Source organism: Clostridium sp. DJ247, from assembly GCF_014231265.1.
Genome location: NZ_JABAIW010000044.1, coordinates 1 through 43,499, shown reverse-complemented (window position 1 = coordinate 43,499; position 43,499 = coordinate 1). Strand labels below are relative to the sequence as shown.

Genomic DNA, 43,499 nt, shown 5'->3' with positions numbered 1-43,499 from the left:
TTAAAAGTTTTTAACGTGCTGAAGTTTGGCAACATATTCCGGAGTATAAGTTAAGTTTCCACCTTGGAACCCTATATATAATTTCAGACTACAAACTTGCATTCAATAATAAAATTAGTTTCTCCATAATTTCCAAATGTATGATATAATAAAAGTTGACATTATACATTTTATTTAATTTACAGGAGGTTTTAATTTTGGATACACGTGATAAAATACGTAATATTTTTTTGTACTTACTTAGTATAAAAAATATGGATAAAAAGATTATAAGAGATGTTTCTAAATATATTAAAGTTATTTCAGAAGCAGATTTATATAATAAAAAAGGTTGCATTTTAAATAAAAAAAATGATGAAAATTGGTTACAAGTTGGAAAAGAATGCAATGATCTGTATAATACACTATTTAATATATATTCTAATTTAGAAAAAAATAGTGAAGATTTAGAAATAGTTTGGGGACATGGTATACTCAGTTGGCATACAAAAGAAGAAAAAATAATTCATCCTATGTTTACAACTAAAATGTCTTTAAATTTTGATGCAAAGAATGCTTTATTTACTCTTACTCCTTATAATAATGTCACTAATTTTGAATCAGGTATATTAGATGGCCTAGATCTTCCAAATCTCCACAAAATCCTAGATTTAAGTTTAGAAGTAAAGGATTCCGGTATAGACCCTCGCGATATAGAAGATATTAATGAGACATTGAAACGACTTCTAAACTATTTAGATTCTGAGGATATTATAAAGACTATAAACGCACAACTTATTCCTTTGCCTTCTATAGAGGTTCAGGAAAACCCTATTTTCTATAACGCTCCATGTATAATTTTAAGAAATATAGATACAAGACTTTGGGATACGGAACTTAACAGTATTCTAAGCTACATAGATGGAGGAAACCCTATTCCCCAAACCGTAGAAGCTCTAGTGAAGGAATCAAACCTTGTACATAATAATCATATAAATAGCGAATGGAAATCCCTTGGTAAAGATGTACTTTTTCCTCTACCAGCTAATGAGGAACAGGAAGACATAACTAAAAGACTAGCTGAAAACTTTGGAGTAGTAGTTCAGGGTCCTCCAGGAACGGGCAAAAGTCATACTATAGCAAATTTAATTTGCCATTTAATGGCTCATGGAAAAAGAGTGTTAGTTACAAGTCAAACTGATAAAGCTTTAAAAGTTTTATCAGACAAAATTCCTTATGAAATCAAATCTCTTTGCATAAGTTTATTAGGGAATGATGCTAAAGCATTAAAGGATTTAGATGAATCCGTAAGAAAAATTACGGAAAACCTTTCTATAGACCCTAAGTCTATTCTAAGCGAAGTAACTCCTCTTGAGGAAGAATTGAAAAAATGTAGAACAAACATACAAAATCTTATGAATGACTTAAAGGAAGCTGAATCTTTCGAGAATAAGATTGTAAATTACAAAAATGAAACTTTAACCTTAACAACATTATCAAAATGGATAAGAAAAAATGAATCTACATTTTCATGGATTGAAGATGATATTCAAATTAAGACAAGATGCCCCTTAACATCAGTTGAGTTTGATAACTTAATAACACTACTAAAATCAACTAAAAAAAATGATATTGATAAGTTAAATATGGTTAATGATATATTACATAAACTGCCATCCTATGATGAGTTGGCCCTTAATCTTCATAGACTAAGTGAATTAGAGAGTAAATTACCAGAGTATAAGCGTAACATTGAATTGTGGAATATAAACATAGATAAAAGTAAGCTTTATGAACTATTAAAACTATCAGATAATCTAAAAAGAAGACTAGCTGAAATAGAGAATTCCTGGTTAAAATCTATAATGAAATCATATCATAATACAGATACTTCAAAAAGCTTTTGGAAGGATGTTGTATTAAATATAAATAACCATATTGCTCAGATAAGTGTCATAAAGCAGATTGTTAACTCACATAACGTTAAGCTTCCTACTAATGTAGATTTTAATAAACTCAAAACAGATTTTGATGTAATTTACAACCAAATTGAAACAAAAGGTAAGCTTGGATCTATGTTTAAATTATTTCATAGTGAAGTTAGCTATATTCTTGAATCCTGTGAAGTTGATTATAGACCAATAAGTACTAAGGATCAATGCTATATCTTCAATAAAGCTATAGAAAAAGAGCTTTTGGAGCGGACTCTTCGTAATCTTTGGAATAACACAGTTAAAGAATATGGTGGAAAATTAGTTACAAACTCTGAAAACAATTTCTTAAATACTATTGCTGAAAACATTATAGAGATAGATTCTATAATTAATTGGGAAGAAAATTATATTAATCCAATTATGAATCTATTACAAGATTCAAAGATACCTGAACAATTAAATTTATGGAAAAAAGAATCTATAATATATCTATTGAATGGACTTTTATCTATAAAATATATTAATGAATATGATGAATTAAGTAAATACGTGTCTAATGTACGAAATTTATTTATAATGAATTGTTACCTAAGTAAATCAGCTGAGTATATTAATAATCAGCATAAAACTAATATACGTAAACTTTATGATGAACTTTTAAAGCTTAAAGAATTAAAGAGTACAGGAGATGAGATTAACAAATACTTTGATAAACTTAGTGAAACATGTCCTATATTCACGAAAAAATTACTGAATCAGTGGGAAAATAATAACTTAAAGGATATTTATCACAATTGGGAAGAAGCCTGGAAGTGGAAAGCCGGAAGTTCCCTTTTGAAGGAAGTAGGCAAGCTTAGACCTGATATTATTGAACAAGATATTGAAGCTGAAAAATTAAGAGAAAAATCCTTAATTAAAGAAATCGTATGTAAGAAGACTTGGTATAACCAAATAATACGTACTACAGAAACTCAGAAAAGAAGCCTTTTTACTTGGCTTGAATCTATTAAAAGAATAGGAAAAGGTACTGGAAAGTTAGCTGCTAAGTATAGAAAAATAGCCCAAAAAGAAATGGAAAATTGTAAAGGGGTTATACCAGTTTGGATTATGCCTCTAAATAAAATGATTGAAAATATAAAATTAGAAAAAGACCTATTTGATGTTATAATAGTAGATGAAAGCAGTCAAAGTGATATTTCAGCAATAACAGCATTACTTAGAGCTAAGAGAGCTGTCATTGTTGGTGATGAATGCCAAATAAGCCCTGAAGCCATAGGTAAAGATAATGAAATGGTAGAAAACTTGATTCATAGATATTTACGCCATATTCCTCATAGTGAGTGGTTTGATTTAAAAACTAGCTTATATCATACAGCTTTAAGAGTTTTCCCTAGCAGACTAGTACTTAAAGAACATTTTAGATGTGCTCCAGACATAATAGAATTTAGTAATAATTTATGTTATTCTAAGGAAATTATACCTTTAAGGTGCCCTGAGAGCAAAGAAATATTTGCCCCTCCAGTATTAGCTATAAAAGTAGATGGAATTAAAGATAACTCTAAAAATGTTAATGAGCAAGAAGCGCAAGCTATAGTGAATAAAATAACTGAGTGTTGTAAGGATGAAAAATATATTGGAATGACTATGGGAGTTATTTCTCTTTTAGGAGATGCCCAAAGTGAACTTATAGAAACTATGCTAAAAGAATCAATTGGAATAGAAGAAATGATTAATAGAAAAATAATCTGCGGAGATGCTTATTCTTTTCAGGGAGATGAAAGAGATGTTATGTTTCTTTCTCTAGTTATAGCGAAAAATGCAAAATTTGCTGCTTTAACTAAGGAATCAGATATAAGAAGATTTAATGTTGCCGCTAGCCGAGCAAGAAACCAAATGTTTTTATTCCACTCTGTAGACTTAGAAGATCTAAATACAAAATGTGTAAGATCTCACCTGTTAACCTACTGTTTAGATTCTAATAGAAAAAATATATTAATAAGCAAAAATGAGGACAACTTAGTTTCTGGATTTAAAAAAGACATTTTTACACTACTAAAGAATAAAGGTTATAATATAAAATTTGATGTAAAGATTGGAAAATATAAGATAGATTTTGTTATCGAAGATCTGCATAACAGGCTAGCTGTGGATTGCTGCAGCGAAGATACTGCATACTCTCTGAACTGGGAAGAAAATCATTATAGGAGAATGACTCTTCAAAGGTCAGGATGGAAATTTTTCATTATAAGAGAAAGTCAGTTTTACTATAAACCAGAGGAAACTATGAATAATCTTTATGAGAAGCTAAAAAGAATAGGAATTAACCCTATAGCAAATAGTTAAGCTTTGTGTATACAACTTATAAATAACCATGCCCGAAAATTTAACTTATACTCCGGAATATGCTGCCAAACTTCGGCACGTTAAAAACTTTTAATTAGTCTAAAGTTCGTGTTTATCTATATAGAGTTGCAATCCCATAACTGGTAACATATCCCTATGTTTAAACAAAGTTAAGAGATCGAAACTCTATATATACCCATGCTCCAAATTTAAGTTGTGGACATATATCCTAGAAACATAAGCTTCCTTTTAGGTTTTAGGAGCTTATGCTTTTCTATAATTTATTTTTCATCAATAAAATTTAAGCTTTTATTATATCTATCCTGTCCTAAAATTGTATTATAAAATATTTCTCTAGTGCGCTCTAAATAAGCTTCTGGATTTGATAAGGATGGACTAAAGTGTGTTAACCATAATTCTTTTACATGGGCTTCTTTAGCTAGTAATGCAGCTTCACAAAAGAGCATATGCTTGTTTTCTAGGGCTTTAGGAAGATTTTCATCATCTCCATACATTCCTTCACATATGAAAAGGTCGGAATTACTTGCAAATTCCTTTATATCTTCAATAGGTCTTGTATCAGTACAATATGAAACCTTTAATCCTGGTCTTTCATCTCCAAGAACCATATCAGCATTGAACCATTTTCCATCATATTCTATTTCCTCCCCCTTTTGAAGCCTATTCCATAAGCACATTGGAACATTATTTTTTAAAGCTTTTTCCTTATGAAACTTTCTGTTTCTTGGTACATGTATAGAATATGTAAAACAAGGTACTGTATGATCTACAGACATTATATTAATAAAAAAATCTCCTATATTCTTAGATGCCCTCCCCCTTCCATCAAACTCAATTAAATCTATTTTATAAGGTAACACAGGTGCTATAACTCTTAACCCATTTACTACATCCCACAATCCTTTTGGACCAATTATAGTAAGAGGCTCTACTCTTCCTGAATTGGCTATTGTTAAAAGTAAACCTGGTAGTCCAGCTATATGATCTGCATGAAAATGTGTAAATAAAATCACATCAATAGTTTTCATTCCCCACCCTAACATCTTTAAGCTAACCTGTGTTCCTTCACCACAATCTATAAGCAATTTTCTTCCTTTATATGAAGCTAGCATAGATGTAAGATTCCTATTAGGCACTGGCATACTACCTCCACAACCAAGTAAACAAATATCTAACATATTGTCATCCCATCCTTAAATATTCTATAACAAAAGAGCCTTACGGCTCATCTTATATTTTATAATCCTCTTTTAGCATGCTACAAGCATTAGCTTCTATTTTTTGGCCGTTTATAGTACAATTGCCGCCTTCTCCTTCAATTATATCCGATGGTTTAATTTTGTTATTAAAAGATTTTTTATTTTTATTGTTTATATCATTGCTGGTTATATTTTCGTAAGAATCATTGTTATGACTCATAAAATCACCTTCCTTTAATTATTAGATTTTCCAAGGTAAAAGGTTTTATACTTAATATAATAAATTAAAACTACAGCAGAGTTTGCTGTAGTTTATTATATATGTTAAATTCATTTAGTTTCCATTAAGCCGTTAGTATTAAATCATCAACTTTACACCCTAATATCTTAGCAAGAACAACAACTTTATCGAAGCTTGGATTTCTCTTATCTCCCCTCTCTAACTCCTCTAAATAAGATTTAGAAATTGCAGTTTCGTATTTTGTATTTTTCGTAAGGTTTTGTATATCTAGTGTGGTATATCCTAAGCTAAGTCTTATCTCACGAATTTTTTTTCCGTTTAACATAAGAAAACCCCCAATCAGATATTAAGTTCTTAATATAATTATAATAGTTTTTCACTAAAAATTATAGTCACTTTTCAATATTTTAGAATCTTTTAATAATTTGTTAAAGTTTATTTAACAATAAAAACTTTATAAATTTATGTAATTTTTCAAACATTATACATATGCAATACATAAATATTAATTTTACATATTATTTTGAGAATATCTTTTTATGTACGAGGAAAAATAATTACTGTGTACCCTAACTATTTTTTGGGAGGTAGATCGATGGATAACAATAAAAATTTATTAAAAACTCGTCATAAATCAAATGCAGAACTCAGAAAAATGTTTCCTAAAGGTGGAGAAGAAATAGGTATAATAAATGGTGAAAAAATAGGTTCTCATGCAAATGGAAAAAAATTCACTAAACGTTCTAAGCTTTCACATAATAAATAGATTTATAAAGCTTGATTTTTTACAGATAAATACGCCCGAAATTTAACTTATACTCCGGAATATGCTGCCAAACTTCGGCACGTTGAAAACTTTTAATCAGTCTAAAGTTCGTGTTTTTGAAAATCTAAGAAACTTTGATAAACTCGTACCTCAAACATATCAAAGCCTCTAAGATTTTCTAAAAACACTTCACTAAGACTGACAAAAAAGTTTTCAAATGTGCCTTCAGTTTTGGCAGCATATTCCTACGTATAAGTTAAATTTACATTGTAGTTATCAATATAGATCTGGAACCTTTAAAATTAATTTATGTAGCATGGCACATTACTAGATTGTGCCACCTTTAAATAGTTTATTAGAAAGTCTTAGTCTGAAATTAGTAGAAAAACTTAGTGCTTTGATACTGTTTGAGCCTAAGCGAGTTTATCAAAGTACTTAGTTTTCTTCTAATTTCAGGCTTAGACTTTCTTAAACTTTTTATTAGTGGCACAATCTAGTAATGTGCTAGGCGGAATAAATTAATTTTAAAAGTTCCGTACCTATAAATCAACTTAACATCTTCCCCAAACTACTTGAAACATATTTTTATACAAACTATCTTTATTTGTAGTATAATGAAGTAGATATCATAAAGGAGTGAACTACTATGAAAGATAAAATTCTTCAATTATTAAGAGAGAATACTGATAGTTTTGTATCTGGTCAAAGTTTAAGTGATAAGCTAGGTGTTAGTCGTACTGCAATTTGGAAATACATAAATTCTCTTAAAGAAGATGGTTATGAAATAGAATCCATATCCAAAAAAGGACATAAACTAATCTCCACACCTGATATACTTAATTATGAAGAAATAAAAGAACATTTACATACAAAGATTATTGGTAGAAACGTTTTATATTATCAATCTTTAGATTCCACTAATAGTAAGGCAAAAGAAATTGCAAAGGACTCCATTCATGGAACTGTAATTATAAGTGAAGAACAAACCTCAGGTCGTGGAAGACTTGGTCGCAATTGGATTTCACCTAAATTCAAGGGGGTATGGATGTCTATCATATTAAAACCTGATACTGATCCACTTAATGTACCTAAAGTAACTCAAGTAGGTGCTGCTGCAGTAGTTAAAGCATTACAACAGTTTAATATTGAAGCTAAGGTAAAGTGGCCTAACGATATTATAATAAATGGAAAAAAGGTTTGTGGTATTTTAACCGAAATGAGTGGAGAACTTAATGTAGTTAACCATGTGATCATGGGAATTGGTATAAATGTAAACATGGATGAAAATGAAATTTCAAAAGATATTCTTCCTACAGCTACTTCAATAAAAATTGAAACAGGAATAAAATTAAAGCGGAAAGAATTGGTTTCAAGTTTGTTAAATAATTTTGAACTTCTATACAAAGAGTTTGAGACTAAAGGAACTATAAATGAAACAGTTAGCATATGCAAAGAGAATTCTGCTTTAATAGGAAAAGATGTACGGATAATTTCTAGAAGCAAAGAAACACTAGGAAAAGCTATTGATTTAAGTGATGATGGAGAATTAGTTGTTCAATATAATGATGGTGGTATAGAAAAAATAATATCTGGAGAAATTTCTATTAGAGGACTAAATAGCTATGTGTAAATAGTAACACTTATATCCTTATTTCAGTATAATATATTGAAAACAAAAGATGTAATATGTTTATCAACATCTAAATAATATGCCTTCTTTAATTAATAGTATCAAACAAGCTAGTGGAACTGTAGAAATTGTTAACAACGCATAAAATTAATATAATTTTTTAATAAAACGCCCCATAAGGAAATCCTTATGGGGTTTAGTATTTGGGAAAAAATTAAATATATAAAAACATATTGTTGGGATATATATAAATATACTATAATATATTAAATTTGGTTTTTACATTTTATTTATGCAATAGACACAATCTTATTAAACTGGAGGTAGTCTAATGAATTTAATAGATTTTCACTGTGACACTATTTACGAGCTTCTAAAGGATAAAAACAATTCTAATTTGTATAATAACAACCTTAGTGTGGATATAGAGAAAATGAAATCCGCTAATTCTTTAGCTCAATTCTTCGCCTTGTATATAAATAAAGGTTTAACAGAAAATCCTCTAGATTCATGCCTGAGAATGGTTGATAAGTTTCATAATGAAATTGCTAAAAATAGAAACACTATAGCTTTAGCCACTAGCTATGCAGAATTAACTGTCAACAAAGATGCTGAAAAAATTTCTGCCTTTCTTACTATTGAAGGTGGAGAAGCATTAATAGGTAATATTTATAATCTAAGAAATTTTTATAGGCTTGGTGTAAGATTAATCACTCTAACTTGGAATTATCCAAATGAAATTGGATATCCTAACTGCCGAAAAGAATATATGGACAAAGGCTTAACAGAATTTGGTTTTGAAACTATAGCTGAAATGAATAATTTATCTATGATAATAGACGTTTCTCACTTATCAGATAAGGGTTTTTATGATGTTTCTAACCATTCAAAAAAACCTTTTGTAGCATCACATTCCAATTCCAGAAGCATTACTAACCATCCTAGAAACCTTACTGACCATATGATAAAAACCTTATCAGAAAAAGGCGGAATAACAGGTATTAATTTTGAAAAAAATTTTTTAGGAGAGCATAACCCTGCAAGAATAGATGATATGGTAAAACACATAGAGTATATTAGATCTGTTGGCGGAATTGACGTAATATCAATAGGTTCAGATTTTGATGGCACCAGCTCACCTAGCGAGATTTCAAATATAAGTGAAATGTGCAAACTTATAGATGCATTGAAAAAAAATAACTTTCCCTATGACGACATAGAAAAAATATTTTACAAAAATGCATTAAGAGTAATTAAAGATACACTTTAAATTTAATAATGCATCTAAAGGATTAATAAATACTTAACTTTAAAAAGACATGTGCGATTTTACCCCTATACTTTTTTTAATTCCTGTATAGATAACCTTAACTTAAATTTAACTTATACGTAGGGGTATATTACCAATGTTGAAGTCACATTTAAATATTTTTTTATTAGTCTTAGCTTAAATTTGAGAAAAAATCTTAGAACTTTAGATATTTTTGAGCATAGCGAGTTTATCAAAGTTCTTAGATTTTTCTCAAATTTAAGCTTTAGACTAATTAAAAATATTTGACGTGACAAAACATGGTAATATATCTCGGAGTATAAGTTAAATTTCGGGCGTGATTATCCATAGGCGTAAAGCTAAACCAGTTATAGACAAATTGCAGGGGGGAAGAGAGTAATCCATTAGTATTCCCTCTGTAGTTTTACGCTTTCTTTTTTCACGCTTGCAATTTTCACCTAAGTTCAATAATATATTGTATATTATTGCTAAGTTTAGCTTTTTTGGAATAAAATTAATGCATATTTCTTTTAACTTAGTTCCTATGGTCGAGTAGACCATAAACATGCTTATTTCTATATTTTCTTTAATTTTACGCGTACGTCTTTCCAGTAATCTTCGTATAGTTTTCTCTACATAATCTCTTACATTTGAAAATGCTTTACTTTAATGTCCAACTCTATAATAATTTACCCATCCTGCAAGTATTGGATTTACTTTGTTTATTATTTCTTTCATAAATTAGCGTAGAGATTCTTAAGATTCAATAACTTACCGTTATAATTGTAGTAAACCTTTGGCATTGCTTTGACGATGGCAATAGTATTAAGTTTGAGTTCTAAAATTTATATAAGAGTTTTTGGGTATGTAACCCAACTGTCAAAAAGAACATAGTATGCAGGGATGGCATATTTTGAAACCTGTTTAAGTATATATCCAATTTTGTTGTCTTTAAAAAATCTATTTATAGTAAAATTAAATTGTTTATCAGCAGTATTATTTGATATAATAGTATTCATAAGAAGCATTCCTTTCTTTGGTATGGTGTTTTTTGCAATTCTATTATACCGAAAGGAATGTTTCTTTGCTTTAAGTATTTATTTTGAAGGCTTTCGCCTTAGATTCTATGCGCGAAAGTTGAGATTATTATTCACTCTATACTATATTTAGAGTATTTATTTATTAAGCTATTTTGATCTATTATTATTATGCTATTTGAAATCTCTTTGTTTAATGAACATACAGCAATTTTATAACCTGACTCCATATCAAATTTCTTAAATATATAGTCATTGTGCTCATTATCAATAATAACTTTAATATTTTCAAATTTATCTATATCAATGGAAAATGATTTTAAAGGTATTGTCAGACCTTGTCCACAACATTTAATATAGCTTTCTTTTAAGGTCCATATTTCATAAAACTTACTTAATCGAATATCCAAATCATTTTTAACAATATAATCAAGTTCACTTATCGTAAAAAAACTTTTAGCTATATCTTCATATTCAATACATTTTACTTCTTCAATATCAATTCCTATAGGTTTTTCATCAATTGCACCTACTACAAAATCTCCAGAATGAGATATGTTAAAATTAAATTTTTGAAGCCCTTTCAGATATGGTTTCCCATATTTATTTTTCTTAAATGTTATATGTTTATTTCTTATACCTAATTCTTCAGCAATTATCGTTCTTATCAATATTTCACCAATTAATGTTCTAACCTTATCTTTTTTATTCTTAAATTTTTCAATTTTACACTTTTTCTCTGAATCAATCAGTAAACATAGCTTATCTAAATTTTTTTCGCTAATATCTAAAATTCTCACAACATAAATTTTCATGAAATTCCTCATTCTATATTATTACTCGTAATAAATTCCATAATAATATATATTCTTTTGCATAACTGCTTAAACTTTATTTAAATCCTCTTTAAGGAATTATTTTATCTTTTTCTGTATGGTAATCATTTTTTTTACATTTAGCATATAATATTACTCCACATAATATTTTTTATATATTATTACAAATATATACTACTGGAAGTTCTGATCATAATGAGAAATATTGGGATGGTGAAATAACTTATATATAGTTATGGTAGTCACTATGAACTTCTTATTGTCAGCCATTCCAGTATTCTTGTGCTTTTAGGAATAACATCCATTGGAAACTTTGCTTGTATACCTGATTTTAGCGTTGGCTGTCATTTATCTCATATAATTTATAATATAAATTGATGCTTATTTATATTAAGCCCATTTTGCATCTCACAATCGTAGGAAACTACAGACTCTACTATTTCACTCAGTCAATAAATTTCCATTGCTTTAATGTTTTAATTTTTTTCAATCTCTTTTTTCATATTGAATGTCACTCGGTTCTAACTCAAACTCATGCATCTTCTTTCTGTATAAGGGAACAGTATGTCTATGGTTTTTATCTTAGGTTTCCATCATTTCTTCACGGTTCATACATTCATTTTTTCGCTCCATATCATTATAATTCCCACAATTTATTGTAGTTCATATCCCAATTCAAAGGCCCTTAAGTTGATTTCCAATAGCTTTGAAATCTCTGAAATTAAATTATCAGGGTATTGAACTGCACCAGTTATTACTGGCATTGGGTAGATTCTTTGAGTACTCATGATTAAAATTCCATTTTCCTTTAACCAATCTACATATCTAACACCTTCAAGCATTTCAAATGCAAGGATAACATCCGCAGTTCCTTTTTCTACAATGGGAGAATATACTTTTTCATCAAACTTAACATAAGTTACAACACTTCAACCTCTTTGAGACATACCATGCACTTCAGAAACCTTAACCACCAAGCCAATATTCTGAGCTAGCTTTCCAAGTATTCTACTGGCAAGTAAAACACCTTGTCCTCCTACCGCTGATATTAAAATATTCACAGCACCTCACCTCCATTATTTTGTATAGCACCAAATTTGCATATCTTTGCACAAAGTCCACAACCCACACAAAGCATATTATTTATCTCTACTTTATTATATTTAAGGTTATGGCAGGACACCCAATGTTCATGCAGGCTTTGCAGCCTTTACAAAAGCTTGGCTCTATCTCTAGTGGCCTTTTTACTACATCGACTCTTTTATTTAAAACACAAGGTCTCTTTATTATTATTATTAGAGATGGCTCCTCATCCTGAGTTTCTTCATTTTACCCCCTTTTATACCATGATTCCTCAATATTATAGCATTTTACATACTTGTAAAAATTTCCCATATTCATACTGATTTTTCCCTATATATACGCTAAATGAAACAAATAACAATACTATTACAATTAAGAATATTAAGTCTTCATTATTATAGTTGTTGGCTAAATCAATCAATCTTTTTTGTGGTAAACAGTTCCTTATAAAACCAATTATTTTATTATTATCTACTATATTTATAAGGCATCCCGCTAAAAGGCATGTAATCGTAGTTATTGCAGACCCTCCCATTGATGCTGATGCTTTATTTCTGCAAAGAGTACATATTAGAATTGAAAAGCTGCTGCTTAATAGTCCTAATAAAAATATTAACAAAGAAAATAACCCAATACTTATGCTTAATTTTACAGATAAAATTTTTAAAACCATTAACGACATTATTATGCTAGGTATTGTAAAAATACATATAGCATATAATAGTTGTCCTGCAATATATTCATAATAAGATACATTTCCTGATAACACTTTTGCATATACACCATTTTCTCTATCCGTTAGGAAAAAATCCATAATCATTACAGATCCTGAAAATAAAAACATTACTAAAAAACCTATTATTTTTCCTTGCACAGTTGTATCATCTTTGTTTCCCTCATAAATCTCACCCTTTATATTAACCTCTAGTTCCCTTTTAATATCTTCCTTTCCATAACTAATTACCTCTGGATTATCTTTTGTAAAATTTATTTCAGCTAAATAAATTCCTTTTATAAGCTCTGTCTTAGTTGGTTCCTGCTCTAAAAATTCTAAAGTTACTTTTTTCTTACCTTCTATAGACTTTCTAATATTTTCTTTCTGCTGACTATCAGATCCTACTATGGCTATTTTACCTTTCATGCTATCCGACTGGCTAAAATATACACCTAGGTAAACAACAACAGGTAATACTATGATTAGCATAACTAGTATAACCCTTTCCCTGCAAATCCTGTATAAATTGTTTTTTATTATCAATAAGATGTTTCTCGTAACTATTCAGCTACTCTAAAAAATATATAAAAAAGCACCTTACTTTCACAGCTTTATGCATCTGACAGTAAGGTGCTAGCATTAAATTTGGGTATACTAAAAAGAGGGATTATACCTCTTTAAGCGGAGCTTTTATGTTAGAGTTGGATCAAATGGATTTACTGTAAATGTTGACTTAATACACTCTAAGGCATTTTTACCTTGTTTTCTCACAGTAGATACATATCCACGAATTCTAGTAAAAGCGTTAGCTCCTGTAGAACTTCTAAAGGTGCCTGAAATCTTTTGTTTAACTTTAGCCATACGTAAATCTCGTTCTGCTAAGTTATTATCAAAAGGTATATCAAAGTCATACATGAAAGCAAGTATTTGTTCCTTATAGCCACTTAATCTATTAAGTAAATTAAGACTTACACTTTTCTTTACCTTCTTATTAGAGTATAATTCAGTGTTTTTAGCATAGTCTTCATCAAAACCAGCTTTAAGTATTTCATTATACTTTAATTCGAACTCTTTAATTTTATCTAAAGGTAAAGCATTATGTTTGTCACTAGTTAAATCTACTTCTTTTTTTATATCTAATAATAGATTTTTCATTGGCTTTGCCCAATTTTGATCTTGTAATTCAGTTATACCATTAAGTTCTCTTAATATATGAGCATTACATAGAGCATGATTACATTTAGTATATTTATAGTAAGTCTTAAAACCATCGTGTACTGCTGTTCCATTGAAGTTTGGAAGTATTGTAATGTCATCAATAGCTTTTTTACCACGTTTTTCATGACATTCATAGTATGTAAGATTTTCATTAGATGCAACATGAAGCCATTGACGCTTCTTATTTATATACATACCTGTTTCATCAAAATGAACAGCTCCTGTAGATGATGTAAGGCTATTTCTAATTTTATTTGTTATAGTTTCTAAGTTATCATGACAGCTTTGATTAAAAGTTACCATACTACCTTCACTTAAATGATGATTAAATAAATCCTCAATAAGTTCCGCACCACGCTTATATGGAATCAACTGATACTGAGTTAAGTAAACAGCTACCGCTTTTAGGCGTTCTCCATATTGAATTGTATTCTTTATTTCTTCTGGAAAAATAGCTGTATTTTTGCTTTTACAATGAGGACATATTTTAACTTCTGCTCTATGCTCTACAATTTTAACTTTTATATCTGGTATATCTATAATTTGACGGACAATATATCTTTCAGTAGATACATCCTTTAGAGATGCTCCGCATTCAATACATTGTTCAACACTATGAATTTCTATTTCATCAGGAGTATCATTTAAGCACAATGTTGTTCCTTCATGACCCTCTTGACCGCCAGGTTTTTTACCTGATTTTGTTCTTAAACTTTTAGTTTTTTTAAAACCATCTGACGATGGCGGTTTGCTTCTATTATTACTATTTTTGTTGACTTGGCTTTCTAGTGATTTTACACGCTCGTTTAGAGCTTTATTATCCTTAGAAAGTGTTTCTACTTGAGAATTTAGTGTTTTAATTTCATTTGATAGTTCCTTAATAACACTTATAACTTGAGATATACCTTGGTTGTAAATCTCAATAATTTTACCTTCGCTCACAACGTGTCACCACCTTTATCATTAGTTTTTGCAAGACAGGCTTATAATACCAAAAAATAATGATAAATGGAAGATATGTTTTCAATAAATTAATAATAGCAGTAATTTTAAGTTATTTTAATAGCTGAATAGTTACTATTGAGCTTAGGTGAAAATTGCAAGCGTGAAAAAAGAAAGCGTAAAACCTCAGAGGGAATACTAATGGATTACTCTCTTCCCCCTGCAATTTGTCTATAACTGGTTTAGCTTTACGCCTATGGATAACCTCAGCTTAAATTTAACTTATACGTAGGAATATGTTGACAAAACTGAAAGCACATTTAAAAATTTTTTTATCAGTCTTAGTGAAGTGTTTTAGAAAACCTTAGAACCTTAGATTGCTTGAGCGAAGCGAGTTTATCGAAGGTTCTTATTTTATTATGAAACTCATCTTCCTAACGTCAGATGAGTAAGCGATTCACACAAAATCACAGATTTTGGCTCTCTGCTTAAAACACGAACTTTAGACTGATTAAAAGTTTTTAACGTGCTGAAGTTTGTCAACATATTCCGGAGTATAAGTTAAGTTTCTACCGCTGATACCTATATATACAACTTTCCATCTATCCTCCTATCATAATCAGTCCAGTTATTAGGTTCTACACCTTCTCTAATTTGAGTAATTTTATTCAAAAAAGCATCTACCTGATCAGCAAAGTGTACAATATGTGCCTCTTCTGTATTTGGTTTTTTAGGTGAACCATATTCCAGCTTTCCGTGATGTTGTACTATACATCCTTTTACTCTTTGTTTAAAATCATCACTATAAAGCTCTGGATTATTTTTAAATGCTTCTTCTACCATTTCCACACCTATAACAATATGACCTTCCATATCTCCTCTTAAAGTAAAAGAAAATGGTCCATCCACAAAGTATTCCTCTATTTTTCCTATGTCATGAAGTTTTGCAGCTAATATAGCTATCTCTTTATTTCTACTATCATACCTATATGCTAACATTCTTGTAATATACATGACATTTAATGTATGTTCTGCTAACCCTCCTATATAATTGTGATGTTGGCTTACTCCACCAATACCCTTTTTAAACTTTTCAACAAACTCTTTATTCTTAAAAAAATAATTATTTAAAGCAACACACTCTCTGCTCTTAAATTCTTCATCAGACATTCTGTCTATTTCATTAATTATATCCTCTATAGGTCTTTCAACAGTTGGCAGATAATCTTCCATTGAAAAATCTACAACTTTCTTATATTCTTTTATATCTGATATATTTTCTTGTGAAGTCTTAATATTTATAACATCTCCTACTTTTAATTCATCTGTAGTGTTCATTATAGAAACCTTTAAGCTGCCAGTTCTATCACCTATGATAACCACAGATTTTGTACCATCTCGGTAGATTTTTTTCATTATCATAAACTCTGAATCTATCTTATCCCCAGATTGTATTTCCTTTATAAATATATTTTTCATGAATATTTCTCCTCCTCTTTAACATACATGTTTAGCTATACTATTCTTTATTATTATATATTTTTTTCATAGTTGTTATTAGTAATAAATAAAACTTAATTCAATGCATAAATTTTTATTTATATTTAAAAAATAAGTATATACTAATGTTACATTCTTAACTTTTTCAAATTGAATATAAAACCTAAGTCATTGAATCTATATGCATAAAATTAAGGAGGGCTCACTGTGAATTTAATTTTTGATGAAGATACAAAATCTGCTCTTGAAAAAGAGTTAAAAGACAGTAATAAATCTGCTGTAAGGTTGCTAATAAAGGGATTAGGCTGAGGAGGTCCTGTTTTAGGTTTAGCTCTGGATGAGCCAAAATATGAAGATGAAACCTATGAAATCAATGATATTAAATTCATTGTAGAACCTGATACAAGTTCCTTATTTAATAATTCTAAGATAGTTGAAACAAAGAGTATATTCGGTAAAGGATTTAATATTATACCTCCAGTAGAAAACAGAGGGTGCTAGTTAAGATATGAATTAGCTTTTATAAATATTCTTATCTGACGTAATATAATATTTAATTTTTACAAATATAAAAATCTGCAAATATATAATTTGCAGATTTTTTTGGTGACCCATAGGGGACTCGAACCCCTGTTACCACCGTGAAAGGGTGGTGTCTTAACCGCTTGACCAATGGGCCATATTAAGTTTAAATGGCGACCCAGAAGGGACTCGAACCCTCGACCTCCGGCGTGACAGGCCGGCACTCTAACCAACTGAGCCACTGGGCCATATATAGCTTGTACAGAAGCTGTACTTGACCTGTGTCAACATTTCACAACTTAACTAACTAGGTTAGTAAGTTTTATTGGTGACCCATAGGGGACTCGAACCCCTGTTACCACCGTGAAAGGGTGGTGTCTTAACCACTTGACCAATGGGCCTCATATTATTCTGCTACTTTGTTCTTTCGCTGAGCACAATTAGTATAATACCTTATTTTATTTAATATGTCAACATATTTTTTAATATAGTATTTTTATTTAGTCTAAATTTTTATATATTACTTAAATTATATTTGTTTTTTCCCACAATAAGGACAATATTCAAAATTGGACTCTATAGCTCTGCCACAGCTATTACATCTATGTTGAGCACATGAATCATAATATGTATTTTCTAAAGGCTTAAGATCCCAGTAAGTAATAGCATTTTCTTCACCAGCTTCTGCTCTACTTCCTTTTTCTTTGGATACCTCATACAAGGTTCTACAGTTATTGCAATATAGATAATATCTTTCATTCCACTTAAATATTGGTATAAAAAACACGTGGAAAACTGTATACTGTTTAACTAATTTTAGTCCTCTTTCCATACTGCAATTCTTACAAGATAAATCACTTATAGTTTTAATTTCTTTTTGTTTATCATTTATACCAAATACGCCTAATAAAAACATTTTATCCTCCCAGTATATAAATTAATCTTGTTATAATTTTATTAATATAATATAAACCGTGTTAATTATTATTCAAATAAAACTCAGTTTATCTGATAGTTACTATCCGTAACACTCTCATCACCCTAAAGTGAAAGCGACCAAATACAAAATAAATTTTGTTTTGTCTGCTTTTCTTCAGGTGGGAGATATTAGGAACTCTTCGGCTTTAGCCGTTTTAGAGTTCTTATGCTGTGCATAACGGCTGCTACGCCTCTAGATAGGTTCTTCTAAGCTTCATCTGGAGAAAGTATTCCTAATAAGCAAACTCTATCTGAAGCTAAGAATCACTTGATATTTTGTATAAAAACCAAGCTGTTATTCTTATAATATAAAGTAAACACTACAAAAAAATATCAACAAAATTTTTGACTATAACTTTTATGCAAATACTATAATATCATTTAAAATATTAATTGTAAATTTTCAAGTGATATGTTAACTGATACTATATAATTATTATAATATAATAAAAGAAGGTGAATACATGCTACTAATTAAGAATGTTAATATATTTAATCCTAAATCTATTGGTATAAAAAATATACTGATATGCTCTGGTAAAATTATCTACATATCTTCAACTATAAGCTTACCTGATACCAATTTCCCTAATGTTAATATAATAGATGGCAGTGGTTTAATTGCTGCACCTGGATTAATTGACTTGCATGTTCATATTACTGGTGGTGGTGGTGAAGGTGGCTTTACTACCAGAGCTCCAGAATTAAATTTGACAGAATTAACGTTAAACGGAATTACTACCTGTGTTGGACTTTTGGGTACAGATGGCACTACTAGAAGTATGGGAAATTTAATAGCCAAGGCTAGAAGTCTTGAAGAGGAAGGTCTAAGTACGTATTGTTGGACTGGGTGTTACCAAATGCCAACTAGAACAATTACAGATAGTGCACGAACAGATATAATACTCGTAGATAAGATATTAGGAGTAGGCGAAATCGCTATATCAGATCATAGAGGTAGCCATCCATCTGAAAGTGATTTAATACACTTAGTAAGTGAAGCTAGAGTTGGTGGAATGATTTCTGGAAAGTGCGGTATATTACACATGCATGTAGGGGATGGAAAAAAAGGACTTGATCCATTATTTAATATTATAAATAATTCCGAGATTCCAGTTGATAACTTACTTCCTACCCATATAAACAGAAATGCTCTTGTATATAAACAATCTATTGAATATGCTAAAATAGGTGGATTTGTTGATATAACTACAGGTATAAAACCAGAAGGTGATGAAGCTCTATATGCTGCTGATGTTTATAAAACTTTACTTCATGAGGGAGTATCCCCATATAATATTACCATGAGTTCCGATGCAGGTGGAAGTATGCCTATCTTTGATAAAACTGGAAAGCTTCTAAAAATATCTGTTGGCCTTCCTGACACCAATATAGAGACTATAAGAATGTGTATTGATAAAGGGCTTTCAATAGAAGAGGCCTTAATTCCCTTAACCTCTTCTCCTGCTAAACTCCTTAAGCTTAAAAATAAGGGTACAATTGCGGAGAACTTCGATGCTGATATATTGCTATTGGATCAAGACTTAAAAATTCACACAGTAATATGCAAAGGTAAGATTATGGTTAATAACTATAAGCCTATAATTTACGGAACCTTCGAATCTAGAACAACATAAATTAAAAAGAGATAGTGCCTTATGCAATTCACTACATAAGGCACTATTCTTTTTAGAAGTTGTATGAGTAATCTTTATACTATACATTATACCCCATATTCCTGTTAAAATTCACCAAAACATTATTTTTTATATAAACTTTAATTTTATTTTTAGATAATGACATTATAAGTTCAATTTCGGGCACGATTATCTATAATATATTTCCGTCAGTGGATATGGTTACTTCTTTATAAGGTACTATTATCTCAGACTTAAGCATAGCTTTCTTTACTGCATTAACTATTCCAGCACAGCAAGGTACTTCCATTCTTACAACTGTAATACTGTTTATATTATTGACTTTTAGAATCTCAGCTAATTTTTCTTCATAGTATTGCACATCATCTAATTTAGGACAACCTATAACAGCTATACGATCCTTTATAAATTCTGCATGAAAGTTAGCATAGGCATAAGCAGTACAATCGGCTGCTACAAGCAAATCTGCTTCTTTTAGATATGGAGCTTGTGTATTTATAAGCCTCAATTGTACTGGCCATTGTCTTAACTCCGATGTTGTCTGTATATCATAGGTATCTCTACTTTTAACAGCGGATATAGCTTTAAGCGGTTTTCTCTCTATGATTTTAGCTGCAGTTCCTGGACATCCACATGGCATAGCTTGATTTTCAATTATTTTCTTCTTTTCTCCCATCTTTTTTATAACTAGTTCCTCATTATAAGCTTGACTTTCTCTCTCTATTATAGTTATTGCTCCTGTAGGACACTCCGGTAAACAGTCTCCAAGTCCATCACAATATTCATCACTTATAAGTACAGCTTTACCATCTACTAATTCTATAGCCCCTTCATGACAAGCATCAATACATAACCCACATCCGTTACAGCTTGACTTATCTATGTTTACAATTTTTCTTATCATTTTTTACTCCCCCTCTTGTTCTTATGTATTTATTATAATACAATACTATTATATAATCTGTAACATATGTTACGCTATAAAAATTTTGGGAGATATTTTATGAAAGACATTATACTTACACTAAAACAATGCATTCTAATGAAAGAATTTAACGAATTGGAAATAGAAGAACTGCTAAACAATATACACTACTCTGTTGCTTCTTTTTCTAAAGGAGAAATAATAGCTTTAGAAGGTTCCAGATGTTCTAGTATTGGAATTATGCTTAATGGAAGTGTTGAGGTACAAAAAATATTTGCCTCTGGTAAAGTCGTTACTATTAGTAAGCTAACTAAGGGAAACATATTTGGGGAAGTAATAATATTTTCTAATAAAAGTACTTATCCAGCTACCATTACTTCTGCAGAAAATTCTCAAGTGATGTTCATATCTAAAGAAAACATATTAAAGCTATCAACTGTTAACCCCAAATTTTTAGGTAACTTTATGACTCTATTATCTAACAAAATACTTATGCTTAATAATAAGCTTAAAAATATATCCTATCAAACTATAAAGCAAAAGGTTGTATCTTATATTTTAGATGAATATAAAACCCAAAAAAAGTTAACTATAATATTAAATTGCACAAAAAAAGAAATGTCAGATCAATTAGGTATTCCTAGACCCTCTCTATCTAGAGAACTGATCAATATGAAAGACGAGTGTCTCATTGATTTTAATAAAAATACTATAACTATACTAAATGTAGAAGCTTTAGAGGATATTCTTTCTAATTAAGAATAGTTTTATTTACTTTTTATGTATATCCATATATGAGTTTATTATACAATAAATAAGGGAAACGTTGTTCGTTTCCCTAATAATATCTGTTATTAGAATTAGTAGTATTCTCCTGCAGGTGGTGCTCCTGCTCCTGGAGCTGCTCCGTATCCTCCAAAACCATGGAAGCCACCAAAGCCACATCCACAGAAGAAGAATAGAAGGATTATTATCCAAATCCACCAAACATTAAATCCGCAAAATCCGAATCCACCGTAGCCACCGCCATATGGAGCGTAACCACCGTATCCGTATCCATCAGCCATACATATTCCTCCTTGTTATCTTTGTAGTATCTTAATTTTAATCCTAACGTTACTCATTATTTCTTCTTAAGTATCATAATATCATTATATTTCCTACCTACATAAATGTGACTATAATACTGAAAATTTAATATCAATTAAGAAACTACAGCTTATAAACCGAAGGAATGACTGAATAATTATAGGGTTCTAAGATGGAACCCTACAATTTTATGCTTCTTTTAGCTTTGCTTCAATTAATTCCTTAGCTATTTTAGGATTTGCCTGACCTTTTGATTGTTTCATTACCTGTCCCATCAGGTATCCTGCAGCCTGAGGTTTACCACTTTTATAGTCCTCTATGGATTTAGGATTTGCTGCTAATACTTCATCTACAATTTTTTCTAATACATCTGATGAACTTATCTGAGATAATCCTTTTTCTTTAATTATATCTTCTGCATTTTTTCCAGTTGCAAACATCTCATCAAAGACTTCTTTAGCTGCAGTACCACTTATTTTTCCATCTTCAATAAGTTTTATAAGATCATAAAGAGCTTCAGGCTTTAGTGATATGTCTTCACTTTCTATTTCTTTTTCTTTTAGAATTCTAAGTAGGTCTCCTAAAACCCAGTTTGCAGCTATCTTAGGAGTTGCCCCTGCTTTTACTACTTCTTCATAGAACTCTCCTAAAGCTTTATCTCCAACTAAGAATTCAACTTCTTTCTCACCAAGACTATATTGCTCTCTAAATCTATGCTTTTTTGCTTCTGGAAGCTCAGGAATTGTACTTCTAATTGCTTCAATCTGCTCATCCTTTATTATTATTGGAACTAAATCCGGCTCTGGGAAATATCTATAATCATGAGCATCTTCTTTTGATCTCATTGGAACAGTTCTTCCTTTTCCGCTATCCCATCGTCTTGTTTCTTGCTTTATTTTAAACTCTTCTCCATAGGTATATAACTCTCTTTGTCTTTTTTCTTCTTTCTCAATAGCTTTTTGTATTTCTCTAAAGGAGTTCAAATTTTTAAGCTCAACCTTGGCATTTAATTTTTCTTGACCTATAGGTCTTATAGATATGTTAACGTCACATCTTAAAGAACCTCGTTCCATTCTACAATCTGATACACCTGAATATTCTAAAATAGATTTTAAAGTTTTTAGGAATGCTACTGCCTCTTGTGCAGAACGTATATCTGGTTCTGTAACTATTTCTGCAAGCGGTACTCCAACACGGTTATAATCTATCAAAGAAAAAGGTTCATCTTCTAAGTGAACAAGCTTTCCAGCATCTTCTTCTATATGAATTCTATTTAAACGAACTTTCTTTTTAACTCCATCTACGTCAAATTCTACAAAACCTTCACCACATATTGGTAAATCAAACTGTGATGTTTGAAATGCTTTAGGTAGGTCTGGATAAAAATAATTTTTTCTATCCATTTTATTAAGTTTATTTATTTTACAATTAAGTACAGTTCCCGCCCTAACAGCTAAGCTAACTACCTCTTTATTTAATACAGGAAGAGTACCTGGTAATCCCTTACATACTGGACAAGTATGACTATTAGGTTCTGCTCCAAATTCCCTAGAGCAGTTACAAAATATTTTCGTTTTTGTGCTTAATTCAGCATGTATTTCAAGACCAATTATAGTTTCAAACATAATTAAGCTCCTTTCTTTTCAACAAAGTTACGTCTCTTAACTAGTGACTTAGTGCTTTTTAAATCTTATTTCATTAAAGTTTCACTTTATAGATTCTCAGCTAATGTTTTTACATTAAGTTCCTGTTCTAGTGCATAAGCAGCTTTAAGAATTTTCTTTTCTCCAAAATGAGGTCCAATAAATTGAATTCCTATTGGTAATCCATCTTTGCTAAAACCACATGGAAGTGATATAGCTGGAACTCCTGCTAAATTAATATTGACAGTATATATATCAGCTAAATACATTTCCAAAGGATTTTCACTCTTCTCACCGCTCAAGAAAGGAAGCACTGGAGATGTAGGACTTAATATTAAATCATATTTTTGGAAAATGTCTTTAAATTGCTGTTGTATTTTTTTTCTAAGCTTTTGAGCTCTATTGTAATATGCATCGTAATAACCAGAAGAAAGAACATAAGTTCCAAGCATAATTCTTCTCTTTACTTCTTTTCCAAAAGCTTCTGTTCTCGATAACTCCATAAGTTCATCAACATCCGCATAATTTTCAGCTCTATATCCATATCTAATACCATCATATCTAGCAAGGTTTGAACTAGCCTCTGCTGAAGAGATTATATAATATGAAGATAATCCTTCTTCTGTTATAGGTAAGGATATTTCCTCAACCTCAGCTCCCATTTCTTTTAACTTTTCTATAGTTGCTCTGGTTGCCTTCTCTATTTCTTCATTTAATCCCTTACCAAAAAATTCTTTTGGTACTCCTATTTTTAAGCCTTCAACACTTCCATCTAAAGCGCTTAAATAGTCTGTATCTATATGACCTTTGTAACTAGTACTATCCATAGAATCAGTACCAGCAATAACTTCTAAAGTAAGAGCGCAATCTTTTACAGTTTTTCCTAAAGGTCCTATTTGATCTAAGGAAGATGCAAATGCAATCAATCCAAATCTTGATACTGCTCCATAAGTAGGTTTAAATCCAACTACTCCACAGAAGGCTGCTGGCTGTCTTATTGATCCACCAGTATCTGATCCTAAAGCTATTGGTGCTATTCCTGCAGCAACTACAGCAGCAGATCCACCAGATGACCCACCAGGAACTCTTTTTAAATCCCATGGATTTTTAGTCTTTGCAAAGGCTGAATTTTCTGTAGAAGATCCCATAGCAAATTCATCCATGCTAACTTTACCAACAATAACTGCATCCTCTTCTTTCAGCTTTTTAATTACTGTTGCATCATAAGGTGGTATAAAATCTTCAAGCATTTTAGATGCACAGGTAGTTCTGATACTATCAGTACAAATATTATCCTTTATGGCAATAGGAACTCCTGCTAGTTTTCCTACTTTTTCACCTTTTGCAATTTTTTCATCAACAGCCTTTGCTGATTTTAAAGCTTCTTCTTCACATAAAGTTATATATGCCTCTATTTTAGGATCTACCTCTTTTATTCTCTTAAAAAGTTCCGTTACTATTTCCTCAGAGGTAAACTTTTTTTCTTCTATTCCTTTTTTTATTTCATAAGCTGTCATAGCTTCAACTTTCATGCAATTCCCTCCTGAACTAATGTTTTAATTCCATGTAATTTATAACTTAACTTTATATATAACCATGCCCAAAATTTAACTTATACTCCAGGATACATTACTATGCTTCGTCACGTTAAATATTTTTAATTAGTCTAAAGCTCAAGTTTGATAAAAATCTAAGAACTTTGATAAACTCGCTATGCTCAAACATATCTAAAGTTCTAAGATTTTTTATCAAATTTTCGCTAAGACTAATAAAAAATATTTAAATGTGACTTCAGCATTGGTAATGTATCTCTACGTATAAGTTAAATTTAAGTTGTGGTTACATAGGGTTTCTAAGTTACTCTATAATCTTAGGCACTTCTATATAAGTTTCTCTCATACTCTTAACATTTTGGAACAGTTTTTCCTTATCCTCAAATACTACTTCCACATCTTCTCTGACTACAGATTCTAAATCCTTACTATAAGCATTTAAATCTATATCACTTAAATCAAATTTATCTATAGACTCAAAATGTCCTAATATTGCTCCAAACTCCTTAGCCATTTTTTCAGCTTCTTCTTCTGTAAATTTAAGCTTAGCAAGCTTAGCAATGTATTTAACTTCATCTATATTAATCATACAAATATCCTCCTCTTAAAAATCCTATGGTTCTATTCTCTTCATATCTCTAGGAAGTAATGTTGCTTCTCTTATATTGTCAAGTCCAAGAATTTTCATTGTTATTCTTTCTAAACCTATTGCTAATCCTCCATGTGGCGGCATTCCATATCTAAAGCTTTCAATATAGAATCCAAAATCTTCAGGATTTAAACCAAATTTTCTTATATTTTCCTTTAGCATTTCATAATCGTGAATTCTCTGACCACCTGTTGTTATTTCTAAGCCCTTGTATATTAAGTCAAAGCTTTTTGTCATTCCTTCATCATCAGGCATAGCATACATAGGTCTTTTTGCTACTGGATATTTTGTTAAGAATACAAAATCACTATCATATTTTTCTTTTATATATTTTGAAAAAATTGCTTCTCCCTCAGCATCAATGTTTCCTACTGGTGATTTCTTTCCAAACTCTTCTAAAAGTATTCTTTGAGCTTCTGCTAGTGCGATTCTTGGTATTTCTACTTTTTCAGGTAAATTTATATTATATATTTGAAGTTCTTTTTCACAAGTCTTCTTAAGATGTTCAAACATATATCTTATAAAGCCTTCTTCTACGTCCATAATATCATTTTCATCTTCTATGAATCCCATCTCTAGGTCAAGACTTATATATTCATTTAGATGTCTATAAGTATTATGAAGCTCTGCTCTATAGGCTGGAGCTATTTCAAATACTCTTTCAAAACCTGCACCTACCATCATCTGTTTATAAAACTGAGGACTTTGAGCTAGAAATGCTCTACGTTCAAAGTAGTTTACAGTAAACATTTCAGAACCACCTTCAGTACCAGATGCTATAATTTTTGGTGTATGAATTTCTGAAAACTTATTAGCTCTTAAATAATCTCTAAAAGCTGTAACTATTTCTTCTTGAACCTTAAAAACAGCTCTAGCTTTTGGTGCTCTAAGACTTATAGCTCTATGATCTAATTGAGTTTCTAAATGTACTTTCTTCTTAAAATCATTAACTGGTATTGGAAGCATATCATAATAAGTGTTTCCTAAAACTTTTAATTCTTTAACTTGTATTTCTACTCCACCTGGAGCCTTAGCATTTTCAACCTTACTTCCTATTACTTCAATACTCATCTCTAATCTTAAATTTTTAAGTTGTTCCTTATCAACCACAAGTTGAATTATTCCTGTTTTATCTCTAAGATGAACAAATCCAAACTTACCCATGTCATGGATTTTATGTATCCAACCTCTTACTAAAATCTCATCAAATTCAACTTTGTTAACATCCTCCACATAAACTCTTTCTTCAACTCTCTCTACTATATTTTCCATATTTTTACCTCCTAATTATTATAATTATTTATGTAACCGCTGCTCCAACAAAAATATTATAAGAAACTCTACGGATAATGTGTTCTCTGAAACTACATTTTGAGCATATAAAAATCCGCCCTAGTATCTTTGACGATACTGGGACGGATAATATTTCCGCGGTGCCACCCATTTTAGCTAATAGCTCACTCTTTGAGTTCTAAAAACATAAATAATATCAACATATTCCGTATAAGATAGCTTTTTAGAGTTACCACCACTAAAAACATTAGACAAATAAAAAAAACCCTCCTTATACCCTTCGGTATAGGGACGGTTACATTCCGCGGTGCCACCCTAAATTAGCTTTAAGCTCATCTCATCAGTACAGATAACATAATAAAATAATTTATGTTTATACATACCCAGTCCATGTAACGCTGGACATAACGTTTAAGCCTACTCTTTTAAAAATTTCGGTTAAATACTCGAGGGTGTTCTTCCATATAACCTCAATACCTGGCTTTCACCTTTCCAGACTCGCTTTTAATCTTGATTATATTTACTCTCCCTGTCATTGCTTTTAAACAGTTTAAATTTATGCTCTTATTATAATATTGGTATATATATAAGTCAACATGTTTTTGATGATTCTCCAAAACTTTTTTCTATTTTATTTTAGTAACTTAATTTTATTTTCAGTTTTATAATATTATATCAATTTATAGGATATTTATTATAAATTTAATTTTTTTATTACATTTGTGTTTTTCATATATTATTATTTACTTACAAGCTTTTAAAAAATACCTTTTACTGGCTTTTATATATATAATTAAAGTATTCCTACTAATCTGTAACAACAGCTGTTCCTGATGCTGTAACCATAAGCATACTTCCTGCCTGACCTAAAACTTCATAATCTATATCTACACCTACTACTGCATTTGCACCTAAATCTCTAGCTCTTTGCTCCAGCTCCTGAAGTGCTTGGGTTCTCGCCTCAACAAGTTCATCTTCATAGGTTCGTGATCTTCCACCTACTAAATCTCTGATGCCTGCCATAAAGTCTTTTACAAAATTTACTCCAGTAATAACTTCTCCAAAGACTATTCCTCTGTATTCAGTAATTTTTTTACCTTCTATTTGTGTTGTTGTTGTAATAATCATAATAATCCTCCCTTTTATCTCTTAGTATTAATCTATTAAGAAGATATAAAAGTATTGTTTTGTGTGAATTATATTGTTAACTTTATCTTTTCTATGTTATTTTATAAAAATGTTCAGAAGCCTTTAGTCTTCATCAACTAGCTTTCCAAAAAATATAAATGCATATACATTATAAAATAAATATACTAGGTAATTATCCTATTAAGAATTATAAATATATGTACATTTATAAACTTACTAAAGGTTTATGTGTCATATTTTAGCACATATTACCATAGTTGTACATTATTTTGTATATTATATATATTGTTTTCGAGATTTAACAAATGAAGAATATAAGCTTATATTCTTCATTTATCATTATTATGTTTATTTTCTAGTTTTACACTATAAGTAACTGTCTAATAGCTATGTTTCATACTATTGACATAGCTAATGACATAATGGCCACACCATGAGCACCAGATAGCAAAATTTCTTTGTAATTATGATGATTTATTCCACCTATAGCTATAACCGGTATAGAAACATTCTGACAAATTTCTTTAATAAAGCCAATTCCTCTTCCTTCTAGTCCGGGCTTACAATTAGTTTCAAATACATGACCTGCTATTAAATAATCTGCACCTAATTTTTCCGCTTCTACAGCTTCCTCCAACTTATGAACTGAAACTCCTACTATATTATTGTTTATGCTATTAGAATCTATTTTACTCATGTACTTCTCTTTGTTATTAAAAGAGTCTTTCTTCTTAATTTCCATTTGTAGCTCACCTTTAGATATCATACTCCTAAAACCGTTGAAACCTATATGAAACCCATAGGCCCCTATTTCTTTAGCTACTTGAAAATTTCCATTTACAATCAATGGTATACCATAGTTATCCGTTATCTTTTTTATTCCTTCAGCCATTTCCTTCAATTCGTCATAAGATAAATCCTTTTCCCTTAAAAATAAACCATGGGCTCCTTTTGATGCACACTTCTCCACTACATCATAAATATTTCCTTGCTTTATCAAATGCCTATTTGTAACCACATAAATTCTACCATTACCTTTTAACTCAAACATGTTTGTATAACTTACTCCTTTAATGTTTATATAGGATTTCTCTGTGTAAACTTATAGGGTTCCAGACTTGAAACTTAACTTATACGTAGGAATATGTTGCCAAAACTGAAAGCACATTTAAAAACTTTTTATCAGTCTTAGTGAAGTGTTTTAGAAAATCTTAGAACCTTATATATGTTTGAGTGCAACAAGTTTATATAAGGTTCTTTTAAATCTATTATGAAACTACTCTTCCTTTCGTCAGAGTAGTAAGCGATTCGCACAAAATCACAGATTTTGGCTCTCTGCTTAAACACAAACTTTAGACTGATTAAAAGTTTTTAACGTGCTGAAGTTTGGCAACATATTCGGTCGTATAAGTTAAGTTGACCTGCATGAACCCTACATTCCAGTGTTTAGTGCTCCCCAATCTTTGAACACTGGATTATACCCCTTTTTAGTTATTGCTTGCTTAATTTCTTCAACACTTCTACCATCTGCAATATTAAATTGTCCTTCTCCTTTATCTTCAGCAGAATGTCCACCAACCTCTGTAGAAACTCCTGCAGACATTTTTGTCACTCCAAGAGGTATGAAGTTATCTCTAAAATCTGCTCTTTCTCTAGTAGTAATATTTATACCTGCTCTTGGAAGAAATATTTTATAAGCCAAAGCAACTTGTACTATATTTTTATCTGATACTTCATAAATATCAATAGCACTTCCTGCATGTGGTCTTATCCTTGGAACAGACATACTAATTTCTACAGCTGGGTATTTATCCTGTATGTAAGCAGTATGCAGCCCTGAAAAAAACGCTTCACTTCTCCATTCATAAAGTCCTAAAAGTGCACCTACTCCTACGGAATGTATTTTTGCTTTACAAACTCTCTCTGGAGTATCTAATCTATATTTATAATTCTTTTTTGGTCCAGCTAAATGTACTTTATCATAAACTTCTTCATTGTATGTTTCTTGATAAATTGTAAGACTATCTACTCCTGCTTCTATAAGTTCTTCATATTCTTTTTGTTCTAATGGGTATATTTCAATACATATAGAGCTAAAATATTTTTTTAATATTTTTACACAATCTTTTATATAAGATACCGGTGTATGATAAGATGATTCTCCTGTAAGAATTATAATATGCTTAATACCAGTAGCTGCTATTGATTTTGCTTCCTTCTCTACTTCCTCAAAAGTAAGTTTCTTTCTTGCAATTTTATTTTCTACATTATAACCGCAGTAAGCGCATTTATTTTCGCAGTAATTGGCAAGATACATAGGTGTATATAGGACTATGCTTTTCCCAAAATTTCTTAATGTAATATCATGTGCTTTCTGAGCCATAGCCTCTAAATGGTTTTCAGCTTTTGGTGATAACAGTGCTAAGAAGTCCTCTTCATTAATTCTATCTTTTGCAATAGCTCTTTCAATTTGGCTGTCCGTAACTCTTTCAAAATAGTCATGGAAAGCAAAACCCTTATATTCTTTTATTTTTTCATAAAAACTCATTCTTTCACTTCCTATCTTAAGAACCCAGTAAGAGGAGATGATGCTTCTGCATATTCTCTTTGAGCTCCCAGCTTAGATACATAAGCTTTTCTACCAGCCTGTACAGCTAATGAAAAAGCTTCAGCCATAAGTACAGGATCACCTGCAGTTGCTATAGCTGTGTTAACAAGTACAGCATCTGCACCCATCTCCATAGCCTCAGTAGCTTCAGATGGTCTACCTATACCCGCATCTACAACTATTGGCAAGCTTATCTCATCAATTAAAATTCTTATCATTTCCTTGGTTCTTATCCCTCTATTAGTTCCAATAGGTGCTCCTAAAGGCATGACCGCAGCTGCCCCAGCATCCACTAATCTCTTTGCATCCATTAAATCTGGATTCATATATGGAAGAACTACAAAGCCTTCCTTTGCTAAAATTTCTGTAGCTTTTATGGTTTCTAGGTTATCTGGAAGAAGATATTTATTGTCAGAAATAACTTCTATTTTAACCCAATTACCACATCCTGCAGCTCTTCCTAATCTTGCAAGTCTCACAGCCTCTTCAGCATTTCTAGCTCCAGAGGTATTTGGAAGCAAGATAATATCTTTACTAATATAATTCAATATATTTTCATCCTTAGAGTTTAAATCTACCCTTCTTAAAGCCACAGTAATAACCTGAGCACCAGAACTCTTTAAAACCTCTGGTATTACATTATTTGATGAATACTTTCCTGTTCCCACAAATAGTCTACTATTAAGTTCGGTTTCTCCTATTTTTAATTTTTCCATATTATTAGACCTCCAAAACATATTTTTATTATTTTCAAAATAATATATTGTAGGGATTCTCGGTGAAAATTTAACTTATACATAGGGATATATTACCAATGTTGAAGTCACATTTAAATGTTTTTTATTAGTCTTAGCTCGAATTTGAGAAAAATCTTAGAACTTTAGATATGTTTGAGGTACGAGTTTATCAAAGTTCTTTTGCATTGTTATAAAACTCCTCTTCCTTTGGTCAGAGGAGTAAGCGATTCGCACAAAATCACAGATTTTGGCTCTCTGCTTAAATTCGAGCTTTAGACTAATTAAAAATATTTAACGTGACGAAACATGGTAATATATCCGGTCGTATAAGTTAAATTTTCGCTCTATCCCCCTATAATATTTTATTACGTTATTCTTCACCAAGTATAACTCTCAAAACCGCATTTGCTTGATGATTTGCAGCAATAGCAACCCTAGGTGCCATAAGACCACACCCCGGCTTGGCCTCATTTTCTCCATCTCCTATTAAGTAAAAGTTATCTTTTATCTTTTTCGTGGCAATAGTATTACTTGAAAAATATCCAGCCATACCTGAAGCTGCTATGATTTTTTTGTCTTTCATTTTACTTAAAACCGTATTTACTAATACAGCTTTAGAAACAGGGTTGTCAAAAGCTTCTACTATTATATCCACATCTTTGAAAATATCTATAATATTATTTTCATCTAAAAATGCATCTTTCTTTTCAACTCTAACAAATGGATTACAATCACTTATTATTTGTTCTAAAGCATGAGTTTTTTTCATTCCTAAATGCTTAATAAAGTATTGTTGTCTATTTAAATTACTAGGTTCCACAACATCAAAATCTACTAATACAAGCCTTCCAATTCCTACTCTAGCAAGAGATACAGCCACATTTGACCCAAGTCCTCCAAGTCCTGCAATACCTACACTACATTCTTTTATTTTGTTATGAACAAAAGGTGTATGTCTTGCTAAAAGCATGGCTTCCATGTCTTCTAGCTTAGGTATTTCTCCTTTTTTTATAAATACTACCTTATCATTTTCATTTAATACATAATCTTCTTTTATGATAAAGCCATTATACACAACTATATCAGCATCTTCTTTAACCATACTTCTTAATTGAAAAACTGTAGTATTCTGCTCTACTTCTGTTTTTCTCTCATTTAAGAAAATATTCATGTTAACCGCCTCCAACAAATCTAATTATTTCAACCTTAGAGTCAGTGCTTAATATTTTTACTGAAAATTCATCTTTATTTATTATTTCTAAATCTACTTCTACTACCACCTTATTTGAATCTAATTTCAATTCTTCCAGCATTTCAGTTATAGTGATTCCACCCTTAAAATTTATAGCTTCTCCATTTATAATCATTTTCTCACCTTCTTTCCTATGAAGTAAAACTTATGCAAAATTTCTTAAAGCTAACTTCTTAAGTTAGTTTATACCATAGCAAACTGGCACTAATACCTTCGCTAATTAAAGAGAACCTCTTGTTCTAGGTATAAAATGGATAAAAAACAAAAAGGAAGCAAAAAAGTGCTTCCCTCATAATTCTAAATAAGACCAAATTTTGTGTTACTAAAAATAAGCATAACACAAAAACATCCATTCTCTCCCTACGTTGGCATTACCCAAATCAGGTTATGAGGGTAAGGAATAACATTCCACTCTCAGCCTATTAGTATAGACTCCCCTTAGCTATTAAATTTTTACAGGTTTATAAATTCAATTTATCATAATTCAAAAATAAAATCAATAACCATGTCAGGCTTCATTTGGTTAAAATTCATCTATATGGATTTGTTACATAAAAATATCCCTCTTAACTATACTCTTTAAGTTGACCTGCAGGAACCATAAATGCGTGTTAGAATAGTTATTTCTCTTCTACGAAATATTTCATACTACTTTTTTTTAATTCTCTTGTACTATATAAAATTTTATAATCTGTTATCTTAATAACATCAGCTATTTTTTTAATAACATTTTCACATATTTCTCTACTCTCGCTATGTATCATAGTAAATAAATTATATGGCCAATCTTCATAAGTTTGCCTTTCATAGCAATGTGTTACTTCACTAAAAGAACATATTAAATTTCCAATGTGCTCTATCCTTTCTCCTGGAACTTTCCATACAACCATAGCATTGGCTTTAAATCCGGCTTCCCTATGAAATAACACCCCACCTATCCTCTTTATAATACCCCTATGATGTAAGGTATTTATGTTAGCTAACAACTCTTCTTCAGTAATTCCAAGCTCTTCAGCTAATTTCTTATAAGGTTCATTACATAAAGGAATATCTCCAGATAATCTTTTAACTATATTTTTTTCTAATAAGCTTAGCATCATCTATCTCCCTTAACATATTAAAAGTAGCGTTAATTTTAAATAATCTAACTGCCGGTAAAGTAAGTACTTTTTCTAACTCACTTTCAACCTTTATACTGTTAACAATTTCATCTACTCTATCTTTAGATGGTGCAATTATAGTAAACCAAATGTTATAATAATAATTTCTAACATAATTATGTGTTATCTCGTTAAACTTGTTTATAATCCTAGCTACTTTATCAATTTTTTCATCAGGTACACTTATGGCACACAATGTACTGTAATAACCTAATTTCTTAGAATCAACAATTCCGCCTAATCTTCTAATATACCCTTGTGATTTTAATTTATCTGTTCTAGCTATAACCTCTTCTTCAGTAATATTAAGTTCATTAGCTAACTTTAAAAATGGACTTGACTCCATAGGTAATCCTTTCTGCAATAAGTTTAACAGCAGTCTGTCTAGTTCATCCATAAATTCACCTCTATAAATTTATATTGCCTATTTAATTGTGTTAATACATATAGTATCTTCTGCCATATAGTTTCCACTATTATAGTATGATGCTCTTGCCCTACATCCACCGCAATTTTTTTTACTTTTACAAATACCACAGTTGCCTTCATACTGTAAAGTCCTTAATTTATTAAATATACTACTCTCTGACCAGATTTTGCTAAAGGGGCTTTCTTTAACATTGCCGGCTAATTCCTTCAAATATGCACAAGGTTGAACATTTCCTTTTGGATCTATAATACAATAACTGGTTCCCGCTAAGCAACCTTTAGTAAATCTAGTTTCCATGCCTATATCTTTTGCAACTCTTATAAATTGAGGTGCACAAGTGGGCTTTATCTCCATGCTAGTTTCTTGTTGTTTCTTCATTAACAAGTATAATAAATGTTCATATTCTTCAGTATCCAAAATTTCATTTTCAATATTTTCTCCTCTGCCTGTAGGAACTAAGAAGAATGGGTGATATGCACGGGCTCCCATAGCCTCAGCAAAATTAGCCATATTAATAATTTCATCCTTATTCCACTTCATAACTGTTGTATGAATCTGAAACGGCAGTCCAATATTTCTACAATTTTTCATTCCAAACAAAGTATCTCTCCATGCGTTATCACATTTTCTAAATTTATTGTGTCTATTTCCATCAACACTGTCTAAACTAATTCCTGCAGCTTTTAATCCACACTGTTTTAGTTTTTTTACATTCTCTTCAGTTAGAAGCGTCCCATTACTTCCTAAAACAGGGCGTAAACCTAGTTCATCAGCATAGCTTATAAGTTCAAATATATCTTTTCTCATAAGTGGTTCTCCACCTGAAAAGATCATTATTTTAAAACCAGCCTTTGCAATTTCTTCTAATAAAGATTTTCCTTGTTCTGTTGTAAGTTCTCCTTCATTTTCTAAACCAGAATTTCTATAGCAGTGATCACAATACATGTTACACTTATTAGTGGTGTTCCAAGATACTATCATTGTTTCCCTCCTAAATCAATCCAATTTCGTCGCTTATACCAATTTCCTCATTAGTTAAATAACAGGCTGGATCTGATGCCCAAAAATCTCTGGTTATAGCTTCCGCTCGAGCTCTAAAGTTTCCATTACATAGGGATATCCATTTACACTTACTGCAGCGTCCCTTAAGTAAAGGCTTTCTATCTCTTAAACCTCTTAAAATATCGTGTTGGCTGTTCATCCAAATATGGCTAAACTTATTTTCTCTTAGGTTTCCAAAGGTATGATTCCAGGTAAATTGATCTGGATGAACATTGCCGTTATAATCTACATTGGCAAAGGCCATACCAGACCTATTACCACCGTTAAGCTTTATTAACTGCAAAATTTTTTCAGCTAAGTTTGGGTGTTTCTTCAAAGCTTGCAGGTATACATATACAGCATCTGCATGATTATCTACTGTTAAAATTTCTACATTTTCTCCAAGTTCTAAAGTTTTTTCAATAATAAAATCCATAGCGTTTCTTGTTTCTTCTTTTGTTATATCTTCCTTTATCATTTCGTTTCCTCTTCCTGAATAAACTAAATGATAAAAGCATACTCTTGGTATTTTTTCTTCTTTAATAAGCTTAAAAATATCCCCTAGCTGATCGTAATTATAACGGTTAATTGTAAATCTTAGACCTACTTTTTGTCTAACCTCTAAGCAATTCCTTATTCCTTTTATTGCTTTTTCAAAAGCACCTTTAGTTTTTCTGAATTCATCGTGCCTTGAACCTATTCCATCTAAACTTACCCCAACATATCCTACATTTAACTTATTTAATGTTTCACATACTTCTTTATCTAAAAGAGTGCCATTAGTAGAAATAGTACTTCTAATATTATATGTATTAGAATGCTCAATTAGGCTGAATATATCTTTTCTCATCAAAGGTTCACCACCTGAAAAAAGTATAACAGGTATCCTAAACTCCCCTAAGTCTTTAATGAAATCCTTTGCTTCCTCAGTGCTGAGTTCTTCTTGGTATGTTTTGCTATCAGAATCAGCATAACAGTGCATACATTTAAGATTACATGTTCTAGTACAGTTCCAAACCACTACTGGACCTTTTCCAGAACTAACTCCATACTTTTCCTGAGCAGCACCCGAGATATAGCGCAATTTATCCCCAAAATTTTCAGATCCACATAATAGCTTTGTTATTCCTATCATACATATAGCTCCTTGATTATATTCTTCAAGAGTTAGGATAAGCGGCACTAAGCTCCTGAAGTCGTAAAACAAATTCCATCTAATTCAAGTTTCAATTTATAATTTTCACAGTATATATGTAAATTATACCAACAAGTTATTATAAATACCAGCAACCACAATAATTTATGTTGCTTTGCCACTTATTCTTTGACTGGCGTAGTTTCATTTATACCTCTTAATATTTTTTCTATATTTAATGAATACCCTTTAATTATGGTACGCACTGTATATATATTTGCTATACTTTTCGCAATTTTATAATTTAAATCATATACTATATAAGTAGGCTTTACTGCATATTAGGCATAATAAAAGAATATATACAAATAAAATGATTTTTATGTATATTTTGTCAGTTTTATTACCATGGATTCAAGTATACTTCCTCTTTACTATTTGCTAAAAACATTTATTATACGATATAATAGTTTATGTAATTTTTAATTTCTATATATACAAAAATATTACAGCAAGGAGGTATTTTTCAGTGTTAATAAACAGGTTACTTACAGGAACCCATATAAGACTATGCTCTTTTAAAGATGATGATCTATATATATTTGAATCTTGGTACAATAATACAGAGTTTCTTAGACTTTATGACGTTGTTCCTGCGTTTCCTAAGTCTCAAGATCAACTTAAAGAAATGTTACATAACATTAAAAAATCCAATGACAAGTATATTTTTGCTGTAAGATCCATTAAAGATAATACCTTAGTAGGGGTAACGGGTTTTGAAAATATACTTTGGAATAATGGTACAGCAATTGTATATATAGGAATTGGAGATATTGACTCTAGGGGAAAAGGCATTGGTAATGAAGCCTTATATCTTACTATGGAATTTGGATTTCAAGAACTAAATCTTCATAGAATTCAACTGACAGTGTTATCCTATAATAAACCAGCTATAAGCTTATATGAAAAATTAGGATTTAAAAGAGAAGGAACATATAGAGAGTACATTCATAGAGATGGTAAGCGCTATGATATGTATCTTTATGGAATTCTTCGTCAAGAGTGGGAAGATATGCATAAAAATAACCTCTAAATCTCTACAAGCTTTTATAGTATACTTTTGGTTACTATAAAACTAAAAAGTGCATACTTCTCTGATTTATACATAAAGTTATATAATTAAATTGACATATTTATTAAATTTTATAGGGTTTCATCTGAATTGTTATAGAATTATTTTATAAATAAATTTATAGGACAAGGAGAGTATTTATGCTGAATTTTAATCCTATAACTATTGATGATAAACAAATTCTAGATAAGTATTTAAGAGATTATCCGTTTACTACTAGTGAATATTCTTTTACTAATCTACTTATTTGGAGAAAGGGTTGTGATATTCAATATACTATATATAATGATGTACTTATAATAAAAAAGAGAGATTTCAAAGAAAAATATCATTTTATGCAGCCTATTGGATATAAAAAAGAAAACCTTAAAGATATAATTGAAGAATTAAAAATATACAAAAAAGAGAACAGGATGAATTATCTTTTCAAGGATGTAGAAAATTCATTTCTAAATGATCTTAGAGATATCTATGGAGATGAAGCTCATGTGGAAGAAGATGTTGATAACTTTGATTATATATATTGCAGCCATAAACTTATGACTTTATCAGGTAAAAAGCTTCATAGCAAAAAAAATCATTACAACCATTTCATTAAAAACTACAATTATTTAGTGAAAGATTTTTCAGAGTCTGGTGTTATAGAAGATTGTATTCTTGCGGCGGAAAGATGGTATGATGAAAATTATGATGGCAGCACCTATATAACCTATGAGTTAGAAGGAATAAAAGAAATATTAAATTATACTGATGAATTAAATCTTAAAGGTATGGCAGTTTATGTAGATAATGAAATAGCTGCTTTTACTATTGCTGAGCGTGTAAATGATAATATGGCAATAGTTCATATTGAAAAAGGTAAAACAAATATTAATGGAATATATGCCTTTACCAATAAGACTTTTGTTGAAAGATATTTAAGTGAAGTAAAATATGTTAACAGAGAGCAGGATTTAGGAATTGAGGGCTTAAGAAAAGCAAAAAAATCTTATTATCCCATAAAACTTGAGGAAAAATATTGTGTAAATCTATAAATCTAAAGACATGATTATAGAATGTTTTTATTAGTCTTTATATAGGTTAAAGTACAGGAACACTGAGAAAATTTAAGCCTTAGTGTTCCTGTGCTTTTATATAAAGTAAAACTTAGTTCTCACATTTAGTTTATCCCATGACTACCCGATCTAATACTCCCATCTGCTTCAAGTTTCACTTTATCTTATCATCTCCTAGCAGTTAGCTACATTATAAGTAAAATTTATTTTAGGATTTTATAAGTAATATAGTTTTCTTATCCCATGTATTCCTGTACTTACTCTATGAAACTTTATAGTTTGTATGATATAATTCCATTATAACAGTTAAAGAAGGAGTGATATATTTGAAAAAAGTATTTAGTTTAGTTGCAGCAGCAGCTATTACAGTAAACTTTACTAGCTTAGCTCTCGCAAAAGGTGGCTATAATGTTGAAAGATTATATGGTGCAGACAGGTATAAAACATCTGTTAGTATTTCAAACAGTTATAACAAGGGTGAAAAATTACAAAATGTAATAATTGCTAGCGGAAAAGATTTTCCAGATGCCTTAGCAGGAAGTGTCCTTTCTAAAAAATTAAATGCGCCTATAGTATTATCAAATAACAACTTAAGTGAAAATACAGATACTATTCAATACATAGAGAATAACTTGGATAAAAGCGGTACCATATATTTATTAGGGGGAACAGCCTCTGTAAGCGAAGAGTTTATAGAACATATGAAAACACTTGGGTATACTAACCTTGTAAGACTTGGTGGAAAAGATAGATTTGATACTAATAAATCCATCGTGAACTTTATGAAGGTAGAAAAAGGTACTCCAATTGTTATTGCAAATGCATATGGATTTGCTGATGCCCTTAGCGTTTCTAGCATTGCAGCTTCAAAGGGCTATCCAATAATAATGACATCAAATTCAAGTTTATCAACAGAAGCTAAAGATATGATTAAAAATATAAATCCTAGCAAAGTTTACATAGTTGGAGGATATGCTTCTGTGGGGGATGGTGTTACTGCTGAACTTAGTAAACTGCTTCCTTCATTAGGTAGCAGTAACATCATAAAATTAGCTGGCAGCACTAGATATGAAACCTCATTAGCTATATCTGAGTATTTTAGTACAGATACTGATACTGCAGTGCTTGCTAATGGCACAAACTTTCCTGATGCTTTGTCTGGTAGTGCACTAGCATCTAAACTTAATGCACCGATACTTCTTACTAATGGACAAGATATAAGTAATCAAAAGGACTTTATAGATAATAAGAGCTTTAAGAATATAATTTTACTAGGGGGCTTTGCTTCCATAGATATTCCTGTAGAATATTCTTTAAAAGGTTCCGACAATATAACACCAGAGGAAAAGAATTATATAGATAACTTGCTGTCCTATTCTGAAAGCTATATCAGTAAAACTAAAGGTATTACAAAGTATATGGAGGACATCTCAAATGAGGTTATGTCTGAGAGCAGCCTTGAAAATACAGATGATCCTAGCCAGCTATTCAGTGAGCTAGATAACTTTATTAATATCTACAATGATTGTAAGGCTACTGTGGAAACTTATAAGCAAGATTTGATTACCCTAAGAGATTCAGCATCAAATTTACAAGCTCAAAATGGTTTAGAATTTTTAAAAGAAGATTATATAAAAAGTATAAATTTGGATATAGAATCTTCAGATCAGGCTATTAATTTAATAAGCTCATACATTGATATTTTTAATTCCCTAAAAGACGCTGCTAGTACTGGAGACGTAAACAAGCTTCAGTTGACTATTCAAAAACTTGAGGAAACTAATTCAAGTAATGTTGACCAAGCTAATAATTTAAGCAGTGGTGAGACAGATATAAAGAAACTTAAAGAAAGATTAGATGTTATAAAAGCAAGTATGAACTAGCAAAAAACCGCTCGGTGTATCCGAGTGGTTTTTTTAAAACAATATTTGTTGCCCTCTTTTATTAATTTCTACAATTTCTGTACGTTGCCATTTAAATTTATTTTTAAAATCCTCTGTAACTGTAGGATCATTTGCAAAATGCATAGGTATAAACAACATAGGTTCCAAGTTTTCTATAAAGTATTTTCCACCTAAATAATAATATTCTTCAAGTCTATGGTCTACGGGAAAGAAAGCTATATCAATCTTTTCATGCTTAAGATTGCTGATTTGCTGTTTAAAGGCTTTAGCCATTTCTTCATTGTAGTCATCACTTTCATCCTTCCAATGCCACCAGTTTAAATCACCAGCATGAAATATATTCAATTTATCAACTTTTACGAGAAATGAAACCCCTAGATCTGTTGACCCATAAGCCTTAATAAAAGCAGCTCCTAAATTTAAACTACTTCCTTCTGCAATAATATAGCTCTCTGGATAAGTATCTTTTAGCTGTATATCACTACTTAACACATACTTAATATTAGAGTTTATATTTTTCCATTCAAAAATTATGGGATTAAAGTGATCTCCATGGCTATGCGAAGCAAAAACTATTATGTTTTTTTCAGTTTTGAAAACTTCATCTGGAATTACTCCGCTGCTTAAACTGATTTCTTCACTAACGCCTTTATGGTTAAAGTAATCAAAAATCAATATATGAGTTTTTGTTTCAACTATAAATCCACTATGATATAAATAGTTAATTTTAGCTTTAACATTATCCATAATTTTTCCTTCCTTCTTATAATCTAATATTATCTTTTATTTGGAAGAATTTCTGTCCAATATCCATCTGGATCTGCAATAAAGTAAAGACCCATTTCATTATTTTCATAGCATATACAGCCCATATTTTTATGAAGCTCATGTGCTGCATCATAATCGTCTACTCTTACAGCCATATGAATTTCGTTATCGCCTAAATTATATGGTTCTTTTCTATCTCTTAACCAAGTAAGTTCTAGTGAATAATTAGTAACACCATCTTCTAAATAAACTAAGATAAAATCTCCGTTTGGATGATTATGTCTTCTAACTTCACTAAAGCCCAAGGCTTCCTTATAGAATTTAAGACTTTTTTCAAGATCTAATACATTAATATTGTTATGATCAAAAGTAAATTTCATTAAAAACACTCCTTTGAATATAAAAATAACTACATAGTTTGATTATTGCAATAATAATCATTAAAACTATTATATAACTTTAATTTTTAAAATAGTAGTAGTAACTTTTTTGTTTTATAGTATGTAAAAGCATACTATTGTTTAATGTTCAGCTTATTAAATTTCAAATACCTTTTTTCTGTAAGCACGTAAGCCTTGTGTTACTCCAATTTAACTTTTTGTAGAATACTAGTGCCGAAGAATTGTTAATATCCGCCAGCAATTGTAATCTTTTAGCACCTTTCTCAACTGCCCAGCTTTCCATTGCACTAAGCAGTTCTCTTCCAATACCTTGTTTTCTATAATTTTCATCAATAACTACGTCTTCTACTAAAACAGATATGCCACCTTCAGCAGTTGAAACCAATATTTGACCAGAAGTCATTCCTACAATATGCTGTTCGAATTCCGCTACGAATATACAACGGTTATCCTGATCCTGAAGCATCATACGAAGCCCTCGTCTCTGCTTCTCTTCATCAAAAACAAAGTCTTCCTCAATAGAAAAAAGAACCTTTAATAGTTCAACCAGCATTTCAATATCGTTATGTTGTGCCTTTCTTATAGTAAAAGATGCTTTCATCGTCAAAACTCCTTTCTATTCCTTAAGGCATCTTCAAAAAAATAACTAGCCAATTTAACGGGTAATTTTTTTCAGATACCTAAAACAAAAGCCTGAATCCATTTTATGAAACAGGCTTTTTGTATAATACACTAAATTTCTTTATTTTAAATTACTTCTCACTATTAGGTTTTACTTTTCCATACTTAGGTGAGAGTTTCTACTTCAATACTGCTCCTGTGTTAGCTGAAGTAACTAATTTTGCATATCTACCTAAATAACCTTTAGTGATTTTAGGTTCTGGTTTAACGTATTTTTCTCTACGTTTTGCAAGCTCTTCTTCACTAACTAATACTTCTAGTTTCTTATTTGGTATATCTATAGAAATTGTATCCCCTTCTTCTACAAGTCCTATGATTCCGCCTTCCATAGCTTCTGGAGATACGTGGCCTATAGCTGCTCCTCTTGTTGCTCCGGAGAATCTTCCATCAGTTAAAAGTGCTACGTCTTTATCCAATCCCATACCTGCTATAGCAGAAGTTGGAGATAGCATTTCTCTCATACCTGGACCTCCCTTTGGTCCTTCGTATCTTATAATGATCACATCACCTTTGTTTATCTTTCCTCCAAATATTGATTGAACAGCTTCTTCTTCTGAATTGAATACTCTTGCTGGACCCTGATGCTTAAGCATTTCTTTTGCTACAGCTGACTCTTTTACTACTGCACCATCTAAAGCTAAGTTTCCTCTTAATATAGCAAGTCCACCTTTGTTGCTGTAAGGTGCCTCTATAGAATGAATTACATTGTTATCACGTACAACCTTATCTTTTATATTCTCTCCTACTGTTTTTCCTGTTACAGTTAAGGCATTTTCACATATAAGTCCATTTTTTGATAACTCATTCATTATTGCTGGAATTCCACCTGCAAGAGCTAAATCTTCTATATGATGTTTTCCACTAGGACTTAATTTAGTTAAACAAGGAGTTTTAGCACTTATTTCATCAAATAGACTTAGATCAAATTCAATACCTGCTTCATGAGCTATAGCAGGTAAATGCAATACTGTATTTGTTGATCCTGCCATGGCCATATCCACTGCTATTGCATTTTTAAAGGC

General features: G+C 30.6%; 40 protein-coding genes, 3 tRNA genes, 2 pseudogenes, 1 riboswitch and 1 other annotated feature. Of the genes and pseudogenes, 9 read left to right on the top strand and 36 right to left on the bottom strand.

The window, feature by feature from the left end; translation table 11 throughout:
• The first annotated feature begins 197 nt into the window (after positions 1–197).
• Positions 198–4,256: an AAA domain-containing protein gene (locus tag HGI79_RS16490; protein WP_185651779.1), complete on the top strand. Its 4,059-nt coding sequence runs from the start codon at positions 198–200 to the stop codon at positions 4,254–4,256.
• Between the two features lie 281 nt (positions 4,257–4,537).
• Here HGI79_RS16490 and HGI79_RS16485 read toward each other — a convergent pair whose 3' ends face one another.
• The 3 genes from HGI79_RS16485 to HGI79_RS16475 all read right to left on the bottom strand — a co-directional run bounded on the left by HGI79_RS16485 (position 4,538) and on the right by HGI79_RS16475 (position 6,042).
• Positions 4,538–5,455: a ribonuclease Z gene (locus HGI79_RS16485; protein ID WP_185651778.1), complete on the bottom strand. Its 918-nt coding sequence runs from the start codon at positions 5,453–5,455 to the stop codon at positions 4,538–4,540.
• A gap of 52 nt (positions 5,456–5,507) precedes the next feature.
• Positions 5,508–5,696 carry a hypothetical protein gene (locus HGI79_RS16480; RefSeq protein WP_185651777.1) on the bottom strand — a complete coding sequence of 63 codons (189 nt, stop codon included), beginning with the start codon at positions 5,694–5,696 and terminating at the stop codon, positions 5,508–5,510.
• Between the two features lie 124 nt (positions 5,697–5,820).
• Positions 5,821–6,042: a helix-turn-helix domain-containing protein gene (locus HGI79_RS16475; protein ID WP_185651776.1), complete on the bottom strand. Its 222-nt coding sequence runs from the start codon at positions 6,040–6,042 to the stop codon at positions 5,821–5,823.
• 270 nt (positions 6,043–6,312) lie between these two features.
• Between HGI79_RS16475 and HGI79_RS16470 the strand changes: the two genes are divergently transcribed.
• The 3 genes from HGI79_RS16470 (at position 6,313) to HGI79_RS16460 (ending at position 9,383) form a co-directional block, all read left to right on the top strand.
• Positions 6,313–6,483, top strand: a complete 171-nt coding sequence (locus HGI79_RS16470) for a hypothetical protein (RefSeq protein WP_185651775.1) — start codon at positions 6,313–6,315, stop codon at positions 6,481–6,483.
• Between the two features lie 646 nt (positions 6,484–7,129).
• Positions 7,130–8,113: a biotin--[acetyl-CoA-carboxylase] ligase gene (locus HGI79_RS16465; RefSeq protein ID WP_185651774.1), complete on the top strand. Its 984-nt coding sequence runs from the start codon at positions 7,130–7,132 to the stop codon at positions 8,111–8,113.
• 331 nt (positions 8,114–8,444) lie between these two features.
• Positions 8,445–9,383, top strand: coding sequence for a dipeptidase (locus HGI79_RS16460; RefSeq protein WP_185651773.1), 939 nt, complete (start codon positions 8,445–8,447; stop codon positions 9,381–9,383).
• A 324-nt stretch (positions 9,384–9,707) separates the two neighbouring features.
• Here HGI79_RS16460 and HGI79_RS16455 read toward each other — a convergent pair.
• From HGI79_RS16455 to HGI79_RS16395, 13 genes and pseudogenes are all read right to left on the bottom strand, one after another.
• Positions 9,708–9,977 (bottom strand): annotated as a pseudogene (locus HGI79_RS16455) (hypothetical protein); the annotation flags it as partial.
• A gap of 72 nt (positions 9,978–10,049) precedes the next feature.
• On the bottom strand, positions 10,050–10,121 hold the full coding sequence (locus HGI79_RS23720; RefSeq protein WP_185651781.1) for a group II intron maturase-specific domain-containing protein: 72 nt from the start codon (positions 10,119–10,121) through the stop codon (positions 10,050–10,052).
• A 107-nt stretch (positions 10,122–10,228) separates the two neighbouring features.
• On the bottom strand, positions 10,229–10,402 hold the full coding sequence (locus HGI79_RS16445; protein WP_185651772.1) for a hypothetical protein: 174 nt from the start codon (positions 10,400–10,402) through the stop codon (positions 10,229–10,231).
• A 131-nt stretch (positions 10,403–10,533) separates the two neighbouring features.
• A complete protein-coding gene (locus HGI79_RS16440) occupies positions 10,534–11,235 on the bottom strand; it encodes a 4'-phosphopantetheinyl transferase superfamily protein (RefSeq protein WP_185651771.1) in 702 nt (233 codons plus the stop codon).
• 722 nt (positions 11,236–11,957) lie between these two features.
• Positions 11,958–12,317, bottom strand: a pseudogene (locus HGI79_RS16435) (indolepyruvate oxidoreductase subunit beta); the annotation flags it as partial.
• Positions 12,314–12,439: a 4Fe-4S binding protein gene (locus HGI79_RS23715; protein WP_185651770.1), complete on the bottom strand. Its 126-nt coding sequence runs from the start codon at positions 12,437–12,439 to the stop codon at positions 12,314–12,316. The pseudogene HGI79_RS16435 and the gene HGI79_RS23715, both read right to left, overlap by 4 nt.
• A gap of 177 nt (positions 12,440–12,616) precedes the next feature.
• Positions 12,617–13,543, bottom strand: a complete 927-nt coding sequence (locus HGI79_RS16425; protein WP_241428240.1) for an ABC transporter permease — start codon at positions 13,541–13,543, stop codon at positions 12,617–12,619.
• Positions 13,544–13,744: 201 nt separating this feature from the next.
• Complete coding sequence (tnpC, locus tag HGI79_RS16420) at positions 13,745–15,214, bottom strand: IS66 family transposase (protein WP_185651768.1); 1,470 nt, start codon at positions 15,212–15,214, stop codon at positions 13,745–13,747.
• Between the two features lie 582 nt (positions 15,215–15,796).
• Positions 15,797–16,693 carry an HD domain-containing protein gene (locus HGI79_RS16415; protein ID WP_185651767.1) on the bottom strand — a complete coding sequence of 299 codons (897 nt, stop codon included), beginning with the start codon at positions 16,691–16,693 and terminating at the stop codon, positions 15,797–15,799.
• A gap of 625 nt (positions 16,694–17,318) precedes the next feature.
• Positions 17,319–17,393, bottom strand: a tRNA-Glu gene (locus HGI79_RS16410).
• Between the two features lie 14 nt (positions 17,394–17,407).
• A tRNA-Asp gene (locus tag HGI79_RS16405) sits at positions 17,408–17,484 on the bottom strand.
• A gap of 78 nt (positions 17,485–17,562) precedes the next feature.
• Positions 17,563–17,637 (bottom strand) — tRNA-Glu (locus HGI79_RS16400).
• Between the two features lie 128 nt (positions 17,638–17,765).
• Positions 17,766–18,152, bottom strand: a complete 387-nt coding sequence (locus HGI79_RS16395; RefSeq protein ID WP_185651766.1) for a zinc ribbon domain-containing protein — start codon at positions 18,150–18,152, stop codon at positions 17,766–17,768.
• A gap of 526 nt (positions 18,153–18,678) precedes the next feature.
• On the opposite strand from HGI79_RS16395, the gene iadA reads away from it, so the two are divergent.
• Positions 18,679–19,851 carry a beta-aspartyl-peptidase gene (gene iadA / locus HGI79_RS16390; RefSeq protein ID WP_185651765.1) on the top strand — a complete coding sequence of 391 codons (1,173 nt, stop codon included), beginning with the start codon at positions 18,679–18,681 and terminating at the stop codon, positions 19,849–19,851.
• A gap of 193 nt (positions 19,852–20,044) precedes the next feature.
• On the opposite strand, the gene HGI79_RS16385 is transcribed toward iadA, so the two are convergent.
• The gene (locus HGI79_RS16385; protein WP_185651764.1) at positions 20,045–20,776 is read right to left on the bottom strand and encodes an ATP-binding protein; all 732 of its coding nucleotides are present in this window, start codon (positions 20,774–20,776) and stop codon (positions 20,045–20,047) included.
• 99 nt (positions 20,777–20,875) lie between these two features.
• Here HGI79_RS16385 and HGI79_RS16380 point away from each other — a divergent pair, with 99 nt between their 5' ends.
• Entirely contained in the window at positions 20,876–21,556 is a 681-nt protein-coding gene (locus HGI79_RS16380; protein WP_185651763.1) for a Crp/Fnr family transcriptional regulator, read from the top strand.
• 101 nt (positions 21,557–21,657) lie between these two features.
• Here HGI79_RS16380 and HGI79_RS16375 read toward each other — a convergent pair whose 3' ends face one another.
• The 15 genes from HGI79_RS16375 to nirJ1 form a co-directional block, all read right to left on the bottom strand.
• Positions 21,658–21,864: a hypothetical protein gene (locus HGI79_RS16375; RefSeq protein WP_185651782.1), complete on the bottom strand. Its 207-nt coding sequence runs from the start codon at positions 21,862–21,864 to the stop codon at positions 21,658–21,660.
• 210 nt (positions 21,865–22,074) lie between these two features.
• Positions 22,075–23,514 carry an Asp-tRNA(Asn)/Glu-tRNA(Gln) amidotransferase subunit GatB gene (gene gatB, locus HGI79_RS16370; protein ID WP_185651780.1) on the bottom strand — a complete coding sequence of 480 codons (1,440 nt, stop codon included), beginning with the start codon at positions 23,512–23,514 and terminating at the stop codon, positions 22,075–22,077.
• Positions 23,515–23,597: 83 nt separating this feature from the next.
• A complete protein-coding gene (gene gatA, locus HGI79_RS16365; protein ID WP_185651762.1) occupies positions 23,598–25,061 on the bottom strand; it encodes an Asp-tRNA(Asn)/Glu-tRNA(Gln) amidotransferase subunit GatA in 1,464 nt (487 codons plus the stop codon).
• A 325-nt stretch (positions 25,062–25,386) separates the two neighbouring features.
• Positions 25,387–25,671 carry an Asp-tRNA(Asn)/Glu-tRNA(Gln) amidotransferase subunit GatC gene (gatC, locus tag HGI79_RS16360; protein WP_185651761.1) on the bottom strand — a complete coding sequence of 95 codons (285 nt, stop codon included), beginning with the start codon at positions 25,669–25,671 and terminating at the stop codon, positions 25,387–25,389.
• Positions 25,672–25,695: 24 nt separating this feature from the next.
• Positions 25,696–27,003: an aspartate--tRNA(Asn) ligase gene (aspS, locus tag HGI79_RS16355; RefSeq protein WP_185651760.1), complete on the bottom strand. Its 1,308-nt coding sequence runs from the start codon at positions 27,001–27,003 to the stop codon at positions 25,696–25,698.
• Positions 27,004–27,308: 305 nt separating this feature from the next.
• Positions 27,309–27,569 (bottom strand) — a binding site (T-box leader).
• Positions 27,570–27,831: 262 nt separating this feature from the next.
• Positions 27,832–28,152, bottom strand: a complete 321-nt coding sequence (locus HGI79_RS16350) for a putative heavy metal-binding protein (RefSeq protein WP_185651759.1) — start codon at positions 28,150–28,152, stop codon at positions 27,832–27,834.
• A gap of 415 nt (positions 28,153–28,567) precedes the next feature.
• On the bottom strand, positions 28,568–29,224 hold the full coding sequence (locus HGI79_RS16345) for a thiamine phosphate synthase (RefSeq protein ID WP_185651758.1): 657 nt from the start codon (positions 29,222–29,224) through the stop codon (positions 28,568–28,570).
• A 381-nt stretch (positions 29,225–29,605) separates the two neighbouring features.
• Complete coding sequence (gene thiH, locus HGI79_RS16340; RefSeq protein ID WP_185651757.1) at positions 29,606–30,721, bottom strand: 2-iminoacetate synthase ThiH; 1,116 nt, start codon at positions 30,719–30,721, stop codon at positions 29,606–29,608.
• 11 nt (positions 30,722–30,732) lie between these two features.
• A complete protein-coding gene (locus tag HGI79_RS16335; protein WP_185651756.1) occupies positions 30,733–31,497 on the bottom strand; it encodes a thiazole synthase in 765 nt (254 codons plus the stop codon).
• A gap of 391 nt (positions 31,498–31,888) precedes the next feature.
• The gene (gene thiF, locus HGI79_RS16330) at positions 31,889–32,689 is read right to left on the bottom strand and encodes a sulfur carrier protein ThiS adenylyltransferase ThiF (RefSeq protein WP_185651755.1); all 801 of its coding nucleotides are present in this window, start codon (positions 32,687–32,689) and stop codon (positions 31,889–31,891) included.
• 1 nt (position 32,690) lies between these two features.
• Entirely contained in the window at positions 32,691–32,885 is a 195-nt protein-coding gene (gene thiS, locus HGI79_RS16325; protein ID WP_185651754.1) for a sulfur carrier protein ThiS, read from the bottom strand.
• A gap of 225 nt (positions 32,886–33,110) precedes the next feature.
• A riboswitch (TPP riboswitch) is annotated at positions 33,111–33,219 on the bottom strand.
• Positions 33,220–33,390: 171 nt separating this feature from the next.
• Positions 33,391–33,867, bottom strand: a complete 477-nt coding sequence (locus HGI79_RS16320; RefSeq protein ID WP_185651753.1) for an Lrp/AsnC family transcriptional regulator — start codon at positions 33,865–33,867, stop codon at positions 33,391–33,393.
• The gene (locus tag HGI79_RS16315; RefSeq protein ID WP_185651752.1) at positions 33,836–34,327 is read right to left on the bottom strand and encodes an AsnC family transcriptional regulator; all 492 of its coding nucleotides are present in this window, start codon (positions 34,325–34,327) and stop codon (positions 33,836–33,838) included. The genes HGI79_RS16320 and HGI79_RS16315 overlap by 32 nt, the downstream gene beginning before the upstream one ends.
• 27 nt (positions 34,328–34,354) lie before the next feature.
• A complete protein-coding gene (nirJ2, locus tag HGI79_RS16310; RefSeq protein ID WP_185651751.1) occupies positions 34,355–35,341 on the bottom strand; it encodes a putative heme d1 biosynthesis radical SAM protein NirJ2 in 987 nt (328 codons plus the stop codon).
• 10 nt (positions 35,342–35,351) lie between these two features.
• Complete coding sequence (gene nirJ1, locus HGI79_RS16305; RefSeq protein WP_185651750.1) at positions 35,352–36,536, bottom strand: putative heme d1 biosynthesis radical SAM protein NirJ1; 1,185 nt, start codon at positions 36,534–36,536, stop codon at positions 35,352–35,354.
• 529 nt (positions 36,537–37,065) lie between these two features.
• On the opposite strand from nirJ1, the gene HGI79_RS16300 reads away from it, so the two are divergent.
• The 3 genes from HGI79_RS16300 to HGI79_RS16290 all read left to right on the top strand — a co-directional run bounded on the left by HGI79_RS16300 (position 37,066) and on the right by HGI79_RS16290 (position 40,606).
• Complete coding sequence (locus HGI79_RS16300) at positions 37,066–37,629, top strand: GNAT family N-acetyltransferase (protein WP_185651749.1); 564 nt, start codon at positions 37,066–37,068, stop codon at positions 37,627–37,629.
• A gap of 179 nt (positions 37,630–37,808) precedes the next feature.
• Positions 37,809–38,702 carry a DUF2156 domain-containing protein gene (locus HGI79_RS16295; RefSeq protein WP_185651748.1) on the top strand — a complete coding sequence of 298 codons (894 nt, stop codon included), beginning with the start codon at positions 37,809–37,811 and terminating at the stop codon, positions 38,700–38,702.
• A gap of 347 nt (positions 38,703–39,049) precedes the next feature.
• Entirely contained in the window at positions 39,050–40,606 is a 1,557-nt protein-coding gene (locus HGI79_RS16290) for a cell wall-binding repeat-containing protein (protein WP_185651747.1), read from the top strand.
• Positions 40,607–40,639: 33 nt separating this feature from the next.
• Here the strand turns inward: HGI79_RS16290 and HGI79_RS16285 are convergent, their stop codons facing one another.
• From HGI79_RS16285 to HGI79_RS16270, 4 genes are all read right to left on the bottom strand, one after another.
• Positions 40,640–41,374, bottom strand: coding sequence for an MBL fold metallo-hydrolase (locus tag HGI79_RS16285; RefSeq protein ID WP_185651746.1), 735 nt, complete (start codon positions 41,372–41,374; stop codon positions 40,640–40,642).
• A gap of 29 nt (positions 41,375–41,403) precedes the next feature.
• Positions 41,404–41,775 carry a VOC family protein gene (locus HGI79_RS16280; RefSeq protein ID WP_185651745.1) on the bottom strand — a complete coding sequence of 124 codons (372 nt, stop codon included), beginning with the start codon at positions 41,773–41,775 and terminating at the stop codon, positions 41,404–41,406.
• A gap of 163 nt (positions 41,776–41,938) precedes the next feature.
• A complete protein-coding gene (locus HGI79_RS16275) occupies positions 41,939–42,397 on the bottom strand; it encodes a GNAT family N-acetyltransferase (RefSeq protein WP_185651744.1) in 459 nt (152 codons plus the stop codon).
• A gap of 199 nt (positions 42,398–42,596) precedes the next feature.
• A partial coding sequence (locus HGI79_RS16270) for a dihydroxy-acid dehydratase (RefSeq protein WP_185651743.1) occupies positions 42,597–43,499 on the bottom strand: 903 nt, incomplete at its 5' end.

Coding starts and splice junctions, on each gene's coding strand:
- HGI79_RS16380 (WP_185651763.1), top strand. CDS start 20,876: ATGAAAGACATTATACTTACACTAAAACAATGCATTCTAATGAAAGAA.
- HGI79_RS16480 (WP_185651777.1), bottom strand. CDS start 5,696: ATGAGTCATAACAATGATTCTTACGAAAATATAACCAGCAATGATATA.
- HGI79_RS16285 (WP_185651746.1), bottom strand. CDS start 41,374: ATGGATAATGTTAAAGCTAAAATTAACTATTTATATCATAGTGGATTT.
- gatC (WP_185651761.1), bottom strand. CDS start 25,671: ATGATTAATATAGATGAAGTTAAATACATTGCTAAGCTTGCTAAGCTT.
- nirJ2 (WP_185651751.1), bottom strand. CDS start 35,341: ATGATAGTATCTTGGAACACCACTAATAAGTGTAACATGTATTGTGAT.
- thiS (WP_185651754.1), bottom strand. CDS start 32,885: ATGATTATAAATGGAGAAGCTATAAATTTTAAGGGTGGAATCACTATA.
- HGI79_RS16320 (WP_185651753.1), bottom strand. CDS start 33,867: ATGCTAAGCTTATTAGAAAAAAATATAGTTAAAAGATTATCTGGAGAT.
- HGI79_RS16445 (WP_185651772.1), bottom strand. CDS start 10,402: ATGAATACTATTATATCAAATAATACTGCTGATAAACAATTTAATTTT.
- HGI79_RS16475 (WP_185651776.1), bottom strand. CDS start 6,042: ATGTTAAACGGAAAAAAAATTCGTGAGATAAGACTTAGCTTAGGATAT.
- HGI79_RS16345 (WP_185651758.1), bottom strand. CDS start 29,224: ATGTTTGAGTTAAAAGGTAATGGTAGAATTTATGTGGTTACAAATAGG.
- HGI79_RS16375 (WP_185651782.1), bottom strand. CDS start 21,864: ATGGCTGATGGATACGGATACGGTGGTTACGCTCCATATGGCGGTGGC.
- nirJ1 (WP_185651750.1), bottom strand. CDS start 36,536: ATGATAGGAATAACAAAGCTATTATGTGGATCTGAAAATTTTGGGGAT.
- thiH (WP_185651757.1), bottom strand. CDS start 30,721: ATGAGTTTTTATGAAAAAATAAAAGAATATAAGGGTTTTGCTTTCCAT.
- HGI79_RS16280 (WP_185651745.1), bottom strand. CDS start 41,775: ATGAAATTTACTTTTGATCATAACAATATTAATGTATTAGATCTTGAA.
- HGI79_RS16295 (WP_185651748.1), top strand. CDS start 37,809: ATGCTGAATTTTAATCCTATAACTATTGATGATAAACAAATTCTAGAT.
- aspS (WP_185651760.1), bottom strand. CDS start 27,003: ATGGAAAATATAGTAGAGAGAGTTGAAGAAAGAGTTTATGTGGAGGAT.
- iadA (WP_185651765.1), top strand. CDS start 18,679: ATGCTACTAATTAAGAATGTTAATATATTTAATCCTAAATCTATTGGT.
- HGI79_RS16385 (WP_185651764.1), bottom strand. CDS start 20,776: ATGATAAGAAAAATTGTAAACATAGATAAGTCAAGCTGTAACGGATGT.
- HGI79_RS16350 (WP_185651759.1), bottom strand. CDS start 28,152: ATGATTATTACAACAACAACACAAATAGAAGGTAAAAAAATTACTGAA.
- thiF (WP_185651755.1), bottom strand. CDS start 32,689: ATGAATATTTTCTTAAATGAGAGAAAAACAGAAGTAGAGCAGAATACT.
- HGI79_RS16460 (WP_185651773.1), top strand. CDS start 8,445: ATGAATTTAATAGATTTTCACTGTGACACTATTTACGAGCTTCTAAAG.
- gatA (WP_185651762.1), bottom strand. CDS start 25,061: ATGAAAGTTGAAGCTATGACAGCTTATGAAATAAAAAAAGGAATAGAA.
- HGI79_RS16465 (WP_185651774.1), top strand. CDS start 7,130: ATGAAAGATAAAATTCTTCAATTATTAAGAGAGAATACTGATAGTTTT.
- HGI79_RS16415 (WP_185651767.1), bottom strand. CDS start 16,693: ATGAAAAATATATTTATAAAGGAAATACAATCTGGGGATAAGATAGAT.
- HGI79_RS16335 (WP_185651756.1), bottom strand. CDS start 31,497: ATGGAAAAATTAAAAATAGGAGAAACCGAACTTAATAGTAGACTATTT.
- HGI79_RS16315 (WP_185651752.1), bottom strand. CDS start 34,327: ATGGATGAACTAGACAGACTGCTGTTAAACTTATTGCAGAAAGGATTA.
- HGI79_RS16440 (WP_185651771.1), bottom strand. CDS start 11,235: ATGAAAATTTATGTTGTGAGAATTTTAGATATTAGCGAAAAAAATTTA.
- HGI79_RS16395 (WP_185651766.1), bottom strand. CDS start 18,152: ATGTTTTTATTAGGCGTATTTGGTATAAATGATAAACAAAAAGAAATT.
- HGI79_RS16485 (WP_185651778.1), bottom strand. CDS start 5,455: ATGTTAGATATTTGTTTACTTGGTTGTGGAGGTAGTATGCCAGTGCCT.
- HGI79_RS16470 (WP_185651775.1), top strand. CDS start 6,313: ATGGATAACAATAAAAATTTATTAAAAACTCGTCATAAATCAAATGCA.
- HGI79_RS16425 (WP_241428240.1), bottom strand. CDS start 13,543: ATGCTAATCATAGTATTACCTGTTGTTGTTTACCTAGGTGTATATTTT.
- HGI79_RS16275 (WP_185651744.1), bottom strand. CDS start 42,397: ATGAAAGCATCTTTTACTATAAGAAAGGCACAACATAACGATATTGAA.